Raw genomic sequence first — 57,671 nt, forward strand, 5'->3', positions numbered from 1 at the left:
CCTGATTGATGGTCTATCACCGAACGAAGAGCGTTTTCTGGTGACACTGGATACGGCTCTCGGCCGGTTACCGCATTTCGGTGGTTCCGCTGGCGATGACGTCAATCTCGCCAATACTCACGTTTACAGCGAAGGCGCGTTTCACAGTGAATCTGCCATCGTTGTCATGTTTAACACCCATTGCCCGTTCGAAGTCTTCACCACTCACCACATTGAAAGTCTTGATAGCAAGCTGGTGGTGACTGACGCTGATTGTACAGCGCGTCGGGTACACGAGTTCAATGCCGAGCCTGCAGCGGAAGTGTATGCAAGGGAAGCGGGTATTTCGCTCGAAGATCTCCGTCCTGAAATCTACGCCCTTCATCCTCTTGCGGTGCTGATTGGTGATCAGTATTACGTCCGCTCTATCCAGAAAGTGAACGAGGATTTGAGCCTCGATTTTTACTGTGCAGTCGACAATGGGATTGTGGTTACCGCTATGCATCCGGGCGATTTGTTTGCCGATATGGACGCCAAACTCTCTGCGATTCAGTCCCGCATTGGTGAGCCTGAGCTTACGTTGGCTTGTGATTGCTTTCTCCGCCGCCTTGAGATTGAACAGAAGATGATGCGTGACAAAGCCAAAATGATGTTCCAACGATTTAACTTCGTCGGCTTCAACACCTATGGCGAACAGCTCAATGGCATTCACATGAACCAGACGCTGACTGGGGTGATGATAGGCAAACCGCCCGCTCATCCGCCCAAAGTGCCGCTGGCAGTTGAGCGCAAGGCAGGGTGATCAGTGGCTGAAAAGGACTTGTCGCTCGAACAGCAGCTCGCTGCGCTCAAGGAAGAAAACGCGCGTCAGAAAAAGATGATTGATGCCTTGGTGAAGAGGGTTGAGCAAGGTGGCAGCGGTCAGGTAGACGCCTGGGGGGCATTTCAACACTCCGTGGTGCTCGCCGATCAGGTGCGTGAGAAAACCGAAGAACTCAACCACGCACTCCATTCCATTGAGTCCACCAACCGCCAGTTAACACAGGCCAACCAACATGCTGAGCAGGCGCATCAGCGTTTCATCGATGCAATTGAGTCTATCTCAGACGGTTTCGCACTTTATGACCCTAACCGCGAGCTGGTGTATTCGAACAGCCGCTTTCAACGCTATTGGCAGGACAATGCCATTTCCCTCAATGCGCCATCTCTGACGCCAGAAAAAATCCAGCAACTCGCCAAAGACCGCGGCCTGATCGTACGTGAAGTGCCGGGCAACCGGAATGGCCATACCCTGAAATTGCAAAATGGCCGCTGGCTACAAATCAAGGAACGCCGGACCAGTGATGGTGGCGTGGTAATGCTGTATTCAGATATAACCCAGCTGAAACTGGCTGAGACCGCGCGCTTTGAGGCGGCTATGGCGGAGAAAAGCCGCATCCTGCAGAACATGGTGGATAATCTGTCTCAGGGAGTGCTCATGGTCAGTGAAAGTGGGGAAGTGCAGGTATTCAACCAGCGTTTCCTCGACATGAGTGGTTTTGAGCAATCCCGATTGATTGGGACGCAGATTGAGCCTCTGGCTGAAGATTCACCGGTGACGCTTTGGCGGATTGGCCGCGGGGGAATTCGTCCGCCCGAAGGCATTCGCGTGCAGACCCTGAATGATGGCCGCGTCATAGAAGTGCGTAGCCATGCGATGGACGATCAGGGCTACGTCAACACCTACACCGATATCACCCAACGCTATTTGGATGCCAAAGAGCTGCGTGAAACCGAGCAATGGCTGCGCTTGATCACCGATAACGTGCCCGCACTGATTGCCTATGTGGGCGATGATCTTCACTACCAGTTCACCAACCGCGCTTACGACGAATGGTATGGCTTTCCGCGGGGGCAGCTGATTGGCAAGCACATATCCGTCTCACGCCGCTCTTCGACCTTTGAGGCGTTGCGCCCTTATGTCGAGCGAGCGCTGGATGGGGAATCTGTGGTGTTTGAAATTGAGGAGTATAACGCCTCCGGTGAAGCGCGTTACGTGGTGAAAAGCTATGTGCCGAATCAGGCCTCCAATGGCAAAATCACTGGGCTGTTTGTGCTCAACTGGGACATTACCGAACGCAAGCAAAATGCCGAAGAGCTTGAGCAAGCTTACCAGACCATGGAACACCGGGTTCAGGAGCGGACGGCGCAGTTGCAAACCCTGAACGACCAGCTTCAGGATGAAGTGGAAGAGCGCCGCGTGATTCAGGAGCGCTTGCTGGAAACCAAGAAAGAAGCTGAACGGGCAAACCTCTCCAAAACTAAATTCCTGGCTGCTATCAGCCATGATTTGCTGCAACCTTTGAATGCGGCGCAACTCTATCTCGGTTCTCTACTCAGTCACCGTATGTCGCCATCCGCGAGAAAACTGGTGAGTTCACTGGCGCACTCGCTGGAAGATGTGGAATCCCTCATCACCACGCTGATGGATATCTCCAAGCTGGATGCCGGGGTGGTGCGGGCTGATAAGCAATCTTTCCCAGTGAGCGATCTGCTCGATAACATCGCAGATGATTTCAGCCATGCCGCAGAAGGCACCAGTGTGGAAGTGCGCTATGTGCATAGTTCTGCCTATGTTTACACCGACTCTCAATTGTTGGCGCGGATTATCCGCAATCTGATGACCAATGCCATTCGTTATACCCCGAGTGGGAAGATTCTCTTGGGTAGCCGCCGTTGCAAAGAGGGGCTTCGTATTGAAGTGCTGGATACCGGTGTTGGTATTCCAGAAGACAAAAAGAACGAGATTTTCCAGGAGTTCAAACGCTTAACCGCTAAGCAGGATGAAAGCCATACCCAGCTTGGTTTAGGGCTGGCGATTGTCGACAAGATTGCCAGCGTGCTTGGGCATACGGTAACGGTGGATTCTGTTCCGGGTGAAGGCTCTCGTTTTTCTGTGCTGGTGCCTTACGGTAGACCGGAGACACAAAGTGTTCGTAACGTCGAATCTTTGGTTTCTGATAACAGCGTGGTGCTTCAAGGAGCACGGGTTTGGGTGATTGATAATGACCCTAACATCTGCCGCGCGATGGAAGAACTACTGCAACGCTGGGGCTGTGAGGTAACAAGTGCCGGTTCGCTTGAAGAACTGCAAATAAGCTGCGACACAGTGCAGAGCCCTGTTGAGCTGTTGATTGCTGATTACCACCTCGACAATGGCATGACTGGATTATCGCTGGCAAAATCTATCAATCAGCAACGTATGCAGAAGGTGCCAACGGTGATCGTCACTGCCAACCGAAGCGAAGAACTCCAGCATCAAGCCCGTGATTGCGGCTATTTGGTGATGCACAAACCGGTTTCGCCGATGCGTTTAAAAATGACCATGGTTCACCTCCTCGCGGGCGATCAGGCAGACCCCATTCTTGCGAGAGTGGGAGCGTCTCACAATCGATAGATCCCGCTGTGGCACATCGTACGGCGCGGGTCTATGCTTTTCCTAACGAAACGTGTGGTTATTGTTACGTTTGTTTCGACGTAACGCATTGATTTGGCAAAGCAGCAGGAAAGTGCGATGACAAAATCAGAACTTCGTAATCTCTATTCCCAGCAAATGTTAGTCGAAGCCGTGGTAGAGCCATCTCTGTCCAGTGATGGATGGATTGTTGAATTCCGCCATGCCCGTGGTGGACTGGTCCCCTTAACGGATGGCAACGGCATTGAACAATGCTTTGGTGATGTCGATATGGCCACTGAAAACGCGTTGGATGTCGGCTTCCATCAAGTACGTATTGTTGATAGTTAATTCATTTTTCATTGATAGTTGCCTTAAAGCTGCCTTCAAGTACCTAAAAATCCTATTAAATTTTGTAAGTCCATGTGGTTGGAAAGGAAATATCATACCGCTTACTATGTTCTTTTTTGGTATTATTGACTGAATGGGAAAGGTCAAACCCTCGAAAGTCAGAATTGTATTTTGAATCATTTCCTCTCAGAGAATGTTTATCCTAGCTGTTCTACTTTTAACAGTAAGTGTTTTGTTTGTTGGAAAAGTGCAGTTTATGAGAGGCGTTGGTGTTCTTGCTATTCTTCTGTTGATTGCAGGGTGCAAGGAAAACATTGATTTTTACTTTGATAAAGGTGGTTCAGCAGATCCATCTACTAGTACTGATCAGTCAACTGGTGCTGATCAATCATCAGCTTCTTTGTACCAGATTATCGTATCTCCTAGTTCAGTATCTTCTTATTTGCCTCAACAACTTACTGCAACTGCCAAGTATTCGGATGGCTCTGAACGTGAAGTCACTGATAGTGTGACTTGGCAATCTTCATTGACAAGCATTGTGGATGTAAATACATCAGGGTTATCTAGTCCCCTCACCGTTGGTACATCACAGGTAACAGCAAGTCTGGAGGGAGTTACAAGTGATGTGGTTCGCTATGATGTGACTGACTCTTTCGTGTGCGGCCATGTCGTTGGCGTGAGCGTTGGCACGGGAGCCAATGGTGGAGTGAATGATGTAGATACAAGTAACGCAGCAGGCAGCTGTATAAAAGTGGCATCAGATAACTTAGACAATTGGTTTACCGCTTCACCAAGTACTTCCTTTATGGCCCAAGAAGGATTTGTGCAGAATGTTGGTAGTTTGAACAGTGAAGTGACATTTGCCTCAACAAGGACGGAAGGCGGCACATTTGGACCTCCTGGAGGAGAGTTTGCTACGTTTGATCAACTTGGTGGTGTGGCCCATCCAGACGGCACAGGTAATCAATTTGATCGATGGTGTCAAAATCTGGCTTCGCGAAGTTTTGCGGGCAGAGATAATTGGCGAAGACCCACCCGGGATGAACTATCTGGATTACGCACACACAAGGGGCAAAGCTTGTGGACAGCCAATGGCTGGCCCGTGGGAATTTGCACTCACTCGAGCACGATTTCCAGTGGTGGCACAGGATACGCCGAGGTATGTTTGAATAGTGGCTATGCTGCTGGTGGGGCGGCAATAAGCAAAGCAATTTATGCATCATGCATTGCCCAGCCGTAATAATTAAAACGGAGCGTTTTCTTTTATGGAAAAACTGGGCATTTTCTGGGTTTGAATGCCATCGAAAAGTAGCACTTAAACACAACAGCCTAACAAAAATCTTTTGCTGGACATCTTTTCAACCTTACCCTGCGCAGCGCTGGGTTTCTCCTCCATGTGAATTCCCATAGATCTCAGTTGCTCAGCGATTCTTACCTATTTCCATATGACCATGTGATCTAACGCAAGGTTATAAAACATGCATTTCTATTCTTTCTAGTTATTACGGCGAATAGCTAATCTATGCTCACGCAATAATAAAGGAATGTCGTGACATGTTACTCAAGGAACTTTCTGCGCTGGCGAGTCCGCTTAATGACCAGCAGATCGGCCAACTGCAGCAGGCCGTGGCAGAGTTGTCGCCACAACAGCTGGCTTGGATCAGCGGTTATTTCTGGGGTTTGAGCCAAACTCCGGCGGCAGCGGGTGCTAACCCTCAACCTCTTGCCCAAGCGGTTGCCACTGCGGCGAAACCTGCGGGTAAGCTGACTATCATTTATGCCTCTCAAACCGGCAACGCAAAAGGCGTGGCGGAAGCTTTGGAAGCAAAAGCCAAGGCGGATGGCGTAGAGGTTTCTCTGTATTCAGCAGATGATTACAAACCGCGTGATCTGGCGAAAGAAACGCACCTTATCATCGTGGCGTCGACCAACGGTGAAGGCGAGCCGCCAGATAATGCGATTTCTCTGCACGAATTCCTGCAATCAAAGAAAGCGCCGAAACTCGACAAACTGCAATACGCGGTGTTGGGCTTGGGTGATTCAAGCTACGAATTCTTCTGCCAAACCGGTAAAGACTTCGACACTTACCTGTCTAAGCTGGGCGCGAAAGCTATCGCACCGCGTGTTGACTGCGACGTGGATTACGAAGCAGAAGCAGAAAGCTGGAGCAGCGACGTTCTGGCGAAAGTGAAAGAAACCATTGGCGGTGGTGAAGATGAAGTGGTTGTGCCACTGCATGCAGCAACCACAGCGGGTGCAGCTTCTGCCTATAACAAGCAAAACCCTTATGCGGCAGAGCTGGTAGCAAACCAGAAAATCACTGGCCGCGATTCAGGAAAAGACGTTCGCCATATCGAAATCGATCTGGGTGAGTCAGGTCTGACTTACCAACCGGGTGACGCGCTGGGTGTTTACTACACCAACAGCCCTGAACTTGCTGATGAAATCCTCGCGAAAGTGGGCCTGACGGGCGATGAAACGGTTGAAGTAGCGGGTGAATCCCTTCCACTGCGCCAGGCGCTGATCGAGAAGTTCGAAATCACCGCAGCGAATCCACAGCAAGTGGCTGCGATTGCTGAGCTTTCTGGCAGCAAAAAACTGCAGAAGCTGGCAGAAGATAAAGACAAACTGCGCCAATACGCGAACAACACGCAAGTGGTTGACGTGCTGGGCGAGAAGAAAACTAAGCTGACCGCTGAGCAACTGGCTGGCCTGCTTCGTAAACTGACGCCACGTTTGTACTCGATTGCTTCAAGCCAGGAAGAAGTGGGCGAAGAAGTGCACTTGACCGTGGGTCTGGTGGAATTCCAAAACGGTGATAACACCCGTTTTGGTGGTGCATCAGGCTTCCTGTCGCAACGTGCTGAAGACGCAGAGTCAGTGAAAGTGTTCATCGAGCACAACAACAACTTCAAACTGCCAGCTGACGATAATGCACCTGTCATCATGGTCGGCCCAGGTACTGGTATTGCGCCTTTCCGTGCCTTCATGCAAGAGCGTGATGCCCGCGGTGCAGAAGGTAAGAACTGGTTGTTCTTTGGTGACCGTACCTTCACACAAGACTTCCTGTATCAAGTCGAGTGGCAGAAATTCCTCAAAGACGGTTTGCTTAGCAAAATCGACCTCGCCTTTAGCCGCGATCAAGCTGAGAAAGTGTATGTTCAGCATAAGATTGTCGAGCAAGGCAAAGAAGTATGGCAATGGCTGCAAGATGGCGCTTACCTCTACATCTGTGGTGACGCGACTTACATGGCCAAAGACGTTCATGAAGCATTGATTACGGTTGCCCAAGAGCAGGGCGGTAAGAGCCGAGAAGACGCAGAAAACTATTTGAACGAACTGCGTAAGGCGAAGCGCTATCAAAAGGATGTGTATTAATGAGTGACAAGCAAGTCGTGTTGGGCCAAGAGCTAGGCCCATTGTCAGATAACGAACGTCTGAAGCGCGAAAGTGATTTTCTTCGCGGCACCATCGAGCAGGATCTGTCTGATCCAGTGACAGGTGGTTTTACCGCAGACAACTTCCAGCTGATCCGATTCCACGGCATGTATCAGCAGGATGACCGTGATATCCGTGCAGAGCGTCAAAAACAGAAGCTGGAGCCACTGCACAATGTGATGCTGCGTGCCCGTATGCCAGGCGGTATTATTACGCCGAAACAGTGGCTGGCGATCGATGAGTTCGCGACCGAACACACCATGTACGGCAGTATCCGTCTGACTACGCGCCAGACTTTCCAGTTCCACGGTGTGTTGAAGCCAAACATCAAGCTGATGCACCAGACGCTGAACAAAATCGGTATCGATTCCATAGCAACAGCGGGTGACGTGAACCGTAACGTGCTGTGTACCACGAACCCTGTGGAATCTGAGCTACATCAGGAAGCCTACGAGTGGGCAGCCAAGATCAGTGAACACCTGCTGCCGAAAACCCGCGCTTACGCGGAAATTTGGCTGGACGGTGAGAAGGTAGAAGGCCATCAGGATGAAGAACCAATCCTGGGCTCAAACTATCTGCCACGTAAATTTAAAACCACTGTCGTGATCCCACCGCAAAATGATGTGGATGTGCATGCAAACGACCTGAACTTTGTGGCGATTGCAGACAATGGCAAGCTGGTTGGTTTTAACGTACTGGTCGGTGGTGGTCTTGCCATGACCCACGGTGACACCAGCACTTACCCACGTAAAGCCGACGATCTGGGCTTTATCCCGCTGGATAAAACACTGGATGTCGCAGCAGCGGTTGTGACCACACAGCGCGATTGGGGTAACCGTTCTAACCGTAAGAACGCGAAGACTAAGTACACATTGGATCGCGTTGGCACTGACGTGTTCAAAGCGGAAGTGGAAAAGCGCGCAGACGTGAAGTTCGAAGCAAGCCGTCCGTACGAGTTCACTGATCGTGGTGATCGTCTGGGTTGGGTTGAAGGCATCGACGGTAAGCATCACTTAGCGCTGTTTATCGAAAATGGTCGCTTACTGGATTACCCAGGCAAACCACTGAAAACCGGTGTGGCTGAGATTGCGAAAATCCACAAAGGCGATTTCCGCATGACCGCGAACCAGAACCTGATCATCGCGGGTGTATCGAAGTCTAACAAAGCGAAAATCGAGAAGATTGCACGTGAGCATGGCCTGATGGATGACGGCGTAAGCGAGCAGCGCAAGAACTCGATGGCGTGTGTGGCTTTCCCAACTTGTCCGTTGGCAATGGCTGAAGCAGAGCGCTTCCTGCCGGGCTTTGTGACTGAGATTGAAGGCGTGCTGGAGAAGCACGGCGTAGGTGATGATCACATCATCTTCCGTGTCACTGGCTGTCCGAACGGTTGTGGCCGTGCCATGTTGGCCGAGATTGGTCTGGTGGGTAAAGCACCGGGTCGATATAACCTGCACTTGGGTGGTAACCGTGAAGGTACCCGCGTGCCTAAAATGTACAAAGAGAACATTACCGATGCACAGATCCTTGAAGAGATCGATGCACTGGTTGGCCGTTGGGCAACCGAGCGCAACGACGGCGAAGGCTTCGGTGATTTTGTTATCCGCGCTGGCATTATTGCGGAAGTGAAAGTCTCTAAGAGGGATTTCTATGCCTAAATTTCAACTGTCCGATCTGCTTGGCCGCACTAAGGCTGAGCAAATCTTAGAACTGGCGCCAATCAATGCTGAGCTTGAAAGCATGTCAGCGCAGGAGCGGGTTCGCTGGGCGTTGGAAAACCTGCAGGGCGAGTTCGCCCTGTCATCAAGCTTTGGTATTCAGGCGGCGGTGATGTTGCACCTGGTGACACAGGAAAAGCCGGACACTCCGGTTATCCTGACTGACACTGGCTACCTGTTCCCGGAAACCTATCAGTTTATTGATGAACTGACAGCGCGTCTGAAACTGGACCTTCGTGTCTACCGCGCAGAGCAGAGCTCAGCTTGGCAGGAAGCGCAGTACGGTAAGCTATGGGAGCAAGGTGTCGAAGGCATCGAGCGCTACAACCGCCTGAACAAGGTGGAGCCAATGCGCCGTGCACTGGACGAGCTGAACGTTGGCACCTGGTTCTCTGGCCTTCGCCGCGACCAGTCCAGTTCACGTCAGACATTGCCTATTCTGGGTATCCAGAACGGTGTGTTTAAGTTCCTGCCAGTCATCGACTGGACGAACAAAGACGTGCACTACTACCTGAAAGAACATGACCTGCCGTACCACCCGCTGTGGGACCAAGGCTATGTGTCTGTCGGTGATGTGCATACCACCCGTAAGCTGGAAGATGGCATGTCAGAAGAAGAAACCCGCTTCTTCGGCCTAAAGCGTGAATGTGGTCTGCATGAAGACGACGTGAGCGACGGCGCGGGCATTTAACGCCCAAACAGAACGAAAAAAGCGATGCTATCTAGCATCGCTTTTTTATTGCCACTCATGACGAATCAGTAATTTTCGAACGTACGCTCAACGTCTTTAAAGCACTGCTCTCTGTCCGCATTGTTTCGGATTTGGTAGCACTCATCTTCCGCCATTTCACGGCCAACTTCGGCGGTACATCCAGCAAAGAGCAACAAGCTGGTGGCGATCAACATGGCTTTCATTTCTACTCTCCCAATTCCATTTTTGCTTAGACTGCTGAATCTTTGATTAATTCGCAAAGCGCGTTTCTCAGCCACAAATTTGCCGGACTGTGCTGGTTGCGTTTGTGCCAAATTAGCTGGTGAACAATGCTCTCACTGGTAAAAGGCGGCTGAAGGACTTTCAGATTGTGGAGTTTTGCATATTTTTCGGCGAGTAAATGGCTGGTCATGCCAACACATTCGCTGCCTCCCACCAGAGCCATCATGGAGGAGATAGACTCGCACTCAGCGCTGATGATGCGTTCACTGAGGTTTTCTTTAGTGAAATAGTCAGCCGCAAACAGGTTTGAGCGTCGGATTCTGAGTGTGATGTGTTTTTCCGCGTAATACTGCGTTTTTGAAATCTTCTCACCAATTCGAGGGTGATTCTTTGCACAAATAAGGCGGAGTGTCTCATCAAAAAGCGGCTGCGTCTGAAAGGCCTGCCCATTGACTTTACCGACATCTATCGCGAGATCAGCCTTTTGCATGCTGAGCATTTCCAGTAATCGACTTTCTGTTCTTGGAACAGGATTGAACTGAATGCGGCACTTTTCGAATAAAGGGCTCTGCTCGACTTTTGCATGCAGCAATTGCAGCGCGACTTCGTTAGCCAGAACATTAAAAGTCCGCTCAGTCTGCGGGGTAAAACGGTTCACATGTGACAGCGCGAGAGACATCTGTTCGAGTGCAGGGCGGATGTCGTTGGCCAGTTGAACGGCAGCATGTGTCGGGCTGATCCCCCGTCCTTCCCGGACAAACAGCTCTACTCCAATTTGCTTTTTTAGGCGTTTCAACGCAGTACTGACTCCGGGTTGGGTCATGTTGAGCGATTCGGCCGCAGCGGTTATCGACCGAAGCTCATAAACAGTCAGAAAAACGGATAGCAAATTGAAATCGGGTTTGGTCATAGGAAACACATAACGATTGATTATATTTTCATTAAAATTGACTTTATTTTTCATTATATGTCAAGGCGGTAATGTTTCTCTCCATTAGATGATTCACAGATTGCGATGGAGATAGATGATGATTAACCCTTGTGCTGCCCGCAGTGCCAACAAGCAAGGCTTGGACGCTTCCCACCATTCCTTCACTTCGACCCGCAAAGGCTTTTTGCTTACTCCTTTGGTTGCCTTTGGACTCACTTTTCAGGTGCATGCTGAAGAAAGTAACCTGCAGGATATGTCTGATCCTCTGGCCGTATACACGCAGGCAGGCGTTGGAGTGACGAATAATGGTCTGAACTTCAAACTGGGTATGACCTACGATACCGGCATTGATAGCACCATGGGGATGAACATTATCGAGCTGAAAGGGCTGGCAGGGGATTTTTTACACCTTGGTGGTGATGACAGCTTTGACTCTGTTCGTTTCCGTAACTTTGGTTTGGATACCCAGACAGGTTGGGGCTCTCAGATAGATATCAGTTGGGACTTTGATAGCGGTCTGGGAAGTGCCTCATACAGCAAAATCCACGCTTTACCAGCAGTGGGAGCTCTTCAGTTATATCCTCTGGCTGGCGCAGGTTTAACAGTGTCAGATACGGCAGAAATTAGAGGCACGGAAACTCCGATAGGCAGTGTGGGCTATGCCATCCCATCTACCTATGTCGTGGTAGGAACTTACTCCAAACTGACGGTCACCGACGATATTTGGCTAAATTATAATCCTATGTATATCAACACACTGAATGATAATCACTATATGAAAGGAGTGATGGATGGTTGGCATCATGAAGTGGCAGCGAGCTACCAAATGAACCCTCGTCAGAATGTCAGGTTGTTCGGCAACTTTTCTGATTCAGATATCGCAGGCTCTACACGGGATTGGCGACTGGAGTTTAATCATCAGTTCTGAGGCTTATTACGGTGCGGTTCGGGATAATTGCTCTATCTGGCTATGAATCTTTTCTGTGAATTTTTCTATAACAAATAGATTAATATCATTTTTATATCCTTTGATTTCGACAGTCAGCTGAGGATAAGTCGAAATAGTAGGCACAAAAAAGCCAGCATGAATGCTGGCTTTCTTTTTCGCAAAACTTACAGGATATCCAGCAGTTCTACTTCGAATACCAGTGCTGCGAAAGGAGGGATTGCTGCACCCGCACCGCGCTCACCGTATGCAAGATCTTGTGGGATGTACAGTTTCCACTTAGAACCAACAGGCATCATTTGCAGAGCTTCAACCCAACCTTTGATCACGCCGGTCACTGGGAATTCTGCTGGCTGGCCGCGCTCTACAGAGCTGTCGAATTTAGTGCCATCAGTCAGAGTACCGTGGTAGTGAACACGTACTTGCTTGTCAGAAGTCGGGATTTCGCCGTTACCTTCAACCAGTACTTCGTACTGCAGGCCAGACTCGGTCACGGTCACTTCGTCACGCTTCGCGTTCTCAGCCAGGAAAGCTTCGCCTTCTGCTGCTGCTTCTTTTGCTGCCGCTTGGCGAACTTCTTCTGCTTGGGTGTGCAGTTCACGCAGTGCGTTGTTGATCTCGTCGATCTCAATCTCAGGCATGTTACCCGCCAGAGCGGTTGCGATACCTTTCGCGATTGCATCTACGTTCAGACCTTCCAGACCAGAACCTGCCAGTTGCTGACCCATTTGCAGACCGATGCCGTAGCTAGCTTTCTGCTCTACGGTTTCCAGTTTTACATCAGACATGTCGTCTCTCTTTATTTGCGGGTTTAAAGTGGGCAAGGATAACAGTTTCAAGCTATCTGGGACAAATCGGTTTACAGTCGCAAGGTTGTAATTCAGACGGAATTCTTTGAAAGTACAAATGTCAGACAATTGTTTAGGTTAAGCCGACTGGCTGACATTTTGCTGATATTGCAGATCTAGTATTCAGACTTATTGGATTGACTGAGATACTGGAACTACCCCATGAGGAAATTGGGAGAGGTAATGACCTTGAAAGGAAAGCGCGAAAAAGGAACAGCATCCGCCACGCCGCCTCTGGGCGAGGCAATCAAAAGCGCAATAGAAAAAGCGAAGGCCTCGCTGAGTCCGCTGGTTGAACGTGTTCAACCTTACTGGCAATCCTTGCCAAAACTGCACCGTACGGCGATTTCAGTGTTGGGCGCGTTGTTGGTGGTGCTTTTGCTTTGGCCATCAAGCGATGACACAGCCCCTGAAACGAATACAGCCGGAGAGCGTGTGCCAGTACCACTTGCGGTTGGGCAGCAGGAAGCCAGCAACGATGAAGGCTTTGATGCCGACGGTGAGCAAGTCATCGCCACGCAGACAGTGGGCGCACAAACCGTGAATACGGACTGGGTGAACTATGAGGTGAAAGGCGGTGATACGCTGTCTAACATCTTCCGTGCACAGGACTTGCCGCTGCCAGACCTTTACGCCATCTCAGCGATTGAGGGTGACGATAAGCCTCTCAGCCGAATCCAGCCGGGACAATTGCTTCGCTTTAAGCGTAATGACCAAGGTTCCTTGGACATGCTGCAGATTGAAACTTCTGGGGCGTCGGTGATTTTCTTCAGGCTGTCAGATGGCAGTTTTGCCCGCCGCAAGTAAATGCTGAAAACAGAGAAAGGCTGCCATTGGGCAGCCTTTTTTACGTCTGTTTACCGCCAATTAGGCTGTGACGCGGCGCATGTCGATGTGCGGAATCCCGTCTTCCAGATACTGCTCGGAAATTTCTTCAAAGCCGTGGCGACGATAGAACTCCCGCAGGTGATATTGAGCACCAATGGTGATCGGTGCTTTTGGCCACACGTCATGTGCCTGAATGATGGCCTGTTTGACCAGCTCACTGCCACAGCCGTTTCCGCGTTCGGTATTGGCGGTCACAATGCGTCCGATACTCATTTCCGGATAGGTGAGACCGGCTGGCAGAATACGGGCGTAGGCTGTCATTTTGTCATCACGGTATCCGAGCAAGTGTCGGGTTTCGGGGTGGGTGTCATGGCCGTCCAGCTCCGGATACGGACAGTTTTGTTCTACGACGAACACGTCGGTGCGCAACCTCAATAGGTCATAAAGTTGCCGGGTCGACAACTGACCAAAGGTCAGGGTTATCCATTGCATTATTGTTATTCCTGATTTTTAAAAATCTCTTGGGCTACTTTTTTCATAGCCCATTTCCCTTTGGGTAGCCGGATAACTTATAAAAAAACCGCGATCAAAGCCGCGGTTTTTCTGTATCAATTTTGGGTGCTTTCAATAATTAAACATTGGCGCAACCAATTGTTAATCATTTTTTCAGGTCAATGCGGTACAGTGCGAAGCCCACATCATCTGTGCCCACTTTCTCCATTGGGTACTGACCTTTGGCTTTTACGAAATCAGCTGCCTTGTCACTTGGTGAGGTCTCAAACACCACGTTTATATCAGCGTCGGTTTCGATTGGGGCAAACGACCAGTTATTGTCAGCCGTTGGGGTAACCACACCTTTCTCTTTGGTCACGGCACTGATGTAGTTGGCAACCACGGTACGGTTTTCATCCGGTGAGGCGAAGGCGATGAAGTCATTACCTGTGCCCGGGAACTTTCCTAGATACGCGCGGTAGTTGTTGGTCGCAATCAAAAATGGCTGCGCCATATCAACGGGTTTACCGTTGAAGGTCAGGTTCTGGATACGCTCTGCATCCGCGTTGACCAGGTTGCAGTCACCGTCGTAACGTGCGGGCTGGGTGATATCGACTTGGTAGTTCACGCCATCAATCACATCGAAATTGTAGGTGCGGAAGCCATCCCAGTTAATGAGTGATTGTTGCGCGTTGGATTGAGGGTCGATTTGATTAAACTGACCCGCGCTGCACTCCAGCCACTCTTTCACTTCTTTACCGGTCACTTTCAGTGTCACCAGCGTGTTTGGATAGAGGTAGAGATCCGCTGCATTTCGGAACGTCAGCTCGCCCGCTTCCACTTCGGTGAAGTTCGCTGGGTCATTCTTACGGCCACCGGCTTTGAACGGTGCCGCGGCTGACAGTACAGGAATGCCGTCCAGATCCGGGTCACCCTGAATGAAGCGTTCGACGTAATCTTTCTGTGCCAGGTTAACGATCTGTACCGTTGGGTCGTCCTGCACCAGCGAAAGGAAGCTATACATCACGTCGTTAGCTTTACCGATAGGCTGATTAACGAAATCGCGGGTGCCCTTATGGTCATGCGCCAGTACTTTTCGCATTTCCATATCTGCAGCTGCCAGTGATTTGCCATCAAAAATAGGGCGCGATTCGCTTTGTACCGGCGTGACAACCCACTCATCGCCTTTCTTGTCGAGTTGCAGATCCATGATACCGACATGGCTGCCCCAGCGGCCCGGCATTACGGCAGCAACACCTTTGATGGTGCCTTTTTGGTTATCGACGCCTTTGATGTTGTCAAAGCCTTTGCCCGGGAATACCGCGTGAGAGTGGCCGAAGGCGATAGCATCGATACCTTCAACGTCGGCAAGGTAGTACACCGAGTTTTCAGCCATGGCTTTGTACTCGTCTTGCGACAGACCAGAGTGCGGCACAGCCACAATCACGTCTGCGCCTTTGGCTTTCATCTCAGGTACCAGCTTTTCAGCGCTGGCTTTGATGTCTTCGGCAATCACTTTGCCTTCAAGGTTCTTCTTGTCCCAAACCATGATTTGCGGCGGTACAAAACCGATATAACCGACTTTCACCAGATGAGCGTTGCCGTCGGTGTCTTTGAAGGTGTGCTCTTTGATAATGTAAGGATTGAAGTAGTGCTTACCGGTGTTGGCATCAATCACGTTGGCGGAGATATAAGGGAATTTCGCGCCTTCCAGCGAGCGGTCGAGGAAGTCGAGTCCGTAGTTGAATTCGTGGTTACCGATGTTACCCACATCGTAGTTCAGCAGGTTCATTGCCTTGTAGACGGGGTGAACTTCGCCTTTCTCGATACCTTTCGCAGCCATGTAGTCACCCATCGGGCTGCCCTGTATTAGGTCACCATTATCGACCAATACGCTGTTTTCGACCTCTTCTTGTGCAGCCTTCACGAGCGTTGCAGTGCGCACCAGACCGATTTTTTCACTCGGCTTGTCCTTGTAGTAGTCGTAATCCATCACATTGGTGTGAATGTCGGTAGTCTCGATGATACGCAGTTTAATGGTGTCCGCCATTGCTGGGCCTGCCATGGTAAGCATACCGGTCAGTACAGCGATGGAAAGCGGACGGGCTGAAAGAGTCATGATTATCTCCCAAGGACAGAAATGTGCCTGTATTTTGCATATCGACGACTAGGAATAGTTACATTTCATCTCTAACTGTGATCTATGGCTTGATTAAGTGATATGTAATCGAATGCAGTGCTGGCGCGGCTTCGCGGCGGTTGGAGAAAATTTCGTCGCTATGAGAGTGAAGGTCTAATAGCCATAACGTTATAAAAAATGAATTTTTAGAATTTCAAGTAATAACATCAACTCTCTATAGTGGCCTCAATGGATTGAAAGGGCTGACACTATGGATTACTTGCCAATTTTCGCAAAGCTTGAAGGACGCGCTTGTCTGGTTGTCGGCGGCGGTGAAGTCGCATGGCGCAAAACGCGCATGCTGATGAAAGCCGGGGCGTCTGTCACCATCGTGGCGCCTGAAGCGGATCACGAAGTTATTGAAGCGGCTGAAAATGGCGAGCTGGTGTGGCTGAAAGAAGGCTTTAAACCGGAGCACCTCGATAACGTGTTTCTGGTGATTGCCGCGACTGATAACCCGCTGGTGAATGAGCTGGTTTCTAAAGCTGCCGACAAACGTCGCGTGCTGGCAAATGTGGTGGATGACACCCCGAAATGCAGCTTTATCGTTCCCTCTATTGTTGATCGCAGCCCAATTGTGATTGCGATTTCTTCTGCCGGTAAATCACCGGTGTTAGCAAGACTCATCCGAGAGAAACTCGAAACCCTTATCCCGTCGCACGTTGGCCGTATGGCAAAACTGGCCGGCGATTTCCGCGACACCTTAAAACAGAAAATCTCGACCCTGAACGGTCGCCGTAAATTCTGGGAAATGGCGTTTGATGGCCGTTTTTCCTCACTGGTTGCTTCAGGTGACGAAGAGGGTGCCAAAGCAGAGCTTGAGCGACTGACTGACGGTGTTTCCTTGCAAGGTGAAGTGGCGTTGATTGGTGCTGGTCCGGGTGACCCAGGTCTTCTGACCCTGCGCGCGCTGCAACTGATGCAGCAAGCCGACGTGGTGCTTTATGACTATCTGGTCTCTGACGAAATCATGGAGCTTTGTCGTCGTGATGCCGAGCTGATTTGTGTCGGCAAGCGAGCGAGCTATCACAGCGTATCGCAGGAAGAAACCAACGCCATGTTGGTGAAGTATGCACAGAAGGGACACCGCGTGGTGCGTCTGAAAGGCGGGGACCCCTTCATGTTTGGCCGTGGCGGTGAAGAGCTACAAGTGCTGCAGGAAGCGGGCGTTCCGTTTCAGGTGGTTCCGGGCATTACTGCCGCAGCAGGTGCAACCGCTTATGCCGGTATTCCGCTGACACACCGCGATTATGCACAAACAGCGATGTTCATTACCGGACACCTCAAGAAAGAAGATGACAGTTTCCGCTGGGCGACACTTGCGCGTGGTCGCCAGACGCTGGTGATTTACATGGGTCTGATGAAAAGCGCCCATATTCAGCAGCAATTAATTCAGCATGGACGTGACCCGGAGACCCCGGTCGCAATCATAGAAAACGGCACGCGTACCAATCAGAAAATCTATAAAGGCAAACTCAACGAGCTGGAGTCGCTGGCGGAAGGTGTAGGTTCCCCTGCATTGATCGTCGTCGGCGAAGTGGTGCAGCTCGCAGACCAGTTGAACTGGTACGGAAAGCAATCATTCGAAGCGGTAGGTGATGTTCGTGCACCATCCGTGGTTAATTTAGGCTAAGGAAACAACATAGAATGGAAGCCAAAACTCTTACCCACCTCAAACAGCTTGAGGCAGAAAGTATCCACATCATTCGTGAAGTGGCGGCGGAATTCGATAACCCGGTGATGATGTACTCCATCGGTAAAGACAGTTCCGTGATGCTTCACCTGGCTCGTAAAGCCTTCTATCCGGGCAAGATCCCTTTCCCTCTTCTGCACGTCGACACTGACTGGAAGTTCAAGGAAATGATCAAGTTCCGCGATGAAACGGCGAAGAAATATGGCTTCGAACTTCTGGTACACAAAAACCCAGAAGGTCTGGCTGCGGGCATCAACCCGTTTGACCATGGTTCTTCCAAGCACACCGACATCATGAAAACCCAGGGTTTGAAGCAGGCGCTGAACAAATACGGTTTTGATGCAGCATTCGGCGGTGCGCGTCGTGACGAAGAGAAAAGCCGCGCGAAAGAGCGTGTTTACAGCTTCCGCGACAAGAACCACGTTTGGGATCCAAAGAACCAGCGCCCTGAGCTGTGGCACACCTACAACGGTCAGGTGAACAAAGGCGAAAGCATCCGCGTGTTCCCGCTATCGAACTGGACCGAGCTTGATATCTGGCAATACATCTACCTCGAAGGAATCGATATCGTGCCGCTGTACTTGTCTGATGTGCGCCCCGTGGTGGAACGTGACGGCATGCTGATCATGGTTGATGACGACCGTATGAAGCTGCAGGAAGGCGAGGAGATTGAACACAAGAGCGTTCGCTTCCGCACCCTGGGTTGTTACCCACTGACCGGTGCTGTGGAATCGGAAGCCAACACCCTGCCGGGCATTATTGAAGAGATGCTGGTGGCGACCTCGAGTGAGCGTCAGGGACGTGCGATCGACCACGATCAGTCCGCCTCCATGGAATTGAAGAAACGTCAGGGATATTTCTAAGGGATTAAACATGAATAGTGCTATTGAACAACAAGTGGCCGAGCTGGGTATCGAGGCCTATCTGGACCAACATCAGAACAAATCCCTGCTGCGTTTTCTGACTTGTGGCTCGGTGGATGACGGCAAAAGTACATTGATCGGCCGCCTGCTGCATGACTCTAAGCAAATTTATGAAGATCAGCTGGCAGCGATCCATGCAGACAGCCAGAAAGTGGGCACCACTGGTGAAAAACCGGATCTGGCGCTGTTGGTAGATGGTCTGGCCGCTGAGCGCGAGCAGGGCATCACCATAGACGTGGCATATCGCTACTTCTCGACCAAAAAACGTAAGTTCATCATCGCGGATACTCCGGGACATGAGCAGTACACCCGTAACATGGCGACCGGTGCATCGACCTGTGATCTGGCGGTTATCCTGATTGATGCACGTAAAGGCGTATTGGATCAAACCCGTCGTCACTCGTTTATCGCGAGCTCGCTGGGCATCCGCCACTTTGTGGTTGCGGTGAACAAAATGGATCTGGTGGATTTCGATCAGGCACGTTTTGAAAGCATCCGTGATGATTACCTGGCGTTTGCTGAAAAGCTGAATGCGGACATCGACATCAAACTGGTGCCACTGTCAGCGCTGGAAGGCGACAACGTGGTAGACCGCAGCCCAAGCACCCCTTGGTATGACGGCGAGACCCTGCTGACCTTGCTGGAAGACGTAAACGTGACTGCGGAGAAAGATAACGGTGCATTCCGTTTCCCAGTGCAGTACGTGAACCGTCCAAACCTCGACTTCCGTGGTTTCTCCGGCACTATCTCTGGTGGTGAAGTGCGCCCAGGTGATGAAATCAAAGTGCTGCCATCAGGTAAAACCTCGACAGTTGCGCGTATCGTGACTTTTGATGGCGACCTTGATTACGCACACGCAGGTCAGGCCGTAACTATTACCCTGACTGATGAAATCGACATCAGCCGCGGTGATTTGATTGTGCCGGCTGCTGATACCCAGCAAGCGACCAACAAACTGGCTGCACGTGTCGTTTGGATGGCGGAGCAACCACTGGAAGTGGGTCGTCAGTACGATGTTAAAGTCGCGGGCAAGAAAACCGTGGGTGCTGTGAGCAAAATCCGCCATCAGGTGGACATTAACTCGCTGGAAACGTTCGACACTGAAAGCCTGCCACTGAACGGTATCGCTGAATGTGAGTTGGAATTGACCGAATCTGTGCCGCTCGACGTTTACACTGATTGCGCCGACACCGGTGGCTTCATCCTGATTGATCGCCTGACCAACGTAACCGTGGGTGCAGGTATGATCAGCGAGCTGCTCGAAGACAGCGTTGCCCAAACTTCAGGTACTGACATCTCTGCGTTTGAGGTTGAACTCAACGCGCTGATCCGCAAGCACTTCCCACACTGGAATGCACGCGACATCAGTAAGCTGTTGGGGTAATTCCAATGAGCTGGGATCAGTCTCTGGTATTGGGATTGCTGCTGGCGATTGTGGCAGGTTTGGTGTTTACCAAAATCAAACCTGCCGTACTTTTCGCAGGCGCAGCTTTCGTTGCATTTCAATCCGGACTGGTATCGGTGGAAGCGATGGCAGGGAACTTCACCAACAGTTCCCTGTTAACGCTGGTACTCCTCATCCTTGCCTCTGCGGCACTGGAAAAACACGTTTGGTCAGTTGGGTCAGCGGGCAACTTGCCTGCGGCCGTTTAGGAACTGTCGTCGCTAAGTTAGGTGTTTCGACCGCGTTTCTAAGCTCTTTTACCAACAACACCGCTGTCGTGGTTTCCCTGATTGGTGCGGTGAAACGTAACCGCCGTCATGCGCCATCACGACTGCTGATTCCTCTTTCTTACGCTGCCATTCTTGGCGGCACCCTTACCCTGATAGGCACCTCGACAAACCTCATCATCAACAGCTTTGTTGAAAGCGCGGGTTTGCCTGCCTTGAGCTTCTTTGCGCCCTCGACCATTGGTCTTGCCGTATTGGCTGGCGGTCTTCTGGTGTTGATTCCATTTTGTTATCTCCTTCCTAACTATGACGACGACAGCGATGACGATTTGCCATACGTACTGGAAGCAGAAGTCAAAAGGGGCTCGCCATTAGCGGGTAAAACCGTGTCTGAAAATGGACTGCGTGCGCTTCGCCGTTTGTATCTGGCGGAAATCGTACGCGATGGTGAGCTGATCGCCCCGGTTTGCCCGGATACTGTGATGCGCGAAGGGGACAAGCTTCAGTTCTGTGGCGACGTGGAAAGTGTGGCAACCTTGCAGGAAATCGAAGGTTTAGCGCTGTTTGGTCAGCATCACATCAACGGACAGAATCTTCTTGAAGTGGTGGTGAGCCACAGTGCATCGATTCTGGGTAAGACGCTGAAAGAGGCCAAATTCCGTGAAAACTTTGATGCGGTCGTCGTCGCTATCCGCCGCGGTCATGAAAAGCTCGAAGGCGGTTTAGGCAATATTACCCTGCTTGCCGGTGACACTTTGGTGATTGTCCCTGGTAAAGGGTTTGCGAAAGAACAACAACGCATGCAGCGCGAATTCGTGCTGGTGAATGGTTTGGACTCCAGCGCGCGCCTCGATAGCAAAATGAGCACTTGGGTGCTGGCTGGTTTTGCCGCGGTAATTGGTTCCGCTTTGATGGAGTGGATGCCACTGCTGAATGGTTTGGCTGCCTATCTGACCGTGCTTTTGCTGACAGGTGTCGTGAATCTGGTGGAGCTGAAACGCCGCTTCCCGGTTGAGATCGTGGTGATTGTCGGCAGTGCGCTAAGTCTTGCGCAGTTGATGATTGAGTCTGGGCTTTCTGAGCAAATGGGTGAGCTGTTTATCTACTGGTTTAATGGCTGGGGCGTTTATGGCGCGCTGATTGCAACCTATTTGCTAACGCTGGTGTTAACGGAGCTTGTGACCAACAATGCCGCGGCCGCACTGTCATTTCCGATCGGATATAGCCTCGCTCTCGGATATGGCGTAGATCCGATGCCGTTTATTATGGCAGTCTTGTTTGGTGCCAGTGCGAGCTTTATTTCGCCATATGGTTACCAGACTAACCTTCTGGTCTACAGTGTGGGTAATTATCAGTTAACGGATTACCTGCGGATTGGATTGCCGTTGTCGTTGGTGTACTCCGCATTGGTGTTGGGTCTTATCCCTCTGTTTTTTCCATTTTAATCACCTCAAAGGCCAATAGAGCCTGAGATGAGGTCAACAAAGGATTGAGTTATGAGTGCAGCGGATACGCCGCATCCGGATGAAAACGTCGTTTGGCATAAACACGTTATCGACAAACAATACCGCGCAGAACAGAAAAAACAGCGTCCGGCGCTGCTTTGGTTTACCGGCCTTTCAGGCTCTGGCAAGTCCACCGTGGCTGGCGCGCTGGAAAGCAAACTCGCGCAGATGGGCTATCACACCTATTTGCTGGATGGTGACAACGTACGTCACGGTCTTTGCCGTGATCTGGGCTTTTCCGATCACGACCGCCGCGAGAACATCCGCCGTGTGGGTGAAGTTGCGAAACTGATGACAGATGCGGGTTTGATTGTCTTCTCCGCGTTTATCTCTCCGTTCCGCGAAGAGCGCCAATTAGTGCGTGAGCTTCTCCCAGACGGTGAGTTCTTCGAAGTGTTTGTGGATACGCCACTGGAAGTGTGTGAATCACGCGACCCGAAAGGCCTCTACAAAAAAGCCCGTGCGGGTGAGATCAAAGCCTTCACTGGTATAAGCTCTGCGTACGAAGCGCCAGAAGCACCGGAAGTGCATCTTCATACTGACGAGCATTCGGTTGAAGCTTTGGTGGATCAGTGTATTGCATCACTGCGCCAGGCAGGCATTATCGGCTGACTTTGATAGGTGCTGAAAAATGAAAAACGGCTGGGATTTCCCGGCCGTTTTTGTTTTTAGCCTTTCAGTGCTTCATCCCCAAAACAGGGGGGAGATCAGGCTTTCTCGTTGACGGTGGATCCTACATCGCTCTCTACCACAAATGCTTTGGAAAGCAGCGCCATCAGGGCATCGAGATATTCAGGATGCGCTTTTTGACCCACGAGTTTTGCCAACTCATTGCCTGTTGGGCTGAAACGGTAGTAATAAATCCGGATGCCTTTTCGCAGCGGTGTCAGCATAAAGGTTTTGTTTTGTCCTATCAGCGGGAAGGAAGCCGGCGGCTCAAGCAGACCGGATTCCAATTCGGTTCTCAATATGAGTCCCAAATCCATCAACAACATCAGATCCGTGAATGGCAATTTGAAATTCCCCAACGCCAAACGCTCAGCAATATCCGGTTTGAAATAGCGCTTCATGCCATCTTCCGGTTTTCTAAACCCCGTAATCAGCTTGTTGCTGCCATCGCTGCCGAAGGTACAGGCTAAAGCGCAAGCACGTTGAAGAGCTTGTGCTTCGCGCTGTGTCATGGTTTCCAGCAATGACAGGGCTTTTAGCGAAGTGCTGCCGGGTTTAATGATTTCCTGTTTTAGGATCCGTGCCCACAGGTTTTGCATACCATCGCCATAGATGGTTTTTGCCATTTCAAAGAAACGGTACAGCCAGTCCGGATCGGGTGAGCTCGCCGTTTCATCGCGACAAAGATCGTTACAGATCTTGATGATTTGCTCGAGGTTTTCCTGCTGCTTTTGTTTGATCTCAAGCTGGCGGAAAGCAGCTCGGGTAGTCAGGGTGTCGTGTTCAATATCGTGCAACTTTGCATCAATGTGGTGAGCAGCAGCAATGGCGGCCAGACGATGCTGACTGGATTTAATGTGGTTCTCCTGCTGGCTTTGTGACTTTTCGCCACGCTTCGGGTTCTCTTTTTCGACACTCTCGGCGTCAATCACGACTGGTTTGTTTGGTTCGGCCATGCTGTTCCCGCTTTGAACACGTTAAGGTAATGTTTTCGCGATGGTTTGGCGCAAATCGTGTGCAATCAACTATGTTAAAATTAAATTAAATTTGTTAACATTTATCCATGTCATGGAAGCGAAAGGAGGAATGATTGCTGTGAAGAAGTTCAAGTTGAATTCAGTCAATATCCTGCTTGTCGTGTTTTATATTGCCACGCTGCTCTATCTTTCTCAGTTTATCGGCTAATTTCCGCGAAACATTAAAAAAACCCGCTTTAAGCGGGTTTTTTCATTTCAGGCAGTGAGCAAGATCACTTCATGAGCTTATTCACTAAATCAATCACTTGAGTGATCTCAGCCTCATTCAGAGCGCCTTCTTTAACAAAGCGGACGGTGCCTTCGGCATCTAGCAGCACGATGGCTGAGCTCTCTTCCTGAAGTCTCCATGCGCCAGCAACAGCGCCGTTTTTATCCAACACAATGGATGACCAGCTGAATTCTTTTTTGCTGTCTTCTGCTGAAGATTTCACAAAACCACCGGTTCCCCAGATGGCATCATCTTGGTTGATGATGGTGGTAGTTTGGTATTGTTCTCTAGGAAAATCAGCCGCTTTGATTGCTTCAATCAGAGGAGCATTCATTTCTTTTGACCTGCTTCGGCCAGCTATCGCCTGAATGATGCGGACTTTACCTGTGAGATCGGCGCTGTTCCAAGTCTGATAATTGACACTGTCGCCATTCAGGGTGAGTTCGCCATGTTTTTCAACGGAGACCGAAGGCAGCGCCTGACCGTTTGAGAGGTTGTGAGCCGAGGCAAAGGTGGAGATGAGAGCAGTCGCCAAGGCCAGAGTTTTAATACGACGCATGAGAGATTGTTTCCTGTTCATTGATATTTAGTTTTTATGCGTAAGCCCACTGAATTTGTTCAGTTTTAAGGCTACGTTAATCAATATAGCCGATACAGGATGTGAGCCCGAATCAATAACTGGCCTTACCACTCAAATTTCGACATTGGATCGCTATCTCTTTGAATCTTTTTTAAGACGCTGTGTCGTATATTTGCCATGTGAAAATTTTTGTCTACGCTTAGTTCGGTGGGGGAAACCTGAGTCCATTGTGTTGTCAAAGTTGTTATGGCCACTGCCCCGAACACTTGGCATTTAGATTGCATCGTACAAATGTCAGCCAATCCTGAACGGAATGGCGTGCAATGCAGGTCTTTTATCATTGGCATGGAAGGAGTTCATCAATGTTACGTATATTTCATCAATACCGTCCTCGTCAGGTTGCCCGCTATGTAAAAGGCTTTTTCCGCGGAAGAGTATATATCGATGGCGTAGGCGCCTTTGAGTTTGACCGAGGCAGGCTGTTACCGCCGCACAACAAAGATAAACGCGCGCTGGCGGTGATGACCGAAGTCAACAACGAAATCAAAGCGATGGCAGCGGCTGCCTGATAAGACTTTACGAACATAGAAAAACGCCCGTCGTATGACGGGCGTTTTGCTTTTCAGGGGTTATCTTTCCCACGGTGGCAGACAAACTCCGGTACCACCAATACCACAATAGCCGTTTGGATTTTTCTCCAAGTACTGCTGGTGATAGGTTTCAGCAAAGTAGTACGGGCCTGCTGGAGCAATCTCTGTCGTGATTTCAGCTTTGCCTTCCGCATTCAATGCGGCTTGGTATGCATCGCGACTGGCTGTTGCTGCCGCTTTCTGATCGTCATCGAAATAGTAGATAGCCGAACGGTACTGGGTACCTTTGTCATTTCCCTGACGCATACCTTGCGTTGGATCGTGACTCTGCCAAAAATGTGTCAGAATTTCCTCCAGCGAAATGCGTGCAGGATCGAACACCACTTGCACCACTTCGGTGTGGCCGGTCTGCGCACTGCATACGTCTCTATAGGTCGGATTGACGGTGAAGCCGCCGCTGTAGCCGACTGAGGTAGATGTTACGCCATCAAGTTTCCAGAACAGTCGCTCTGCGCCCCAAAAGCAGCCCATGCCCAGGAGAATTTGCGATTGTCCGGCGGGTACCTCTTTACTCAACAGTGAGCCATTGACGGCATGCGGTTCTGACGGAATAATTTCGTCGAGTCGATCTGGCAACGCCTGATCAGCAGTGATGGAGAGTTGCTTGTGGTTGATAAGCATATATCGACTCCTTGTCGTGTCTGGATTGCGCCTGTCTTTCTGTCAGGTATCCACCATGGAACCATACAGGCAGGAAAACACAAGAACGGCGCAATGAGCTTATTCTTTCATTGCTGCTCGAATCGGCTCAAGCTGCACGCATAAGATGATTCTGCCGCATCCTCATATGAATCGTTGAGGACATTTTTCCTTGCATTGATGCATATTTGCAACAGAACAACCGAGTACATGGACGGTCATACTGTCACTAATCTTATTTTAAACAGGCTCTCAGGGTGAGAGAAAAGCATACGGTTGATGATTAAGAAACGATTAATACCTTGGGTTGTCGTCGCAACAACATGGGTTCCTGGGGTAGCAATCGCCGAAGTGGACTTCGATATCAAAGGGTTGGACGATGCCCTTGAGCAGAATGTTTCCATATACCTCGACGCTATCCCTGCTAGCGAACGCCGACTGACTTTCCGTTTTCAGTCCCGCGTCTCTGATGAGGTGACAAAAGCGCTACAGGCGCTGGGATATTACAACCCTACGATTGCTTATAATGTCGAGGACAAAGAGTCCATTGACGACGCCACTGTGGTACTAGATATTGTGCCCGGCGAACCTGTGCGCATCGCACAAGTGGATATTGAGCTGACGGGTGATGCGAAAACCGATGAGGCGTTTACCGATCTTCTGAAAACCGCGCCGAAAGTAGGCGACGTGCTTAATCAGGGGCAATACGATGCCCTGAAATCGTCGATTCAAAGCCTTGCAGTGCGTCGCGGTTACTTCGATGCCGAATACACCCTTTCCCGTCTGGAAGTGGCACCGGGTCGCCATCAAGCCTTTATTCGCCTGCACTTCAGCAGTGGCATGCGTTATCACTTTGGCTCGGTGATTTATCATAACAGCCAGATCAATGAAGAGCGGCTCGACAGTATGCTGACCTTCAAAGAGGGCGCCCCGTATCTGGTGTCAGATTTAGGGGCGTTTAACCAGTCGCTTTCGAACACGGGCTGGTTTTCTTCTGTGCTTGTCGAAGCAGGGCTCGATGATCTTCGTGATGACAGGGTGCCAATTTCCGTCAACCTAGAGCCTGCACCGCGCAACCAATTTGAAACCGGTATTGGCTATTCCACTGACGTGGGGCCACGGGTCAAAATTGGGTGGAAAAAGCCTTGGTTTAACAGCCGTGGACATAGTCTGAATACTGACTTGTATGTCTCCCAGCCAAAACAGACGCTGGAATCTACCTATAAGATCCCGCTTGAAGACGTCCAGCGTGAGTACTATCAGGTTCAGGTGGGTCTGGAAAATCTCGACAACAACGACACCGAAAGTTTGGAGCTGACCTCCTCAATTTCCCGTCACTGGAAGTACGATACGGGCTGGCAACGCGCGCTCTATCTCCGCTGGCTCTACTCTGATTACACTCAGGGCAGCGTCTCGAACATTTCAAATCTGATCCTGCCGGGCATTAACTTTTCCCGTGTGCGCAGCCGCGGCGGCGCGATGCCGTATTGGGGAGACAAACAGTCGATCACCTTTGAGGCGGGCGACCCTGCATTATTGTCAGACATCAGTATCTTCCGCGTGGTGGGGCAGACGGCCTGGATCCGCAGCCTAAACAGCGATAACCGTTTCCTGACTCGCGTGAACGCGGGCGGTATTTTTACCAGTGAATTTGAGCGCGTGCCGCCATCTCTACGTTTCTTCGCTGGTGGTGATAACAGCATTCGTGGTTATAGCTATGAGTCGATTTCACCGCGTGACGATGAAGGCAAACTCGAAGGTGGTGCTTACATGACGACGGGCACGCTGGAGTATAACTACCGCGTAACGGGCAACTGGTGGGGCGCACTGTTTGTCGACGGCGGTGATGCCTGGACGAGCAGCGACCCGGAATGGAAAACCTCAGCAGGCGTTGGTGTCAGGTGGGAGTCGCCGGTAGGTCCTATCCGATTTGATATTGCCCATGGCTTTGAAAATAAAGACGATGATTTCATGATCCACTTTAGCCTTGGACCAGAACTATGATGCGTTGGATAAAGCGATTTGTTATCGCCATCGTATTGTTGTTGGTTTTGGTCGTCGCCGGTGTCTTTGCGGTATTACTGACGCCTGCGGGTGTGAAACTCGCGGTCTGGGGCGCTCAAAAAGCCCTGCCTGAGTTAACCATAGAAAAAAGCAGTGGTGCACTGTTGAATGGCTTTGCGCTGGAAGGCGTGGCATTCAACATGGAAGGCTTCTCGCTGTCGGGTAAATCTCTTTCCCTTGATATCAACAGCCGTTGTCTGAGTGGCCCTGCGCTGTGCGTGGAGTCACTGACGGGTGACGGCATTGAGGTGGTGGTTGGGGAAACTGAGCCATCACCGGAATCACCGCCTTCAGAGCCCCTGACGGAAATTAAAACGCCAATCCCACTCTTTCTCAACGGCGTCACATTCTCGGATATCTCTCTCGATATTCTCGGCACCAAGGTGCATTGGGAAAGCCTGACCACCGCCGCCCAGATGCAGGGCAACACGCTGACGTTAAAGCCTACCGAATGGAAAGGCATCAAGGTCGAGCTTGCCCAGAGTGAAGAAAAGCCGTCTGACCCTGCTTCGTCTCCAAGCAGTGACGTACCGATTGAACTGCCCACGGTGAATATCCCGCTCAACGTAGTGATTGAAGGTTTTGCACTGAAAGATGCAGAACTCCTGTTGCCACAAAAACAAGTGATTCACGAGTTCTTTGTCAAAGGCAAAGCGGGCGGTTATGACATTGCTTTGGATGAAGTCCGTCTTGATGCTGAGCAGGGTAAAGTGACGCTCAATGGCGATATCACGCTGCAAGATAACTATCCGCTGAACCTTGCTGCCAAGGCCAATGTTCGGATGGAGCCGTTGCAGGGACACTCACTGACGCTGGATGCAAAGGGTGACCTTCGCGATTTGGCGCTCAATGCGAATCTGAAAGGCGTGCTGCAAGCCGTGCTTTCCGGCAAGTTGGATGTGCTTGACCCTAACCTCCCATTTAACGTGCTGCTGACCAGTAAGAACCTGCAGTGGCCGATTGACAGTAAAGCCGAATACACATTGGCTTCCACGGCGATTAACGCCAGCGGTAGCTTGAAAAAATACAGTGCATCGGTCAAAACCAAAGCCTCGGGTGAAGCGATTCCGAATATCGACTTGTCGACCAAGCTAACGGGGGATCTCGGCAAAGTGATGCTGGGTGATATCTCATTGAAAACCCTTGGTGGTGGCATTGATGGTTGGGCGAGTGTCGATTGGTCAAAGCAGGTGAAATGGCAAACCCGACTGGCATTTTCTGATATTCAGCCTGGGCTACAGTGGCCGGAAGCAGAAGGAAAGCTCTCTGGTGAGGTGCAAAACAGCGGTGAACTGACGGAGCAAGGCGGCTGGTTAGTACGCCTGCCAGAGCTTGATATAGAGGGGATCATCCGCGATCAGGCGTTGGATTTAAGCGGCCAGTTAAATGCTTCTGATGTGAAAGGCAAAGGCGATTTGCTGGTAGAAACCAATGGGCTTTCCCTTCGTCATGGTCCAAACCAGATTGATGTGTCTGGCAAGGTGGATAAAGCGCTGGCGCTGAAACTCAATCTCAATCTTCCCAAGCTTTCCGCTTCGGTGCCGCAGGCTGGCGGCAGTATTCAAGGCAATATCGGTCTTTCAGGTACGCTGGAAAAGCCTGAGGCGGCGCTGCAAATCAATGCCAAAGCGTTGCGTTGGGAAGAGCTGGTCACCGTGCAGGGTGTCAGTATCCGCGGCTCTGTGACGCCTCTTCCTATCATTGGTGGTGGTCTGATTGTCGATGTGAATGGCGTAAAAGCAGAGGGTGTTGAGGTCAAAAGTCTGGCCCTTCGCGCGTCAGGGGATGAAAAAGATCAGACCGTGAGCCTTAAGGTTGATGGAAAGCCTGTGGGGGCAAACCTCTCGGTTCGCGGCAGTTTGGACAGGGAAAAAGGCTGGAAGGGAAGCTTGTATTCTTCTTCGCTCACAACGCCTGTTGGGCCTTGGAAGCTCGCGAATGATATTCCTCTGGATGTGGATTTTACATCGGGTGCTGTCGATATTGGCGCGTTTTGCTGGATGCAAAATCAAAGCAAAGTGTGTCTGGACAAGCCTGCCAAAGTGGCGGACAGCGGCGAAGCCCAACTTTCTATCGTCGATTTCAACTTAGATATTGTGCAGTCCTTCCTGCCTGTGACGACCACGATTGAAGGACTGGTCAATGCCAACGCCAATGTCGCGTGGAAGCCAAATACACTGCCAAACCTGAAAGCATCGGTAGATTTGTCAAAAGGGAAGGTGACGGAACAGTTGGATGCGCCACTGACCATTGGTTGGGATGCTGTGAACATTGATGCGACGCTGGCTAATAACACCCTGAACGCAGATGTGCTGCTGGCATTGACTGACAACGGTAAAGTGTCGCTCAACGCGGTAATGGGGGATTTGGAGAGCAAGAAACGCACCCTCAAGAGCACCTTCGGCATTGATAATATCGACCTCGACATTCTTGCTCCGGCTTTGGGTGAAGACACCACACTGGCGGGAATGCTGAATGGTAAGGTTATCCTCAATGGCGACTTGGATGCGCCAACCGCCAACGGCAGTATTGAGCTAAGCGGCCTTCGACTCCAGAGCCTTGCTGCGCCTGTGGAGGTGAGGGAAGGTCAGATAACGGCGTTGTTAAATGGCACCAATGGTCGCATCAATGGTGATATCAAAACGCCGGATGGCGATCTGGTACTTACCGGTCAGGCGGACTGGAAAGATCTTAATGCCTGGCTGGCATCGCTGAATGTGAAAGGACAACGCCTGAAAGTCGTTGTGCCCCCCATGGTTGCACTGGAAGTCAGCCCAGACATGACGTTGAATGCGTCGCCGAAGTCCGTGAATGTGAATGGCAATGTCTCGGTGCCTTGGGGGCGTATTGTGGTGGAAAACCTGCCAGCATCGGCGGTGCAGGTTTCGAGTGATGTGGTGATCCTGAACGACGATCTTCAGCCTGTTTCTGAGGAAGCAAGCAACCCGATCACGGTGAATGCCAACATTGCGGTCAATATTGGTGATGACGTTCGCCTTGAAGCCTTTGGTCTGAAAACCAATCTGGTAGGTAAACTGGATGTGGCCAGCAATAGAAAAGGACCAAACATTAACGGCGAGATCAATCTGGAAGAAGGGACATACCGTTCATTTGGTCAGGATCTGCAAATCAAAAAAGGTCAGATCCTGTTTAATGGTCCGCCTGAGCAGCCGTATCTGCAAGTGGAAGCGATCCGCAATCCAGACGCCATTGAAGATGGCGTCGAAGCAGGTATCCGTGTGACAGGACCAGCTGATGCACCGGAAGTACAGGTGTTCTCAGACCCTGCCATGCCGCAGGCAAATGCTCTGTCTTACCTCACACGCGGTCGGAATCTGGACAGTGAATCAGACGGCAATGCGATGACGTCGATGCTCATTGGCCTTGGCCTTTCCCAGAGCGGTAAGCTGGTGGGGCAGATTGGCGAAGCCTTCGGTGTGCAGGATTTAACCGTGGACACCTCAGGTAGCGGTAATGACGAGAAGGTCGAAGTGTCTGGTTATATTCTGCCGGGGCTTCAAGTGAAATATGGTGTGGGGATTTTTACCAGTTTGCCGGAATTCACCGTACGTTACCGCCTGTTGTCTGATCTGTATGTTGAGGCAGTTTCCGGCGCGGACAATGCGGTCGACCTGCTTTACCAGTTCAGTATCAAGTAACCAAAGTTCAACAGACCATAGGGGCTGTTGACCTTTGGTGGTTAAATTTTGTTCTAGCCCTAAGCGTTTTAGGCGCGGCGAGGTGTGTGCCGCCTAGTCATTCTAAGCAAATACACCTCAACAAAGCATAAAATGCTTAGGGCAGAACCCTTTGGGCAGCGTTTGTGGGGAATTTCTGCTGCGTTATCGGCTTCTCATGTAGGCTAGCTACACATCGAAGCCTCTGCCTTGCATAAAATCCCCATAAACTGCTGCAAAAATCATCACCAAAGTTCAACAGCCCCTAGGATGAACAAAGCCCGGCAATATTGCCGGGCTTTGACGTTTTAGACGCTTATTCTTCGTCAGGGTATGTTTCGAGGAACTCTTCGACCTTTTCCACCATATGGGTGGAGCCAACAAAAAACGGCACGCGCTGGTGAAGCTCAGTGGGTTTGATGTCCATGATGCGCTGTGCGCCATCAGACGCCTTACCGCCCGCCTGTTCGATGATGAAGGCCATTGGGTTGCATTCATAAAGCAGGCGAAGCTTACCGCTGCGATATGCAGCAGTGCTTGGGTAAAGATACAAACCACCCTTGAGCATGTTACGGTGGAAGTCTGACACCAGTGAGCCGATGTAGCGCGACGTGTATGGGCGTCCGTCTTCCGGCACATTCTCCTGACAGTACTTTATGTACTTCTTCACCCCGAGAGGGAAGCGGATGTAGTTCCCTTCGTTGATGGAGTAGATTTTGCCATCCTCTGGAATCGTCATGTTCTCGTGGGAAAGACAGAACGCACCGATGGATGGGTCATAGGTAAAGCCATGCACGCCATTACCAGTGGTGTAAACCAGCATGGTTGAGGAGCCATAGATGATGTAGCCTGCCGCGACTTGTTGGCTACCCGGCTGAAGGAAATCCTCCATCGTAGCCGGTTGACCAATAGGAGAAACGCGGCGGTAGATGGAGAAGATGGTTCCTACTGAGACGTTCACGTCGATATTGGAAGAACCATCGAGTGGGTCCATCAGGATGACATATTTGGCGTTGCGGCCAAGTTCGGTGTCGAAGATAACGGCATCATCTTCTTCTTCACTGGCTACGCCACACACTTGATCCCGTGCAGCCATCGCTGCTTTGAATTTCTCGTTGGCGTAGACGTCCAGTTTTTGTTGTTCTTCGCCCTGGGCGTTCTTTCCACCAAATGCACCAGTGATATCAGCGAGTCCCGCTTTGTTGATTTCACGGTTGACGATTTTGGCAGCAAGTCGGATAGAAGAGAGGAGTGAGCTGAGCTCTCCACTGGCGTTAGGGTATTCATGCTGCTTTTCAACAATGAACTCGCCAAGTGTACGCATATCGGACATTCCAGATCCTTTTGATGTCTGTTATTAGATTCTTGGGTAAGATGCTGGAAAACAAAGTCGCAAGCGAAGAGCAATAAGGCCTTTGCTTTCCTGGTTGATTCGAAGCGTCCGGTGCATCGCTTGGGTGGCAGGCAAAAGTTTTTGCCAAAAACGTGACGTCACAACCGGACAAAAAATCAACTTGTTACACAGTTTATAGTGTAGAACTTTTTATTCGTATCGAAGTAATTTGGACATGTCGGGATCTGTGATCCTTAGGGAATCAGACCGGGCAAAGTCACTGATTTAAGCTGACGGAACCTTATGCATATACACATTTTAGGGATTTGCGGCACCTTTATGGGCGGTGCAGCCATTCTAGCCAGACAACTGGGTCATAAAGTGACAGGTTGTGACGCCAATGTTTACCCACCAATGAGCACACTGCTGGAATCTCAGGGTATTGAGATCATTCAGGGTTATGATCCTTCCCAACTTGATCCTGCGCCAGATCTGGTGGTGGTGGGTAATGCCATGAGCCGCGGAAATCCGTGTGTGGAATATGTGCTGAACAACAACCTCAATTACACCTCTGGCCCACAGTGGCTGCTGGATTTTCTGCTGAAAGATCGTTGGGTGTTGGCGGTGGCGGGCACGCATGGCAAAACCACGACAGCGAGCATGCTGGCTTGGGTTTTGGAAGACTGCGGGTATCAGCCGGGTTTCTTGATTGGTGGTGTACCGGGTAACTTTGGCGTATCTGCGCGTCTCGGTGAAACCATGTTCTTCGTGGTCGAAGCCGATGAATACGACAGTGCTTTTTTCGACAAGCGTTCTAAGTTCGTGCATTACCATCCGCGTACGCTGATCATGAACAATCTTGAGTTCGATCATGCTGACATCTTCGACGATCTGAACGCGATAAAACGTCAATTCCATCATTTGGTGAGAACCGTGCCGGGGCTCGGCCGTATCATTGCGCCTTCGAATGATGAAAACATCAAATCGACGTTAGAGATGGGTTGCTGGAGCGAGCTGGAGTTTGCTGGCGAAGATGGTGCATGGAAGGCGGAAAAGCGCGTGGCCGACGGCAGCGAATTTGATGTCTGGTTCGAAGGCGAGTTGGTTGGCGCGGTGAAGTGGGATCTGATTGGCGACCATAACGTCAGCAATGCACTGATGACCATCGCGGCTGCCCGTCATGTCGGCGTGACACCGGATTTGGCGTGTGAAGCTTTAGGCCGTTTCATCAACACCAAACGTCGTCTTGAGCACAAAGGTGACTTCAATGGCGTTACGGTTTACGACGATTTCGCCCACCACCCAACCGCAATTAAAACCACCTTGGAAGGACTTCGTGCCAAAGTGGGTGAACGCCGAATCCTTGCGGTGCTGGAGCCGAGATCCAACACCATGAAGCTCGGCGTACATAAAGACGAGATTGCACCATCACTGGATGCTGCCGATGAAGTATTGCTGTTCCAACCGGAACACATCAAGTGGTCAGTGAAAGACGTGGCAGAAGCCTGTAAAGCGCCGGCGAAAACCTTCGATGAGATTGATGCGCTGGTTTTGGGCATCGTCAGCGAAGCCAAGGCAGACGACGTTATACTGGTGATGAGTAACGGCGGTTTTGGCGGCATTCACGACAAACTGAAAACTGCGTTAGAACAACGATAAGGGAAACATGGCAACTTCAATGAGTGACAAACGCATCACACTGGCATGGAGCGGTGCATCAGGCGCACCTTATGGACTTCGCCTGCTAGAGTGCTTGTTGGCGGCAGACTACGAAGTTTATCTTTTGGTATCATCCGCAGCACGTGTGGTGTTGGCCACTGAACACGGTTTGAAACTGCCATCAGGTCCTGAAGCGGCAAAAGAAGCCTTAGTGAAGCACCTCAATGCACCCACTGACAAATTGGTTGTTTGTGGTAAGGAAGATTGGTTCTCGCCAGTCGCATCTGGCTCCGCAGCGCCCAAAAAGATGGTCGTGTGCCCCTGTTCGGCGGGCTCGCTGGCGGCGATTGCCCATGGAATGTCGGATAATTTGGCTGAACGTGCGGCTGATGTGGTGCTAAAGGAGCGCGGCCAGCTACTATTGGTGGTGCGTGAAACGCCATTTTCTACTCTGCACCTAGAGAATATGCTGAAGTTGTCGCAAATGGGCGTGACCATCATGCCTGCTGCGCCAGGGTTTTATCACCAACCAAAGTCTATCGATGATCTGGTGGACTTTATGGTGGCGCGTATCCTCGATCATCTCGGAATCGAACAAGTCCTTGTACCAAGATGGGGCTACGATCAGCGCGACAAATAACTCTGATTCAGATAAAGAAAAAGGGCGGTATCGTTACCGCCCTTTTTAGATCTTGGTGTTGCTATCAGCCTTGTGGCTTCATGATCAACACGTTGATTTTTGACTGTTCCAGCACTTTAGATGCCACAGAGCCGATGATAAGCTTGTTCGCTTTAGAACGCTTATGGCTAGGCATCACGATCAAATCGCAACCAAGGCTATCAGCGGTTTTGACGATGGCCTTGTAAGGTTTACCTTCAGCCACAGACAAATCATACGAGATGCCTTCCGGCACGATGCGTTCAGCAAAGGCTTTTAGGTTGTTACGCACGTCCTGTTTCATTTGGCGGGCAGCGTCTTCCGGGAAGTAAGACTGCACCATAGAGTTGTGAATACCCGGTAGGGCGGTCAACAGGTGTAAGGTTGCACCCGTTTGTCCTGCGATCCAAACAGCGTGCTCAACGGCTTTGTCAGCAAAGCTTTCATCATTCAAATCAACAGGGACCAGAATGTGTTTATACATATCGTCTACTCTCTTGTGTGGTAGTGACCGGGGCTTTACGCCCCGGACTGATTACGCTGTTTGTTGTTTTTCTGCTCTTGCACGGCGACGTTGATTCCACGCCATGGCAGCAAGCAGGAGCAGAGTTGGCACAAATACCCACTCTTTCGCTGGGCGCTCAGCAGGCGTGCTCACCTGAACAATTTCCCAGTCGAAATCGATACCAGCATCAGATGCCGGGCTGCCCCACTGAACCATATCGACCAGTTTCGAACCTTCTTCATCACGAAGTTCCAAACCGGTAGACAGCACACGTGCCAGACCTTCTGCTTCTTCATAGTTCACCGGAAGGTGTACGTGTTTTGTAACGACGTCACCATCAATGGTTTCACCACGAACCTGTAGGTTAAGCGTTTGACCATTTGGCAGTTTTTCTGCCACTTCAATGATAGCTGAACCTGGGTAATCGTTCGTTGGCGGAAACACTTGATCCCACCAGTAACCCGGACGGAACAATGAGAAGGTGATCAGCAACATCAGCAGCGTTTCCCACCATTTGTTTCGGGTAAACCACCACCCCTGTGTGGCGGACGAGAATACCAGCATGGCGATCACTGCGGAGCCTATGGTCAGCAGAAGATGCACAGGGCCTTCAATATCCATCAACAGCAGTTGGGTGTTGAAGATGAACATAAACGGCAGGATTGCAGTACGGATATCGTAAGTGAAACCCTGAATACCGGTTTTGATTGGGTCAGATTTCGCAATCGCCGCTGCCGCAAAGGCCGCGAGACCAACTGGTGGGGTGTCATCTGCCAGAATACCGAAGTAGAACACGAACAGGTGAACGGCGATCAAAGGAATAATAAGGCCTTCCTGCGCACCCAGTGTCACGATAACTGGTGCCATCAGGGTCGATACCACGATGTAGTTTGCCGTCGTTGGCAGACCCATACCCAAGATCAGGCTGATGATTGCGGTGAACAGCAGCATCAACATGATGTTACCGCCAGAGATGAACTCGACGAAGTCAGTCATCACCAAGCCGATACCAGTCAGTGTGACCACGCCTACAACAATGCCTGCAGCAGCAGTCGCTACACCGATACCAATCATGTTACGTGCACCGGCAACAAAGCCCTCTGCCAAGTCGATGAAACCGTTTTTGATTTCTTCACCGAAGTTAGATTCGCCATGGAAGAAAGCAAAAAGTGGGCGTTGAGTGACGACGATGAACATCATAAACAAGGTTGCCCAGAATGCAGACAGACCTGGTGAGAAGCGTTCAACCATCAGACACCAAACCAGTACTACGATTGGCAGCAGGTAGTAGAGACCAGAACGAGCGGTTGGACCCGGATCCGGCAGCTCTGAAAGGTCAGTGTCTGCAGGGTCTTCTACTGCGTCTTTCTTGTATTGTGCTGAGTAGCGAACCAGTGCGATGTAGGCAATGAAAATCGCAACCGCAATGATTGGGCTTGCCGCAGCGCCAAACACATCTTTGGTCCAGCCAATACCGTAGTAAACCGCAAAGCTCAGCACGCAGATACCAATGACGATGGTCAGGAAGCTCAGCAGAGACTGTACCAACGTTGATTGATGGCGACGTGGAAGGCCTGTCATGCCTGCCTTACAAGCTTCAAGGTGAACGATGTAGATAAGTGCGATGTAAGAAATGATGGCAGGCAAAATCGCCGCCTTAATCACTTCGATGTAAGGAATACCGACGTATTCCACCATCAGGAAGGCCGCCGCACCCATGATAGGTGGTGTCAGCTGACCATTGGTTGATGCAGCAACCTCTACCGCACCGGCTTTTGTTCCTGGGAAACCGACACGTTTCATCAGTGGAATGGTGAATACACCAGTCGTAACCACGTTTGCGATAGATGAACCGGAGATAAGGCCGGAAAGGCCGGAAGCCACAACGGCTGCTTTTGCCGGACCACCACGCATGTGGCCAAGCATAGAAAACGCCACTTTGATGAAGTAGCCACCTGCACCCGCACGATCAAGCAAGGCACCGAAGAGTACAAACAGGAAGACAAAAGACGTTGATACACCCAGTGCGACACCAAATACACCTTCGGTAGTCAGCCACATGTGGGACATGGCTTTGTTCAGGCTTGCCCCTTTGTGCGCGATGACATCGGGCATGTGGGGACCTGCGAAGGTATAGAGCAGGAAGACCAGCGCGACCACCATCAGCGGTGGGCCTAAGGCGCGTCTTGTCGCTTCCAGCAACAAAATCATACCTGTGACTGCAACAACAATATCAAACGTTGTTGGTGCACCAGCGCGTGAAGCGAGTTCGGTATAGAACAGGAAGAGATACCCGGCTGCAAAACTTCCTGCGAGGGCAAATATCCAGTCTTGGACAGGAATGCGATCTCGTGGAGAGTTTTTCAATGCAGGGTAAGCGGTGAATGCCAGAAAGATAGCAAACGCCAAGTGAATGGATCGTGCCTCGGTATCATTGAGCGCGACAGTAAATGGTGAGGCATACCAGAGCTGGAAAATAGACCAGCACAGGGGAACGAACCAGAGGATCTTCCCAGATATACCTGACGGAGCGCGGGCTCCGGTGTCCGCTTGAGCGACAATGTCCTGCGCTTCTTGCGGTGTCTCGGTCGTCTTCGTCATGCCATTGTCCTTTAATCGGCAAGTAAAAGTGTAAAAAAACCTGACATCAGATGCGGATAACCCGCAACGAAGCGGGCTATCTCCACAGCGTGTTTTATACGCCTTTATTGTCTTCACCTAATGACGAGTACTGCTTGGTACGGTCTTGTGTAAGACTCAGTTTATTTTGTGTATTTAGGATTCTTTGGTTATGAATGATAACAAATCCGTTTCCAAAATTTAAAACCAGCGAAATATTTTGTCATGGTATTTCGCATCGAATTGAGGTGTGAGGGTAGATAAAAGTGGGAAAGTCTCAATATTGAGATGAAGTGATGTCTCGGGATGTGAGTGGTTGGATAAAGAAATAGGCAGGGTGATTGGAAAATCATCCTGCCTATTTGGAAGGTTTCTCAGTTTGAATTAGCGGGAATAATCGAAAAGTCCGCAAACGGCTTCAAACAGTCGCGCAGTGGTGGTAGAGCGCGTTGGGGTGATAAAGATGGTGTCGTCACCGGCTACCACGCCCAGAATACCTTCTGCTTTACCCAGAGAGTCCAGCAAGCGGGCAATAAGTTGTGCCGCCCCCGGACCTGTATGGATAACAACGAGAGCATCGTTGTAGTCGATATCCATCACCAATTCTTTCAGCGGGCTGCTGGTGGTTGGTACGCCAAGTTCAACAGGAAGGCAGTACACCATTTCCATCTTTGCGTTACGAGTACGTACAGCGCCAAACTTGGTCAGCATGCGAGAGACTTTAGATTGGTTAATGTTCTCAAAGCCTTGCGCTTTCAGAGCATCCACGATTTCGCCCTGGGAGCTGAATTTTTCTTCTTTCAGGATGGCTTTAAAAGCCTTCACCAATTGATCTTGTTTATCTGAATTGCGCATATTTCTTCTTTCTTCCCCGTGTCAGGATGGCGCATTCTTGCATAGTGATTCAGTCGCGAGCAATAAAATCAGCGGTAAAGTGACGCACCTATCACCTTTCAATAGGCTTGAGGGGCTTTGACGATAAAAATGAGAAGCGCGGCTTATCCTCAGGTTGATATGCTTGTGGTTATCGGCCGCGGGAACGTATCATGCGGAAAGGTCCGTTATGCATACGGGGTTGTCAGTGAATTTAAGTAAACCACCTTATGCTGACTTACCTCGTATCCAAGGTCTGAAATAATAAAATCGTAAATAAGGAGAACGAGATGAAAGTTGCTGTGATTGGCGCCGCCGGTGGCATTGGTCAAGCTTTAGCCCTGCTTTTGAAAAACCGTCTGCCTGCGGGTTCTGATCTGGCTCTGTATGACATCGCCCCTGTAACTCCAGGTGTTGCGGTGGACCTTAGCCACATCCCGACCCCAGTATCGATCAAAGGTTACAGCGGTGAAGATCCAACACCTGCACTGGAAGGTGCTGATGTTGTTCTGATCTCAGCTGGTGTAGCGCGTAAACCAGGTATGGATCGTTCTGATCTGTTCAACGTGAACGCGGGTATCGTTCGTTCTCTGAGTGAAAGAATTGCTGATGTGTGCCCAAAAGCACTGATCGGTATCATCACTAACCCAGTAAACACCACCGTTGCAATTGCGGCAGAAGTGCTGAAAGCAAAAGGTGTTTACGACAAGAACCGTCTTTTCGGTGTAACAACACTGGATATCATCCGCTCCGAAACCTTCGTAGCAGAGCTGAAAGGCAAAGATCCAAGCGATGTTCGCGTACCAGTTATCGGTGGTCACTCTGGCGTGACTATTCTGCCGCTGCTGTCTCAGGTTGAAGGTGTTGAGTTTACTGAAGAAGAAGTGGCTGCACTGACACCACGTATCCAAAACGCGGGTACTGAAGTGGTTGAAGCAAAAGCGGGTGGCGGTTCTGCAACTCTGTCTATGGGTCAGGCAGCATGTCGCTTTGGTCTGGCGCTGGTTCGCGCAGCTCAAGGCGAGCAAGACGTTGTTGAGTGTGCTTATGTGGAAGGTGACGGCAAATACGCGCGCTTCTTCGCTCAACCGGTACGTCTGGGCAAAAACGGTGTGGAAGAGATCCTGGATCATGGCCCACTGAGTGCTTTCGAGCAAAATGCACTGGACAGCATGCTGGATACTCTGCGCAAAGATATCCAACTGGGCGAAGAGTTCGTTAAGTAACTTTTCCCTGAAAAGAGAAAAAGCGGCTGAATAGCCGCTTTTTTTGTCATTATTGAAAGAGCATGTCGAACTTTTTCAGAAAGTCTACTTTTTACGGTGCACAGCAATGTGTGCCAGCGCCTTGAGCGCCTCTTTATATTCTGACTCTGGAATAGGCGCGATAGCTTCTATGGCCTTCTCCGCTTCTTCCTCAGCGCGTTGGCGCGTGTATTCGAGTGAGCCACATTGTTCCATGCAAGCGAGGATAGGATCGAGCTTGTCCAAGCCATTGCCTTGTTCGATCGCTTCGCGGATCATGGCTGACTGCTCAGGATTACCATTCGCCATGGCGTGAAGTAACGGCAAAGTCGGTTTGCCTTCAGCCAGGTCGTCACCGGTATTTTTACCCATCTCATCGCCTTGTGAGGTGTAATCCATCACATCATCGATGAGCTGGAAAGCAGTCCCAAGGTAGCGGCCGTAATCCTGCATCGCTTTTTCAATATCTTCAGATGAATCTGACAGGATCGCACCGATCTGGGTAGCAGCTTCAAAAAGACGTGCAGTTTTTGAGTAGATCACCTGCATGTAACTTTCTTCAGTAGTATCCGGGTCATTACAGTTCATCAACTGTAAAACTTCGCCTTCTGCGATCACATTGGTAGCTTCACTCATCAGATCGAGGATCCTCAAAGATCGAAGCTCAGTCATCATCTGGAAAGAGCGCGTATAGATGTAGTCGCCAACCAGCACGCTGGCTGCATTGCCAAACATAGCATTGGCTGTTGCTTTGCCACGGCGCAGGTCAGATTCATCGACGACATCGTCGTGCAGTAGGGTAGCGGTATGGATAAATTCGATAAAGGCAGCAGCGGTGATATGTCCTTCACCGTGATAATTCAGCGCGCGGGCTGACAAAACAGCAAGCATTGGGCGCAGGCGTTTGCCTCCGCCACTGACGATATAAAAGCCTAATTGATTAATTAAGGCGACGTCAGAATTCAGTTGCGCAAGTATTTTTTTGTCCACTTTTGCCATGTCATCGGCAGTCAGTGCTTGGATGGTGTTAAAATCCATTGATGCGTCCGGTCCAAGGGAAGATTGCAGTTTGCTGCTCTCGTTTTTGCGATGATAGTACACTAAAATTCCTTCCTCGACACAGTATCAATGTTGGCAAAATAAGCGGTTAAATACAGTGAACAGGTTTTCGCCAATTTTCTTTCACTACCCTCTTGCCAGAAGGTGAATCTTACCGTAGAATTCGCGCCCTATTGATGAATTAAATGCGCACCCCTCACTGCACAATTTTTAAACGCAGAAGGCTGTGCGGAAATGCGGAGAAAACCATGTACGCAGTTTTCCAAAGTGGTGGTAAACAACACCGTGTAAGCGAAGGCCAAACTATTCGCTTGGAAAAGCTAGACATCGAAACTGGCTCAACTGTTGAGTTTGATTCTGTTCTGCTGGTAGCTAACGGCGAAGAAATCACCGTTGGTGCACCGTTCGTAGCAGGCGGTAAAGTAACTGCTGAAGTAGTTACCCACGGTCGTGGCGACAAAGTGAAAATCGTTAAGTTCCGTCGTCGTAAGCATTCTCGTAAGCAAATGGGCCACCGTCAGTGGTTCACTGAAGTCAAAATTACTGGCATCAGCGCTTAATCTAGGAGAAGAGATAAATGGCACATAAAAAAGCTGGCGGTTCTACTCGTAACGGCCGTGATTCAGAAAGCAAACGTCTTGGTGTTAAGCGCTTCGGTGGTGAGTCTGTTCTGGCAGGTAACATCATCGTTCGTCAACGTGGTACTAAGTTCCACGCTGGCACTAACGTAGGTTGCGGTAAAGACCACACTCTGTTCGCTCTGTCTGATGGCAAAGTGAAGTTCGAGGTTAAAGGTCCTAAGAACCGTAAATTCGTTAGCATCGAAGCTGAATAATAGTCCTCGATACTGATTCTGAAGCCCTGCCTTACGGCGGGGCTTTTTGTTGCATAGCTAAGTGACTTTTGTCCAAGAGCATTTAGCTATACAACATAAATGTAAGCTCAGGCGGCTCAGCAGCGAATTTACGCATGCCGCGTATCGTTCGCGGCTTGAAGGGAATCGCGTCACGTGAATGTCACAGATGTCACTAATGCATCTGTCGGCATATATAGCGAGACAATACTGAACGCAACCCGGCTTTTGATCCTAAGATCTTCCATAGCGGACAAGGATCATCGGCCAGAAGTGCTCCATCAGGGTGCTGCTCGATCGCCAATGTAAACCCAGAACACGTAATACCTTCCAAGCGAAGGTGGTGAAGGGCATGGAGAAGAAAAATGAAATTTGTAGATGAAGCGGTAATCCGCGTTGAAGCCGGCGATGGCGGTAACGGTACGGTCAGTTTCCGTCGTGAAAAATACGTGCCGAAAGGTGGTCCTGACGGCGGTGACGGCGGCGATGGTGGCGACGTTTACCTGCTGGCAGATGAAAACCTGAACACCCTGATTGACTACCGCTTTGAGCGTTTCCACGCTGCTGGCCGTGGTGAAAATGGCCGTGGTGGTAACTGTACCGGTAAGCGTGGTGACGATCTGATATTGAATGTCCCTGTGGGAACCCGTGCTGTCGACGAAGACACCGGTGAAGTCATTGCAGACCTGACTCATCATGGTATGAAAATCATGGTGGCAAAGGGCGGTTGGCACGGCTTGGGGAATACCCGTTTCAAATCCTCTGTAAACCGTGCTCCTCGCCAAAAATCGATGGGTACCAAGGGTGAGCTGCGTCACCTGCGTCTTGAGCTGCTTCTGCTGGCTGACGTGGGTATGTTGGGTTTGCCTAATGCAGGTAAGTCTACCTTCATCCGTGCGGTATCAGCGGCTAAGCCAAAAGTGGCCGACTATCCGTTTACTACGCTGGTGCCAAGTCTTGGCGTAGTGCGTGTTGCTGACAACAAGAGCTTTGTTGTTGCCGACATCCCGGGTCTGATTGAAGGCGCTGCGGAAGGTGCTGGCCTCGGTATTCGATTCCTGAAACACCTTGAGCGTTGTCGTGTGCTGCTGCATATGATCGACCTGATGCCTGTTGATGGTTCTGATCCTGTCGACAATGCTTTCACCATCATCGAAGAGCTTCAACGCTACAGCGAGAAACTGGCTGATAAGCCACGTTGGATCTTGTTTAACAAGATTGACCTGATGAGTGAAGAGGATGCGGAAGCGGAAATCGAACGCATTCTGGATGCATTAGGTTGGGATGAGCCTTACTACGCGATTTCTGCTATCAACAAAGGCAATACTCAGCAGCTCACTTACGATCTGATGGAATTCATCGAATCGCTGCCAACGACCATTGAGCCGAAAGAGGCGGCTGAAGAAGCTAAAGTTGAATTCAAGTGGGACGACTACCACGAGCAGGAAATCAAGAAGCAGTCTAAGTCTGATGATGACGACGATGATGACTGGGATGATTGGAACGAAGACGATTACGACGTAGAGATCATCTACCGTCCATAATCTGGAATACATAGAAAACCGCCTGGATAAAGGCGGTTTTTTTTCGCCCAAATCAGTTCCGTAGGGAAAACCTGTGATGTAGCATAACGCAGCCGTTTGAAAATAAAGGATCAATAGCAGATGAAGATCAGTATGATTGCCGCAATGGCAAAGGGACGTGTGATAGGGAAAGACAACGCCATGCCTTGGCATCTGCCTGCAGATTTTGCTTGGTTCAAACAAAACACATTAGGCAAGCCAGTCATCATGGGTCGGAAAACTTATGAGTCCATTGGCCGCCCGCTGCCGGGTCGACGTAATGTCGTGATCAGTCGAGATGAAAACTGGTCAGCAGAAGGCGTGGAGAGTACTACCAGCATTGATGCAGCGATTGCGCTAGCAGGCGATGTTGAAGAAGCGGTGATTATTGGCGGTGGTACCATTTATGAGGCGAGCATGCCCTGGGCAGATAAGCTGTGCCTGACCTTTATTGATGCAGAAATAGACGGTGATACCTGTTTCCCTGATTGGGGGGAGGGGTGGTCAGAAACACACCGCGAATTCTATCAGGCTGATGAAAAGAACCGCTACAACATGGAGTTTGTGGTTTTAGAGCGGGCGTAAGCTATCAGGCATGAATCGGGCAAGGGCGCGAAAACCTTTGCCTGTCTTCCCATCTCACCATGGTGAGCGACCCCCCCCACACACAGCCGGTATCTAGCCCTAACAGATTGTCAGTTAATACGCCGCCCAATGCTGCCCAATGGCCAAAAACCAGCGTTTCGTCAATCGTGCGACGATTTGGCATCTGAAACCAAGGCATGAGTCTTCCACCTTTCACTTTCTCAGGAGGGAGTTTGCAGGCCATATCCAAGCTGCCATCCGGCTCACAAAAACGCATGCGTGTCATGGCATTGATGGCATAGCGATACTTTTCAATACCTTTTAAGTTTGGTGACCAAAGCGCAGGCTCGTTGGCATACATGTTTTCTAATAGCCAAACATAGCGATCACTTTTCAGGACGCTTTCCACCTCCAGGGCATTTGTCTTAGCCGTTTCAATATCCCAGACAGGAGGGATACCAGCATGGGTCATCACAAATCCGGGACTCTCTCCATTGGCCTGATCAACATGGATCAGCAGGGGCTGCTGGCGAAGCCAATTGAGCAATTCATCGCGATCGTCAGCTTCCAGTATCGGTAGGGTTTTGTCTTTACCTTTCGGTTTCATGATCCCTTCTGATACCGCTAACAGGTGGAGGTCATGATTCCCAAGAACCGTATGGCCATGCTTCCCTAGGGATTTAACAAACCTCAGTACTGCAAGGGAGTCGGGCCCCGGGCTACTAGATCTCCAGCTATGTATAGGTGATCGCTGGATGGATCGAAGCTAGCTTCTTTCAACAGCGCGTTAAGATCGTCAAAACAGCCCTGAATGTCGCCGACAAGGTAAGTAGCCACAGATGTTCCTAGTGGAGAATATTGGGAAGTGCGAGACGGAAAGGTGAGACTTCGATGTCGAATTCTTTCTCGTCGACATCGATCATGGTGTAGAACCCTTGCATCACTCCCACTGGGGTTTCCAGCACAGTGCCGCTGGTGTAAGTATATTCGTCGCCCGCTTCTATTAGGGGCTGTTCACCCACAACACCTTCACCCTCGATCACCAGTTTTTTGCCATTGGCATCGGTGACCAGCCATTTGCGGCGAAGAAGTTGCGCGTGACGATCACCATTGTTTTCAATGGTGATCGTATAGGAAAACACATAACGTTTTTTATCCGGCTCAGATTGCTCTTCCACATAGTGAGTCAGCACACGAACCGTAAAGTTGTTGTTTATCATCCCTGAAGTGTTCCCTGAAATTATTGTTGATGGTTTGCATCCATCCAGTTTGCCAGTGCAACAAACTGTGCCAGCGTGAGGCTCTCTGGGCGCGCCGAAGGATCGATACCCAGCGATTCCATGGTCTCTGCATCAATCAGTGATTTGAAGCAGTTACGCACGGTTTTACGGCGCTGGTTAAAGCCTTCTCGGCAAACACGCTCCAACCATTTAAGGCTAGTGGTTGGGTGTGGCAGCTCTTTGTGTGGAATAAGGCGCACAACGGCCGAGTCCACTTTTGGCGCAGGTTTAAACGCTGTTGGCGGCACTTCCAATACTGGTACGACTTTGCAGTAGTATTGTGCCATAACAGTCAATCGGCCATAGGCTTTGCTGTTTGGACCCGCAGCCAGACGGTTAACTACCTCTTTTTGCAACATAAAGTGCATGTCTTTCACTTTACCTGCAAAGCTGAATAGGTGGAACATCAATGGCGTGGAAACGTTGTACGGCAGGTTACCGAAAATACGCAGAGGGTTCTCTTCAGAGGACAGTTGCGTAAAGTCGAACTTCATCGCATCGCCTTCATAGATGGTCAGTTTATCTGCCAAATCCGGGTGATGGCGAAGGCGTTCTGCGAGATCGCGGTCAAGTTCAACCACACTCAGTTTGTCGACTTCGCGTGCAACAGGCTCGGTTAATGCCCCCAGACCTGGGCCGATCTCAACCAAGTTTTCGCCTGGCTGTGGATTAATCGCGGAAACGATGCCATCAATGATGTACGGATCGTTTAGGAAGTTCTGGCCAAAACGCTTACGGGCGCGGTGACCAAGGTGGACTTTATCGCTCATGCTTTCTTATCTACTAATTCGAGGGCGTGGGATAGCGCTGTCCGCAGGCTTCCAGTATCCGCCGTTCCGGTACCTGCTAAATCCAATGCGGTACCATGATCTACTGACGTTCGGATGAAAGGCAGGCCAAGCGTAATGTTGACTGACCTTCCAAATCCTTTGAATTTTAACACAGGCAGCCCCTGATCGTGATACATCGCCAATACGGCATCTGCATCTTTCAGATACTTGTCCTGAAATAGTGTGTCTGCCGGAAGAGGGCCAATCAGATTCATGCCCTGTTCGCGAAGTTTTTCAAGTGCCGGCTCGATGATGTCGATTTCCTCGCGGCCCAGGCATCCATCTTCCCCGGCATGGGGATTCAAGCCGCAGACATAAATCTTGGGTTCAGCAATACCGAACTTGGATTTGAGGTCGTCGTTCAAAATACCAATGACTTGGAAAAGACGATCTTCGGTAATGGCTTTCGAAACGTAAGCCAAAGGAATGTGTGTGGTCACTAAAGCAACGCGAAGACCTTCAGTCGCCAGCATCATGACGACTTGTTGAACGTTAGCATGATGCTGGAAAAATTCAGTGTGGCCGCTGAATGAAACACCGGCACGGTTAATCACACCTTTGTGAACCGGACCTGTCACTACTGCGGCAAACTCCCCCTGCATATTGCCTTCAGCGGCGCGGGTTAGAGTGTTTAACACATAGTGGCCATTCGCTTCATTGAGCTCGCCAGCTACAACGTCAGCCTCAATTGGCTCATCACAAACCACCAGTACGCCCGGTTGATGGGCTTTTGGAGTGGCTGACGGGTCGTAATCTTCAAAGCGGACATCAATATCGAGCTGCTTGGCGCGCTCTGCCAGCATCGCTTTATTGGCACAAACCACCAGCTCGTGGGGCCAATGATCATGCGCCAGCGCGAGAACCAAATCAGGACCGATTCCCGCAGGTTCTCCCGGGGTGATCGCAATGCGTTTTGGATTAGCTGTCTTCATCAAGGTTACCCACTTGTTCTACGTAAGCACCAGCACGAAGTTCTTGCAACCAAGCCTGTGCTTCTTCATTAAACTTACGGTTCAGCAGCATTCGGTAAGCACGGTTTTGCATTGCAGCGTCGGTGCGGTCAGCCTGGCGACGATCTAACACTTCGACAATGTGCCAACCGTGAACGGTCTTAAATGGTTCGCTGATTTGACCTTCTGGGAGTGTGTCGACCTTATCTTTGAATTCAGGCACATAAAGCTCTGATGTTTGCCAGCCAAGGTCGCCGCCTTTCACCGCAGAACCTGGGTCGGCGCTGTATTGTTTGGCTAAATCATCAAAGGTTTTCTCGCCTTTGTTGATTTGCGCAATCATTTGGTTGAGCTGACGTTTCGCACCATCATCGCTCAGTACGATAGAAGGCTTAATGAGGATATGACGGGCTTTCACTTCAGTGACGGCGACAGATTGAAGGCCTTTTACATCAGCAATTTTCAAAATGTGATAACCCACACCACTGCGGAATGGGCCAATGACAGCACCTTTGCCATTGCTTTTGATTTGATCTGCAAAGATGGTTGGCATCTCTTCAAGGCGCATCCATCCCCAATCACCGCCATCAAGTGCTTTCGGGCCTTTGGAGTTTGCAAGCGCTAGAGCTTTGAAATTGGCGCCAGCTTCAAGCTCAGAAACCAACTTGTTTGCCTTAGCAGCGACAGCATCACGTTCGTCTTTCTCTGCATCTTCATCTAATCGAAGTTGTATATGACTGAGTCGATATTCAACGTTCTCTAAATTCTTTGCATTGAGTTGGGATGCCAGTGACTCCACTTCCTGAGGAAGAATGTTAATACGGCGTCTAACCTGAGCATTACGCGCTTCACTGATGGTCATCTCACGGCGGATTTGGTCTCGGTAAGACGACCAGGTGATACCGCTACGTTTTAACTCTTCACGTAGTTGGTTTACAGACACATTCTTGTCTTTGGCGATAGAGTCAATGGCCTGCTCTAAGCGGGTGTCGTCGATACGAATACCTAATCTTTTGGCTTCTTGAAGCTGGAGTTCTTCAATGATGAGCTGGTCGAGGATTTGTTGCTCGAGCACATCCTCTGGTGGCAGGTTTGCCGTATCTGCGTTCAGAGCCACTGTCTTTTTTAGAGATTCGACATCACTTGAAAGGATAACTCCTTCATTCACAACAGTGATAACGCGATCTAATTCTGCCGGGGAAGCCGACACCGTTAACGAACTGGCTGAGATTGCCGTGGCCAGTAAAGCTTTCGTCCATTTATTCATTTGCGTTTCCAAAATCTCAAAATTAGTTCTTAAGGCCAAACGGATTGCGGTAACCCAAGGCGTTGCCGCTGGCTGTGCTGTAGCCAAAGCCTGCGTTCGCACCAAGACCAAGCAGACTGAATGACAAACTGATGTTGTTATCGTATCGCGTCGGATCATTGATATTGCTGCGCGCCAACAGATATTCGTTGTAACTCAGGCCTATCACCCAACAATCGGAGCGGTAGGTAATCCCCAGTTGATTTTCCAACATGAGATCCTGAGTCAGGTCGTGGAAGTATTGACCACGGACAGTTACACCGTCTGCAATCGGGAAGCCTGTTACAAGACCTACCTGTGAAATACCATCTTCAGTGATTTGATCCAGATTGCTGAACCCTACGGAGCTGGCAATGTAATCTTTAGCAACATATCGGTAGCTGGTCTGTGCAAAGAACCCTCCGTCACGATACTCGACGGTGGCATTACCAAATTGTACATCGCTTAGGTTGCTATCGTATTCGAGAGAGCCTCGAACGAAGAAGTAATCGTTAAGGTTCAACTCACTCTCTATTGCCCATGCAGAGTAGTTAATGGACGTATCTTCCTGAGTACCAAAGCGGTCGAGGTAGTAAATTTGACCAAATGCCACATTAAATCGCTCTTTGTAGCCATCGTCAAAGAAGCGGGTCGCAGCACCAACGGTAAATTGGTTGGCTGGATTGATATAGTCGACGCTGCTGTATTGGTTAGCCCTAAACAGGCCATAGTAATCCGTTTGTAGGCGCGCAGTATCGTAGCCACCACCTGAGTAGTTGACCGGGTTGTAAATGCCAGATTGGTCAACGTCTTTGATATACAGATATTGAACTTGTGGTTCCAGAGTTTGCGTATACGGGGTATCGAAGAATGCACCGTTACGTTCCAGTGTCACGACGGCATGTAGTCTTGTCATCGGTACCACCCTTGAAACGGTCTCCTCAAGCTCTTCACCGTTGAAACCGGTTACTCCGTCAATGTTTGATTGGTCATAATAGGTGTAAAAGACCTTACCTTCAGCGGTAGCATTGAGCCATGGCAGGTTGTAAGGCAGAACAATGGTCGGTTCGATGTTAAAGCGCAGTGCATCAGGCTTACTGGTATCATCAGTGGCAAATTTACTGATCTGTGCCGGCATGTAAAAATCGAATCCATAGCCAGCATCTGGACGATAATAATTCATAGCCAGTTGAGGCAGCAGGCGATAAACCGACGTATTTGGGCTCAATGGCTGGAAGTTTCGGATGCTTAGTGTCGAGTCCCAGTTCAAATCACGGTAGGACACTTCTCCGGTTTGAAGTAAGGTGTTGTCTTCGCGGTTACCCACGCGCGAATCGGTGTGGCGGTTAAAGTAACTGAAGTCGCTGACCTTACTGTAATCAATATCATACAGCCAGTGTTTTTGGATTCCGGAATGACTCCAGTTAAAGCCCCAGCTCTTATCAAATTCTGGGTAGAGTTTATCTTCCCCCATATATTCGAGTACCATGCTACCTGAGCCCATCTCTGTTAGGTAGCGGGGCTCCATGGTCATAAACAAGCCACGGTTAGACATATACCTTGGGGTAATTCGCATGTCTGCTTGTGGATGAATGTTCCAGTAGAATGGCGTCTCCAGCTCTAAACCATCGGTATCGTTCCAACTGATGGAAGGATAAAGGAAACCTGTCAGTCTGCCATCTTCAACCGGCACGCGAAGGTAAGGTAGATAGAAAATCGGGGTATCTAACACTTCAAAGCGGGCGTGGTAGAGGTCAGCAAAAATGTCACCATCTTCCTTTTCCAACTTACCGGCACTGAAACGCCAGCTTTTGTCATCATCAGGACAGGTGGTGTAAGTGCCATCTTCCAACTCGTAGAAGGTGGTGCCGTTTTTAAATACGCGCTTGGCTTCGCCGCGGCCCGGGGTACACATCATTTTGTACTGGGCATCGTTCAGAGTGGTGTCTTCATTATCTAAATTTGTCTGTAAAGATTCGCCCGAAATAGCGATCTGGCCGTCATGGAAGTAAACATTTCCTTCTGCCGTAACGATATTTTCCGGCTGTCGCAGCGTCGCTGTGTCGGCTTTAACAGTGCGATTACCCTGAGTCACCACGACGTCACCACGGTAAATGGCTTTTTCGTTGGCTTTGGCTTCAGCACTGTCTGCCTCAATTCTCACCGGTAAATTGTTGATATCATCTGTGTTGCCTGTATTGGGGCGACAGCGGTATTCCGGTGCAAGGCATTTTTCAGTCGGGATCACCAGCGGTTCTGTGCTGCCCTGAGTAACTTGGCTCTCTTCCGCCATGGCTTGTCCACAAAGGGCAAGGCAAATCATCGTGGATAAAAAACTTCTGGCAGTCAGTGACATTAAAACTCAATCCTGTTGTTGGCATACAGCACTGGTATACTCTTGCGCTGCGTCCTGGCAATTTTTTGCTGAAAAATGGGGGTTATGATAATGCAAATCATCTCTCACGGCACCTGCTTGCTGGCGGAATCGAGATAAATTAGTCAAATAGAGAATAATGCATGGCGATTTGGGGAAAAGTGCTGGGGGCATTTTTTGGCTTCCTGCTCGGTGGTCCTTTCGGATTATTGTTAGGTCTGTTTTTGGGGCATAAGTTCGATAAGGCAAGACAAAACGTTTCCTTGGGCGGTGGTTTTCAGGGGCAGAACCAGCAAGCGCGTCAACAGGCTTACTTTCATGCCACTTTTGCAGTCATGGGACATGTTGCCAAAGCCAAAGGGCAGGTGACACAAAATGAAATCCGTCTTGCGACAGAGCTTATGGATCGTATGGGTCTGCATGGTGAAGCCAGACGGCAAGCACAAGATGCATTCCGTGAAGGTAAAGACGCAACATTTCCATTGGAAGACACATTAGCGTCGGTTCGTCGTAACTGTGGTGGCCGGTTTGACCTGCTCCAGTTCTTCCTCGAGGTGCAAATTCAGGCCGCGTATGCCGATGGTTCCATGCACCCCAGCGAGCGTCAGGTGCTTTACACCATTGCGAGCACTCTAGGTTTTTCCCGCCAGCAACTAGAGCGACGCTTGGCGATGCAGGAAGCCGCTTACCAGTTTTATCAACAACAGGGTGGCCAGCATCAAGGTCAACAACAGTGGCAACAAGGTTTTGGCGGGCCCAATATCGCTGACGCCTACAAATTTTGGGTGTTGATGAAGATGCCAACGCCCAGACGGTTAAACGTGCTCATAGAAAGCTGATGAATGAGCACCATCCGGATAAGCTGGCGGCGAAAGGTCTACCACCCGAGATGATGGAGATGGCAAAACAAAAAGCGCAGGAAATTCAGGCAGCGTACGATCTGATCAAAAAAGAAAAGGGCTTTAAATAAGCCCTTACACGAGATTCTGTGGTTTACCGTCGATAAAGGCATTCAGGTTGTCGGTAAGTTGATTAGCCAGTGTCTGGATGCTGGAATCGCTGCCCCAAGCGACGTGAGGGGTCAGGATTAAGTTCGGCATACCTGCATGCGCCAACAATGGGTTGCTGGTTGTAGCGGGCTCTTCAGTAAATACATCCACACCTGCCCCAGCAATTTCACCTTTCTTAAGTGCTTCAACCAAAGCCATTTCATCCACCAAGCCACCGCGACCTGTGTTGATCAAAATCGACGTAGACTTCATTTGAGCAAGTTCTTCAGCGCCAATTAGATTTCGGGTCGCATCGCTGAACGGACAATGCAGAGTCAGGATATCGGCCTGTTCCAGCACATCCTCGAATGAAGCATACCCTTCGCGGACGGATGTTGCGCCTTTTCTCTCTGATCGAATCACCTTCATGCCGACGGCTTTAGCGAGTATCGCTACTGCCTGTCCTAAACTGCCTGATCCTATGACCCCTAGCGTTGCGCCTGCAATATCACCGATAGGATGAGTGAAGAAGCAAAATTGGTTCCTCTCTTTCCAAACACCCAGCTCAATGTCCCTGTGGTAGGCATTGAGGTTTCTTCTCAGGGCAAAAGCGAGCGCGATGACATGTTCTGGCACGGAGCGGGTGGCATAACCACGGATATTACAAACAGGAAGGTTGTTGGCTTTGCACCAGCTGACATCGACATTGTTATAGCCTGTCGCGGCCACGGCAATCAGCTTGAGCGATGGGAGTTGCGCCAGTAACTCGCCGCTGAGGATAACCTTGTTGGTGACAACAATGGTGGCGTCTTTGAGTCTATCTAATACTTCTTCGGGTGATGTTTCTTCGAAGCTTTCCCATTGGTGAGGAAAAGAGGGCGAGGGAATACGGATATGAGAGGGGATAGTGGTGCTATCCAGAAAGACAATCTTTTCCATGGCGGGCTTCCTTTTTCCGCCAGTGTAAAGCCGAACTGTTGATTACTTCAACAGTTCCGGGTCAGCTTTGATGCCTCGTCGTACCAGCGTGTCACCCGGCGCACCACTGTAAAAATCGCATGGCGCAGACAAATGCATAGGCTCTCCCGAACCTGGATGCAGGAAGCAAAGTTCACCAGCGTGAAGTTGCAGTCTCGGTGAGTATTTCAGTGCCTGTGGATGAGCATAAAACTCGTCGCCGACAATCGGGTGTTCTAGCGCCAGCATGTGCACACGAAGCTGGTGGGAGCGGCCTGTGATTGGCAGAAGGCGCACCAGCGAGGTTTTCTTCTCCCGCTTAATCACTTCGTAGTCTGTTACTGACGGCTTTCCGTTTTCGAAACACACCATTTGCTTAGGACGGTTTGGCCAGTCACAGATCAATGGCAGGTCGATGCGGCCCTCATCCTTCTCAACACTACCCCACACGCGTGCGTAATAGAGCTTGTGGGTCACACGCTCACGGAATTGGGCTTTCAGGTGACGTTCTGCCTCTTTATGTTTGGCAAACACAATCAGGCCAGAGGTCGACATATCGAGTCGGTGAACCAGTTCAGCGTCAGGATATTCCGCCTTGATACGTGACCATGCACTGTCGTAATGCGCAGGGTCACGTCCCGGGTTAGTCAGAAGACCACTCGGTTTATTGATGGCAATGATGTCGTCATCCTGATAGATAACATCCAACCAAGGATCCGTTGGCGGGTTATAGATAAAGTCGCTCATGGCTTTACTCGAAAAGGAACTGCTCGAAGTTTAGACGGGCGGCAGTTTAGCATGCTGCTGAGGAAAGAGAAGTCCGGTAAAAGAAAGGCACCGCCGAAGCAGTGCCTTGCCTTTGGGCTAGCTCAGATTACTGATGGCTGACCACGATCACACGCAGTGCATCCAGATTTACCTGTGCCTGATTGATGTAGCTGCGAAGCTCACCCATTTGGGTTTCAATCGCTTCCAGCTCATCGTCACGGATGTTCGGGTTCACGGCTTTCAGTGCCTGAAGGCGATCCAGCTCGGCACGAAGCTTGGCTGTCATCTCGGCTTCTGCGGCTTCTTTGACCACGGCCAGTTGTTTGTCAGCCAGCGGGTCGCCCATTTCGATCAAACCATGAATTTGGGTTTGAACAGAAGAAACCAGCTTACTTGCCAGATGGCGGTTCACCGGGCTCAGTTGTCGGTGGAAGCCTTCGAACTCAACCTGTGTCGCCAGATCGTTGCCTTTTGCATCCAGAAGCACACGGATTGGGGTCGCTGGGAGGAACTGGTGAATGCCTGAGCTCTTTGGTGCCTGTGCATCTGCGACGTACAGCAACTCAAGGAACAGAGTACCGACTGGTAGCGCCTTGTTTTTCAGAAGGGAAACCGCAGTGGTGCCCACATCTTCAGAAAGCAGCAGATCAATACCGCCTTGGATCATTGGGTGTTCCCAACTGATAAAGTGCAGGTCTTCACGGGACAGCGCAGTTTCACGGTCAAAGGTGATGGTACAGCCTTCGCTTGGCAGGCCAGGGTAGCTCGATACCAACATGTGCTCTGAAGGCGTCACGACAATGGCATTCTCGCCTTTGTCGTCCTGATTCAGACCAACGGTATCAAACAGGCCTAACGCGAAGGTCACCAGATTGGTGTCGCCGTCATGGGAGGCGATGGTTTCTGCCAGCGCCTTGGCACTGTCTCCGCCATTGGAGTGCATCTCCAGCAGACGGTCTCGGCCTTTTTCAAGCTCTGCTTTCAGCCTATGGTGCATCTCGGCGCTGGTTTCAACCAGCGTATCCAGAGATTCATCCAGACTGCCTTTCGCCAGCAGTTGCAGCAAATCTTCCTGAACGTGTTCAAAGACAGCGCGGCCCGTCGGACAGGTTTCTTCAAAGGCATTGAGGCCTTCGTTGTACCAGCGCGCCAGCAGTGCCTGCGACGTGCCTTCCATGAATGGGACGTGAATTTCGATGTCACGCTTCTGGCCGATACGGTCCAGACGACCGATACGTTGCTCCAATAGGTCAGGGTTCATCGGTAAGTCGAACATCACCAATTGGTTAGCAAACTGGAAGTTCCGGCCTTCTGAGCCGATTTCAGAACAGATCAGCACTTGTGCACCAGCTTCATCCTGTGCGAAGTAAGCGGCTGCTTTATCGCGTTCCAGAATCGACATGCCTTCGTGGAAAACAGTACCGCGGATACCTTCACGTTCGCGAAGTGCTTGCTCCAGCGACAATGCAGTCTGTGCGCGTGAACAGATCACCAGCACTTTTTCCTGACGGTTGGATTTGAGTAAATCCAGCAGCCAGTCAATACGTGGGTCGAAGCCCCACCAGGAGGCGTTTTCACCTTCAAATTGCTGGTAAATATCTTCAGGGTACAGCCATTGAACCGCTTTTTGCTCGATAGACTGGCTGCTACCGCCCATCATGGCGGCAACACGCATCGAGGTCTGGTACTGGCTTGGCAACGCTAACGGGTACAGGTTCAAATGGCGTTGCGGGAAGCCCTGAATCGCCGCTCGGGTATTACGGAACAGCACGCGGCCTGTACCGTGGCGGTCCATCAGGTTATCTATCAGCTCGTTACGAGCGTCACGGCGTTGGTCGTCGTCGACATCACCTGCTTCGACAATACGCAGTAGCGGCTCAACATCCTGCTCGGAAAGAAGTTCGGTAATGCTGTTTTTCGCTTCATTGCTTAGCTTGTCTTCAGACAATAACTGGCTCACTGCGTCTGCAACCGGGGCATATTGGGTTTCTTCTTCCACAAACGCCTGGTAGTCATAGAAACGGTCTGGGTCGAGAAGACGCAGACGGGCAAAATGACTCTCGTGACCAAGCTGTTCTGGGGTTGCCGTCAGCAGTAACACGCCTGGGGTGTTTTCAGCGATGCCTTCAATCACCTGATACTCGCGGCTGGCTTTTTCTTCGCTCCACTCAAGGTGGTGCGCCTCGTCGACGACCAGCAGATCCCATTCGCCTTCGGCGGCTTGCTCAGCACGTTTACGGCTTTTACGCAGGAAGTCCAGTGAACACAGAACCAGCTGTGCGGTATCAAACGGGTTATCCGCATCCGCAAACGCTTCGATGCAGCGCTCTTCGTCGAAAATGGAGAAGTGCAAATTGAAGCGACGAAGCATCTCAACCAGCCACTGGTGTTGGAGGGTTTCCGGCACAACCACCAAAACGCGGGACGCACGGCCAGACAGCACCTGCTGGTGGATGATCATGCCAGCTTCAATGGTTTTACCCAGACCTACTTCGTCAGCCAGCAATACGCGTGGCGCGTGACGGCGACCCACTTCATGGGCAATGAAAAGCTGGTGAGGGATCAAACCTGCGCGCATACCACACAGGCCGCGCATCGGACTCTTGTGCTGTTCGTACTGGTTCTTCAGAGCGCGGTAGCGCAGTGCAAATCGGTCCATACGATCGATTTGACCGGCAAACAGCTTGTCCTGCGGGCGGTTAAAACGGATTTGGTGACTCAGGAAAATCTCGCGGAGCAGAGTGTTTTCTTCGCCCGTGTCGGTGCGTGTACCCACATAGGTCAGCACGCCGCCTTCCTCTTCAACACGTTCAACGGTCAGAAACCAGCCTTCATGACTTTCAATGGTATCGCCTACGTTAAACATTACGCGCGTGATGGGCGCGTCGTTATTGGCGTAGAGTCGATTTTCTTCACTGGCTGGGAACATCAAGGTCACAGTACGCGCATCAAGCGCAACAACGGTACCCAGACCCAGGTCACTTTCGGTATCGCTGATCCAACGTTGTCCGAGGGCGTAAGACATAGGGGAGAAACCTCTGGTTAAAGCTGACACAAATTGGAGATGACGTGCCTCATGCGAACTACAGTGTAGGCCATGATGCGCACGGAGAAAAAGGTTGCCAATGGTACTCGAACTTGTGAGCAGGGTCACGGCGAATGTTGGAAATTTGGCGGTCGTAACAAACAAGTAACAAATTCGTGAAAATGTGGCGTAGTCGACGGGTAAACACTGAAATATGTCTTACGATTAAGATTATGCAGACACAGACTTTTTAGCGTAGTGGCTGTATTTACCCGATTACCGTGGCACGCGGTTTGCTTGCGGGATCAGGGGAAACTCGTGGGGCTCCCACAAGCCTATGCAACCAAGGAGGTGCCTATGGGCGATGCCGATCGGAAATTCTTTGTGCTGGACACCAACATCCTGCTTCATGAACCTTTCGCCATCTATTCCTTTCAAGAACATGACGTGGTCATTCCCATGACCGTCCTCGAAGAGCTCGACCGGATCAAAGACAGCAAGCGGGACGTCTCCCGTGACGCACGTGTCGCGATTCGCGCCCTCGAAGATATCTTTAAAGACGCCACCCCAGACCAGATTGCCGAAGGCATTATTGTCGGCAAAGAAGGCAGCACGGGGACCGTCTCCATTTTTGCAGACTACGAGATTAAGGAAACCGTTCAGGCGTTTGCCGACAAAGCGGGAGACAACCGTATTCTTAATGCGGTGCTGCACCTGCAGGCTAAACGCTCGCCAAGAACCGTGGTACTGGTCACCAAAGACATCAATATGCGCCTGCGTGCGAAAGGGGCTGGCGTACTGTTTGTTGAAGACTACCGTACCGACCAGCTGATTGATGATGTCAGCCTGCTGACCAAAGGCTTCCAGGTC

The 57,671-nt window shown here is 50.5% G+C and carries 45 protein-coding genes and 3 pseudogenes (2 of these 48 cut by a window edge); 26 read left to right on the forward strand and 22 right to left on the reverse strand.

The annotated features are described in order from the left end of the window. The 7 genes from nosP to G5S52_RS15730 form a co-directional block, all read left to right on the forward strand. Positions 1-781, forward strand: the 3' portion of a protein-coding gene (gene nosP / locus G5S52_RS15700; RefSeq protein ID WP_165015664.1) for a nitric oxide-sensing protein NosP. 422 nt of this gene lie to the left of the window's left edge; the window shows 781 of its 1,203 coding nt (coding positions 423-1,203); its start codon lies beyond the left edge, outside the window; its stop codon occupies positions 779-781. 3 nt (positions 782-784) lie between these two features. After that, positions 785-3,415: a hybrid sensor histidine kinase/response regulator gene (locus G5S52_RS15705; protein WP_165015667.1), complete on the forward strand. Its 2,631-nt coding sequence runs from the start codon at positions 785-787 to the stop codon at positions 3,413-3,415. A gap of 117 nt (positions 3,416-3,532) precedes the next feature. Beyond that, positions 3,533-3,763 carry a thymidylate kinase gene (locus G5S52_RS15710; RefSeq protein ID WP_165015670.1) on the forward strand — a complete coding sequence of 77 codons (231 nt, stop codon included), beginning with the start codon at positions 3,533-3,535 and terminating at the stop codon, positions 3,761-3,763. A gap of 256 nt (positions 3,764-4,019) precedes the next feature. Continuing rightward, positions 4,020-5,003, forward strand: a complete 984-nt coding sequence (locus G5S52_RS15715) for a DUF1566 domain-containing protein (RefSeq protein WP_165015673.1) — start codon at positions 4,020-4,022, stop codon at positions 5,001-5,003. A 314-nt stretch (positions 5,004-5,317) separates the two neighbouring features. Next, positions 5,318-7,141 carry an assimilatory sulfite reductase (NADPH) flavoprotein subunit gene (locus G5S52_RS15720; protein ID WP_165015676.1) on the forward strand — a complete coding sequence of 608 codons (1,824 nt, stop codon included), beginning with the start codon at positions 5,318-5,320 and terminating at the stop codon, positions 7,139-7,141. Next, the gene (cysI, locus tag G5S52_RS15725) at positions 7,141-8,859 is read left to right on the forward strand and encodes an assimilatory sulfite reductase (NADPH) hemoprotein subunit (protein ID WP_046305652.1); all 1,719 of its coding nucleotides are present in this window, start codon (positions 7,141-7,143) and stop codon (positions 8,857-8,859) included. Before G5S52_RS15720 ends, cysI begins: the two co-directional genes overlap by 1 nt. Then, positions 8,852-9,610, forward strand: a complete 759-nt coding sequence (locus tag G5S52_RS15730; RefSeq protein ID WP_165015679.1) for a phosphoadenylyl-sulfate reductase — start codon at positions 8,852-8,854, stop codon at positions 9,608-9,610. Before cysI ends, G5S52_RS15730 begins: the two co-directional genes overlap by 8 nt. A gap of 65 nt (positions 9,611-9,675) precedes the next feature. Here G5S52_RS15730 and G5S52_RS15735 read toward each other — a convergent pair whose 3' ends face one another. Together G5S52_RS15735 and G5S52_RS15740 are read right to left on the reverse strand one after the other, a co-directional pair. Next, the gene (locus G5S52_RS15735) at positions 9,676-9,834 is read right to left on the reverse strand and encodes a hypothetical protein (RefSeq protein ID WP_165015682.1); all 159 of its coding nucleotides are present in this window, start codon (positions 9,832-9,834) and stop codon (positions 9,676-9,678) included. 26 nt (positions 9,835-9,860) lie between these two features. Then, on the reverse strand, positions 9,861-10,763 hold the full coding sequence (locus tag G5S52_RS15740) for a LysR family transcriptional regulator (RefSeq protein ID WP_165015685.1): 903 nt from the start codon (positions 10,761-10,763) through the stop codon (positions 9,861-9,863). A gap of 115 nt (positions 10,764-10,878) precedes the next feature. Here G5S52_RS15740 and G5S52_RS15745 point away from each other — a divergent pair, with 115 nt between their 5' ends. Then, a complete protein-coding gene (locus G5S52_RS15745; RefSeq protein ID WP_235956314.1) occupies positions 10,879-11,712 on the forward strand; it encodes a hypothetical protein in 834 nt (277 codons plus the stop codon). Between the two features lie 185 nt (positions 11,713-11,897). Here the strand turns inward: G5S52_RS15745 and bamJ are convergent, their stop codons facing one another. Then, positions 11,898-12,518, reverse strand: a complete 621-nt coding sequence (gene bamJ / locus G5S52_RS15750; RefSeq protein ID WP_002539493.1) for a BamJ family beta-barrel-assembly machinery protein — start codon at positions 12,516-12,518, stop codon at positions 11,898-11,900. 243 nt (positions 12,519-12,761) lie between these two features. On the opposite strand from bamJ, the gene G5S52_RS15755 reads away from it, so the two are divergent. Then, positions 12,762-13,385 (forward strand): LysM-like peptidoglycan-binding domain-containing protein, encoded by a 624-nt coding sequence (locus G5S52_RS15755; protein ID WP_165015688.1) that lies wholly within the window; start codon positions 12,762-12,764, stop codon positions 13,383-13,385. A gap of 60 nt (positions 13,386-13,445) precedes the next feature. Here G5S52_RS15755 and G5S52_RS15760 read toward each other — a convergent pair whose 3' ends face one another. Continuing rightward, the gene (locus G5S52_RS15760) at positions 13,446-13,898 is read right to left on the reverse strand and encodes a GNAT family N-acetyltransferase (protein ID WP_165015691.1); all 453 of its coding nucleotides are present in this window, start codon (positions 13,896-13,898) and stop codon (positions 13,446-13,448) included. A gap of 166 nt (positions 13,899-14,064) precedes the next feature. Then, positions 14,065-16,017, reverse strand: coding sequence for a bifunctional 2',3'-cyclic-nucleotide 2'-phosphodiesterase/3'-nucleotidase (locus tag G5S52_RS15765; RefSeq protein ID WP_165015694.1), 1,953 nt, complete (start codon positions 16,015-16,017; stop codon positions 14,065-14,067). A gap of 271 nt (positions 16,018-16,288) precedes the next feature. On the opposite strand from G5S52_RS15765, the gene cysG reads away from it, so the two are divergent. The 5 genes and pseudogenes from cysG (at position 16,289) to cysC (ending at position 22,481) form a co-directional block, all read left to right on the forward strand. Continuing rightward, positions 16,289-17,710: a siroheme synthase CysG gene (cysG, locus tag G5S52_RS15770; protein WP_062666570.1), complete on the forward strand. Its 1,422-nt coding sequence runs from the start codon at positions 16,289-16,291 to the stop codon at positions 17,708-17,710. A gap of 14 nt (positions 17,711-17,724) precedes the next feature. Next, positions 17,725-18,633 (forward strand): sulfate adenylyltransferase subunit CysD, encoded by a 909-nt coding sequence (cysD, locus tag G5S52_RS15775; RefSeq protein ID WP_165015697.1) that lies wholly within the window; start codon positions 17,725-17,727, stop codon positions 18,631-18,633. Between the two features lie 10 nt (positions 18,634-18,643). Beyond that, positions 18,644-20,077 (forward strand): sulfate adenylyltransferase subunit CysN, encoded by a 1,434-nt coding sequence (gene cysN, locus G5S52_RS15780; RefSeq protein ID WP_165015700.1) that lies wholly within the window; start codon positions 18,644-18,646, stop codon positions 20,075-20,077. 5 nt (positions 20,078-20,082) lie between these two features. Beyond that, positions 20,083-21,809: pseudogene (locus G5S52_RS15785) on the forward strand (SLC13 family permease). 51 nt (positions 21,810-21,860) lie between these two features. Next, a complete protein-coding gene (gene cysC / locus G5S52_RS15790; protein WP_165015703.1) occupies positions 21,861-22,481 on the forward strand; it encodes an adenylyl-sulfate kinase in 621 nt (206 codons plus the stop codon). 95 nt (positions 22,482-22,576) lie between these two features. Here cysC and G5S52_RS15795 read toward each other — a convergent pair whose 3' ends face one another. Together G5S52_RS15795 and G5S52_RS15800 are read right to left on the reverse strand one after the other, a co-directional pair. Then, positions 22,577-23,494: a TIGR03899 family protein gene (locus G5S52_RS15795; RefSeq protein ID WP_165015706.1), complete on the reverse strand. Its 918-nt coding sequence runs from the start codon at positions 23,492-23,494 to the stop codon at positions 22,577-22,579. Positions 23,495-23,787: 293 nt separating this feature from the next. Then, on the reverse strand, positions 23,788-24,342 hold the full coding sequence (locus G5S52_RS15800; RefSeq protein WP_165015709.1) for a YtfJ family protein: 555 nt from the start codon (positions 24,340-24,342) through the stop codon (positions 23,788-23,790). A 383-nt stretch (positions 24,343-24,725) separates the two neighbouring features. On the opposite strand from G5S52_RS15800, the gene G5S52_RS15805 reads away from it, so the two are divergent. Next, a complete protein-coding gene (locus G5S52_RS15805) occupies positions 24,726-24,932 on the forward strand; it encodes a DUF1107 domain-containing protein (protein ID WP_002536503.1) in 207 nt (68 codons plus the stop codon). A gap of 60 nt (positions 24,933-24,992) precedes the next feature. On the opposite strand, the gene msrA is transcribed toward G5S52_RS15805, so the two are convergent. Then, a complete protein-coding gene (gene msrA, locus G5S52_RS15810) occupies positions 24,993-25,628 on the reverse strand; it encodes a peptide-methionine (S)-S-oxide reductase MsrA (RefSeq protein WP_368737479.1) in 636 nt (211 codons plus the stop codon). A gap of 303 nt (positions 25,629-25,931) precedes the next feature. Here msrA and tamA point away from each other — a divergent pair, with 303 nt between their 5' ends. After that, positions 25,932-27,656 carry an autotransporter assembly complex protein TamA gene (tamA, locus tag G5S52_RS15815; protein WP_165015715.1) on the forward strand — a complete coding sequence of 575 codons (1,725 nt, stop codon included), beginning with the start codon at positions 25,932-25,934 and terminating at the stop codon, positions 27,654-27,656. Then, positions 27,653-31,375: an autotransporter assembly complex protein TamB gene (tamB, locus tag G5S52_RS15820; protein ID WP_205743935.1), complete on the forward strand. Its 3,723-nt coding sequence runs from the start codon at positions 27,653-27,655 to the stop codon at positions 31,373-31,375. Before tamA ends, tamB begins: the two co-directional genes overlap by 4 nt. 334 nt (positions 31,376-31,709) lie before the next feature. Here tamB and fbp read toward each other — a convergent pair whose 3' ends face one another. Next, positions 31,710-32,726, reverse strand: a complete 1,017-nt coding sequence (gene fbp, locus G5S52_RS15825) for a class 1 fructose-bisphosphatase (RefSeq protein WP_165015718.1) — start codon at positions 32,724-32,726, stop codon at positions 31,710-31,712. 303 nt (positions 32,727-33,029) lie between these two features. Between fbp and mpl the strand changes: the two genes are divergently transcribed. Beyond that, positions 33,030-34,385 carry a UDP-N-acetylmuramate:L-alanyl-gamma-D-glutamyl-meso-diaminopimelate ligase gene (mpl, locus tag G5S52_RS15830; RefSeq protein ID WP_165015720.1) on the forward strand — a complete coding sequence of 452 codons (1,356 nt, stop codon included), beginning with the start codon at positions 33,030-33,032 and terminating at the stop codon, positions 34,383-34,385. 7 nt (positions 34,386-34,392) lie between these two features. Then, on the forward strand, positions 34,393-35,025 hold the full coding sequence (locus G5S52_RS15835; protein WP_046303055.1) for a flavin prenyltransferase UbiX: 633 nt from the start codon (positions 34,393-34,395) through the stop codon (positions 35,023-35,025). Positions 35,026-35,089: 64 nt separating this feature from the next. On the opposite strand, the gene G5S52_RS15840 is transcribed toward G5S52_RS15835, so the two are convergent. The 3 genes from G5S52_RS15840 to argR form a co-directional block, all read right to left on the reverse strand. Then, positions 35,090-35,527 (reverse strand): universal stress protein, encoded by a 438-nt coding sequence (locus G5S52_RS15840; protein ID WP_165015724.1) that lies wholly within the window; start codon positions 35,525-35,527, stop codon positions 35,090-35,092. Positions 35,528-35,578: 51 nt separating this feature from the next. Next, on the reverse strand, positions 35,579-38,149 hold the full coding sequence (locus G5S52_RS15845) for a TRAP transporter permease (RefSeq protein WP_165015727.1): 2,571 nt from the start codon (positions 38,147-38,149) through the stop codon (positions 35,579-35,581). Between the two features lie 402 nt (positions 38,150-38,551). Further along, positions 38,552-39,022 (reverse strand): transcriptional regulator ArgR, encoded by a 471-nt coding sequence (argR, locus tag G5S52_RS15850; RefSeq protein ID WP_046303052.1) that lies wholly within the window; start codon positions 39,020-39,022, stop codon positions 38,552-38,554. 308 nt (positions 39,023-39,330) lie between these two features. Here argR and mdh point away from each other — a divergent pair, with 308 nt between their 5' ends. Then, positions 39,331-40,266: a malate dehydrogenase gene (mdh, locus tag G5S52_RS15855; protein ID WP_062666541.1), complete on the forward strand. Its 936-nt coding sequence runs from the start codon at positions 39,331-39,333 to the stop codon at positions 40,264-40,266. A gap of 84 nt (positions 40,267-40,350) precedes the next feature. On the opposite strand, the gene ispB is transcribed toward mdh, so the two are convergent. Further along, a complete protein-coding gene (gene ispB, locus G5S52_RS15860; RefSeq protein ID WP_165015891.1) occupies positions 40,351-41,322 on the reverse strand; it encodes an octaprenyl diphosphate synthase in 972 nt (323 codons plus the stop codon). A gap of 269 nt (positions 41,323-41,591) precedes the next feature. On the opposite strand from ispB, the gene rplU reads away from it, so the two are divergent. The 4 genes from rplU to folA all read left to right on the forward strand — a co-directional run bounded on the left by rplU (position 41,592) and on the right by folA (position 44,343). After that, positions 41,592-41,903 (forward strand): 50S ribosomal protein L21, encoded by a 312-nt coding sequence (gene rplU / locus G5S52_RS15865; RefSeq protein WP_002536481.1) that lies wholly within the window; start codon positions 41,592-41,594, stop codon positions 41,901-41,903. Positions 41,904-41,920: 17 nt separating this feature from the next. Next, positions 41,921-42,178, forward strand: a complete 258-nt coding sequence (gene rpmA, locus G5S52_RS15870; RefSeq protein WP_002536479.1) for a 50S ribosomal protein L27 — start codon at positions 41,921-41,923, stop codon at positions 42,176-42,178. 383 nt (positions 42,179-42,561) lie between these two features. After that, positions 42,562-43,740, forward strand: a complete 1,179-nt coding sequence (gene cgtA, locus G5S52_RS15875; RefSeq protein WP_165015730.1) for an Obg family GTPase CgtA — start codon at positions 42,562-42,564, stop codon at positions 43,738-43,740. Positions 43,741-43,860: 120 nt separating this feature from the next. After that, positions 43,861-44,343 (forward strand): type 3 dihydrofolate reductase, encoded by a 483-nt coding sequence (gene folA / locus G5S52_RS15880; RefSeq protein WP_165015733.1) that lies wholly within the window; start codon positions 43,861-43,863, stop codon positions 44,341-44,343. A gap of 4 nt (positions 44,344-44,347) precedes the next feature. Here folA and G5S52_RS15885 read toward each other — a convergent pair. The 6 genes and pseudogenes from G5S52_RS15885 to lptD form a co-directional block, all read right to left on the reverse strand. Further along, positions 44,348-45,180, reverse strand: a pseudogene (locus tag G5S52_RS15885) (symmetrical bis(5'-nucleosyl)-tetraphosphatase). An 8-nt stretch (positions 45,181-45,188) separates the two neighbouring features. Beyond that, the gene (apaG, locus tag G5S52_RS15890) at positions 45,189-45,563 is read right to left on the reverse strand and encodes a Co2+/Mg2+ efflux facilitator ApaG/CorD (protein ID WP_002536469.1); all 375 of its coding nucleotides are present in this window, start codon (positions 45,561-45,563) and stop codon (positions 45,189-45,191) included. Between the two features lie 20 nt (positions 45,564-45,583). Next, positions 45,584-46,393, reverse strand: a complete 810-nt coding sequence (gene rsmA / locus G5S52_RS15895; protein WP_002536467.1) for a 16S rRNA (adenine(1518)-N(6)/adenine(1519)-N(6))-dimethyltransferase RsmA — start codon at positions 46,391-46,393, stop codon at positions 45,584-45,586. Further along, positions 46,390-47,385, reverse strand: coding sequence for a 4-hydroxythreonine-4-phosphate dehydrogenase PdxA (gene pdxA / locus G5S52_RS15900; RefSeq protein WP_165015736.1), 996 nt, complete (start codon positions 47,383-47,385; stop codon positions 46,390-46,392). The genes rsmA and pdxA overlap by 4 nt, the downstream gene beginning before the upstream one ends. Continuing rightward, positions 47,372-48,670: a peptidylprolyl isomerase SurA gene (gene surA / locus G5S52_RS15905; protein ID WP_165015739.1), complete on the reverse strand. Its 1,299-nt coding sequence runs from the start codon at positions 48,668-48,670 to the stop codon at positions 47,372-47,374. Before surA ends, pdxA begins: the two co-directional genes overlap by 14 nt. 22 nt (positions 48,671-48,692) lie before the next feature. Then, on the reverse strand, positions 48,693-51,044 hold the full coding sequence (lptD, locus tag G5S52_RS15910) for an LPS assembly protein LptD (protein WP_165015742.1): 2,352 nt from the start codon (positions 51,042-51,044) through the stop codon (positions 48,693-48,695). Positions 51,045-51,205: 161 nt separating this feature from the next. Here lptD and djlA point away from each other — a divergent pair. Beyond that, positions 51,206-52,032: pseudogene (gene djlA / locus G5S52_RS15915) on the forward strand (co-chaperone DjlA). 4 nt (positions 52,033-52,036) lie between these two features. Here the strand turns inward: djlA and G5S52_RS15920 are convergent. The 3 genes from G5S52_RS15920 to rapA form a co-directional block, all read right to left on the reverse strand. After that, positions 52,037-52,990, reverse strand: coding sequence for a D-2-hydroxyacid dehydrogenase (locus G5S52_RS15920; RefSeq protein WP_165015745.1), 954 nt, complete (start codon positions 52,988-52,990; stop codon positions 52,037-52,039). Positions 52,991-53,032: 42 nt separating this feature from the next. Then, positions 53,033-53,755, reverse strand: coding sequence for a bifunctional tRNA pseudouridine(32) synthase/23S rRNA pseudouridine(746) synthase RluA (gene rluA / locus G5S52_RS15925; RefSeq protein WP_165015748.1), 723 nt, complete (start codon positions 53,753-53,755; stop codon positions 53,033-53,035). A 127-nt stretch (positions 53,756-53,882) separates the two neighbouring features. Beyond that, positions 53,883-56,801, reverse strand: coding sequence for an RNA polymerase-associated protein RapA (gene rapA, locus G5S52_RS15930; RefSeq protein ID WP_165015751.1), 2,919 nt, complete (start codon positions 56,799-56,801; stop codon positions 53,883-53,885). A gap of 357 nt (positions 56,802-57,158) precedes the next feature. Here rapA and G5S52_RS15935 point away from each other — a divergent pair, with 357 nt between their 5' ends. Next, positions 57,159-57,671, forward strand: the 5' portion of a protein-coding gene (locus tag G5S52_RS15935) for a PhoH family protein (protein WP_165015754.1). 861 nt of this gene lie beyond the right edge of the window; 513 of the gene's 1,374 nt are visible here — the first part of the coding sequence; its start codon is at positions 57,159-57,161; its stop codon lies off the right edge, out of view.

Source organism: Grimontia sedimenti, from assembly GCF_011045095.1.
Lineage (GTDB): Bacteria > Pseudomonadota > Gammaproteobacteria > Enterobacterales > Vibrionaceae > Enterovibrio > Enterovibrio sedimenti.

What these genes read in the sequence shown, in the direction of transcription:
- cgtA (WP_165015730.1), top strand. Translation starts at nt 42,562, where the DNA reads ATGAAATTTGTAGATGAAGCGGTAATCCGCGTTGAAGCCGGCGATGGC.
- folA (WP_165015733.1), top strand. Translation starts at nt 43,861, where the DNA reads ATGAAGATCAGTATGATTGCCGCAATGGCAAAGGGACGTGTGATAGGG.
- surA (WP_165015739.1), bottom strand. Translation starts at nt 48,670, where the DNA reads ATGAATAAATGGACGAAAGCTTTACTGGCCACGGCAATCTCAGCCAGT.
- mdh (WP_062666541.1), top strand. Translation starts at nt 39,331, where the DNA reads ATGAAAGTTGCTGTGATTGGCGCCGCCGGTGGCATTGGTCAAGCTTTA.
- ispB (WP_165015891.1), bottom strand. Translation starts at nt 41,322, where the DNA reads ATGGATTTTAACACCATCCAAGCACTGACTGCCGATGACATGGCAAAA.
- rplU (WP_002536481.1), top strand. Translation starts at nt 41,592, where the DNA reads ATGTACGCAGTTTTCCAAAGTGGTGGTAAACAACACCGTGTAAGCGAA.
- G5S52_RS15735 (WP_165015682.1), bottom strand. Translation starts at nt 9,834, where the DNA reads ATGAAAGCCATGTTGATCGCCACCAGCTTGTTGCTCTTTGCTGGATGT.
- argR (WP_046303052.1), bottom strand. Translation starts at nt 39,022, where the DNA reads ATGCGCAATTCAGATAAACAAGATCAATTGGTGAAGGCTTTTAAAGCC.
- G5S52_RS15710 (WP_165015670.1), top strand. Translation starts at nt 3,533, where the DNA reads ATGACAAAATCAGAACTTCGTAATCTCTATTCCCAGCAAATGTTAGTC.
- cysC (WP_165015703.1), top strand. Translation starts at nt 21,861, where the DNA reads ATGAGTGCAGCGGATACGCCGCATCCGGATGAAAACGTCGTTTGGCAT.
- rapA (WP_165015751.1), bottom strand. Translation starts at nt 56,801, where the DNA reads ATGTCTTACGCCCTCGGACAACGTTGGATCAGCGATACCGAAAGTGAC.
- tamB (WP_205743935.1), top strand. Translation starts at nt 27,653, where the DNA reads ATGATGCGTTGGATAAAGCGATTTGTTATCGCCATCGTATTGTTGTTG.
- G5S52_RS15720 (WP_165015676.1), top strand. Translation starts at nt 5,318, where the DNA reads ATGTTACTCAAGGAACTTTCTGCGCTGGCGAGTCCGCTTAATGACCAG.
- G5S52_RS15765 (WP_165015694.1), bottom strand. Translation starts at nt 16,017, where the DNA reads ATGACTCTTTCAGCCCGTCCGCTTTCCATCGCTGTACTGACCGGTATG.
- lptD (WP_165015742.1), bottom strand. Translation starts at nt 51,044, where the DNA reads ATGTCACTGACTGCCAGAAGTTTTTTATCCACGATGATTTGCCTTGCC.
- G5S52_RS15730 (WP_165015679.1), top strand. Translation starts at nt 8,852, where the DNA reads ATGCCTAAATTTCAACTGTCCGATCTGCTTGGCCGCACTAAGGCTGAG.
- G5S52_RS15760 (WP_165015691.1), bottom strand. Translation starts at nt 13,898, where the DNA reads ATGCAATGGATAACCCTGACCTTTGGTCAGTTGTCGACCCGGCAACTT.
- bamJ (WP_002539493.1), bottom strand. Translation starts at nt 12,518, where the DNA reads ATGTCTGATGTAAAACTGGAAACCGTAGAGCAGAAAGCTAGCTACGGC.
- G5S52_RS15755 (WP_165015688.1), top strand. Translation starts at nt 12,762, where the DNA reads ATGACCTTGAAAGGAAAGCGCGAAAAAGGAACAGCATCCGCCACGCCG.
- fbp (WP_165015718.1), bottom strand. Translation starts at nt 32,726, where the DNA reads ATGTCCGATATGCGTACACTTGGCGAGTTCATTGTTGAAAAGCAGCAT.
- pdxA (WP_165015736.1), bottom strand. Translation starts at nt 47,385, where the DNA reads ATGAAGACAGCTAATCCAAAACGCATTGCGATCACCCCGGGAGAACCT.
- rluA (WP_165015748.1), bottom strand. Translation starts at nt 53,755, where the DNA reads ATGAGCGACTTTATCTATAACCCGCCAACGGATCCTTGGTTGGATGTT.
- tamA (WP_165015715.1), top strand. Translation starts at nt 25,932, where the DNA reads ATGATTAAGAAACGATTAATACCTTGGGTTGTCGTCGCAACAACATGG.
- G5S52_RS15715 (WP_165015673.1), top strand. Translation starts at nt 4,020, where the DNA reads ATGAGAGGCGTTGGTGTTCTTGCTATTCTTCTGTTGATTGCAGGGTGC.
- G5S52_RS15845 (WP_165015727.1), bottom strand. Translation starts at nt 38,149, where the DNA reads ATGACGAAGACGACCGAGACACCGCAAGAAGCGCAGGACATTGTCGCT.
- G5S52_RS15800 (WP_165015709.1), bottom strand. Translation starts at nt 24,342, where the DNA reads ATGCGTCGTATTAAAACTCTGGCCTTGGCGACTGCTCTCATCTCCACC.
- G5S52_RS15745 (WP_235956314.1), top strand. Translation starts at nt 10,879, where the DNA reads ATGATGATTAACCCTTGTGCTGCCCGCAGTGCCAACAAGCAAGGCTTG.
- cysD (WP_165015697.1), top strand. Translation starts at nt 17,725, where the DNA reads ATGGAAGCCAAAACTCTTACCCACCTCAAACAGCTTGAGGCAGAAAGT.
- G5S52_RS15740 (WP_165015685.1), bottom strand. Translation starts at nt 10,763, where the DNA reads ATGACCAAACCCGATTTCAATTTGCTATCCGTTTTTCTGACTGTTTAT.
- rpmA (WP_002536479.1), top strand. Translation starts at nt 41,921, where the DNA reads ATGGCACATAAAAAAGCTGGCGGTTCTACTCGTAACGGCCGTGATTCA.
- mpl (WP_165015720.1), top strand. Translation starts at nt 33,030, where the DNA reads ATGCATATACACATTTTAGGGATTTGCGGCACCTTTATGGGCGGTGCA.
- cysI (WP_046305652.1), top strand. Translation starts at nt 7,141, where the DNA reads ATGAGTGACAAGCAAGTCGTGTTGGGCCAAGAGCTAGGCCCATTGTCA.
- G5S52_RS15840 (WP_165015724.1), bottom strand. Translation starts at nt 35,527, where the DNA reads ATGTATAAACACATTCTGGTCCCTGTTGATTTGAATGATGAAAGCTTT.
- cysN (WP_165015700.1), top strand. Translation starts at nt 18,644, where the DNA reads ATGAATAGTGCTATTGAACAACAAGTGGCCGAGCTGGGTATCGAGGCC.
- G5S52_RS15805 (WP_002536503.1), top strand. Translation starts at nt 24,726, where the DNA reads ATGTTACGTATATTTCATCAATACCGTCCTCGTCAGGTTGCCCGCTAT.
- G5S52_RS15920 (WP_165015745.1), bottom strand. Translation starts at nt 52,990, where the DNA reads ATGGAAAAGATTGTCTTTCTGGATAGCACCACTATCCCCTCTCATATC.
- cysG (WP_062666570.1), top strand. Translation starts at nt 16,289, where the DNA reads ATGGATTACTTGCCAATTTTCGCAAAGCTTGAAGGACGCGCTTGTCTG.
- rsmA (WP_002536467.1), bottom strand. Translation starts at nt 46,393, where the DNA reads ATGAGCGATAAAGTCCACCTTGGTCACCGCGCCCGTAAGCGTTTTGGC.
- apaG (WP_002536469.1), bottom strand. Translation starts at nt 45,563, where the DNA reads ATGATAAACAACAACTTTACGGTTCGTGTGCTGACTCACTATGTGGAA.
- G5S52_RS15835 (WP_046303055.1), top strand. Translation starts at nt 34,393, where the DNA reads ATGGCAACTTCAATGAGTGACAAACGCATCACACTGGCATGGAGCGGT.
- G5S52_RS15795 (WP_165015706.1), bottom strand. Translation starts at nt 23,494, where the DNA reads ATGGCCGAACCAAACAAACCAGTCGTGATTGACGCCGAGAGTGTCGAA.